Annotated in this window: 48 protein-coding genes, 1 tRNA gene and 1 pseudogene; 16 read left to right on the forward strand and 34 right to left on the reverse strand. The window is 57.8% G+C overall.

Going from position 1 to position 57,671, the window contains the following annotated elements; all coding sequences use genetic code 11:
• Positions 1 to 154: 154 nt before the first annotated feature.
• Positions 155 to 1,744, reverse strand: a complete 1,590-nt coding sequence (locus tag F8N12_RS18500; RefSeq protein ID WP_080943075.1) for an ABC-F family ATPase — start codon at positions 1,742 to 1,744, stop codon at positions 155 to 157.
• 477 nt (positions 1,745 to 2,221) lie between these two features.
• Between F8N12_RS18500 and lpxO the strand changes: the two genes are divergently transcribed.
• Complete coding sequence (lpxO, locus tag F8N12_RS18505; RefSeq protein WP_150581762.1) at positions 2,222 to 3,121, forward strand: lipid A hydroxylase LpxO; 900 nt, start codon at positions 2,222 to 2,224, stop codon at positions 3,119 to 3,121.
• Positions 3,122 to 3,269: 148 nt separating this feature from the next.
• Here lpxO and F8N12_RS18510 read toward each other — a convergent pair whose 3' ends face one another.
• A complete protein-coding gene (locus F8N12_RS18510; RefSeq protein ID WP_150581763.1) occupies positions 3,270 to 4,154 on the reverse strand; it encodes a Ku protein in 885 nt (294 codons plus the stop codon).
• Between the two features lie 207 nt (positions 4,155 to 4,361).
• On the opposite strand from F8N12_RS18510, the gene F8N12_RS18515 reads away from it, so the two are divergent.
• Together F8N12_RS18515 and F8N12_RS18520 are read left to right on the forward strand one after the other, a co-directional pair.
• A complete protein-coding gene (locus F8N12_RS18515) occupies positions 4,362 to 4,712 on the forward strand; it encodes a hypothetical protein (protein WP_150581764.1) in 351 nt (116 codons plus the stop codon).
• Between the two features lie 51 nt (positions 4,713 to 4,763).
• Complete coding sequence (locus tag F8N12_RS18520; RefSeq protein WP_150581765.1) at positions 4,764 to 5,915, forward strand: PQQ-dependent sugar dehydrogenase; 1,152 nt, start codon at positions 4,764 to 4,766, stop codon at positions 5,913 to 5,915.
• A gap of 147 nt (positions 5,916 to 6,062) precedes the next feature.
• Here F8N12_RS18520 and F8N12_RS18525 read toward each other — a convergent pair whose 3' ends face one another.
• Genes F8N12_RS18525 through eco form a run of 3 tightly spaced genes read right to left on the reverse strand, consistent with a single transcriptional unit; the run spans position 6,063 to position 7,229 of the window.
• On the reverse strand, positions 6,063 to 6,380 hold the full coding sequence (locus F8N12_RS18525) for a DUF2834 domain-containing protein (RefSeq protein WP_150581766.1): 318 nt from the start codon (positions 6,378 to 6,380) through the stop codon (positions 6,063 to 6,065).
• Positions 6,381 to 6,422: 42 nt separating this feature from the next.
• Entirely contained in the window at positions 6,423 to 6,728 is a 306-nt protein-coding gene (locus F8N12_RS18530) for an NIPSNAP family protein (protein ID WP_150581767.1), read from the reverse strand.
• Positions 6,729 to 6,746: 18 nt separating this feature from the next.
• Positions 6,747 to 7,229 (reverse strand): serine protease inhibitor ecotin, encoded by a 483-nt coding sequence (gene eco / locus F8N12_RS18535; protein ID WP_150581768.1) that lies wholly within the window; start codon positions 7,227 to 7,229, stop codon positions 6,747 to 6,749.
• A 304-nt stretch (positions 7,230 to 7,533) separates the two neighbouring features.
• Between eco and F8N12_RS18540 the strand changes: the two genes are divergently transcribed.
• Complete coding sequence (locus tag F8N12_RS18540; RefSeq protein ID WP_150581769.1) at positions 7,534 to 7,803, forward strand: DUF1652 domain-containing protein; 270 nt, start codon at positions 7,534 to 7,536, stop codon at positions 7,801 to 7,803.
• 24 nt (positions 7,804 to 7,827) lie between these two features.
• Here the strand turns inward: F8N12_RS18540 and F8N12_RS18545 are convergent, their stop codons facing one another.
• The 8 genes and pseudogenes from F8N12_RS18545 to F8N12_RS18585 form a co-directional block, all read right to left on the reverse strand.
• Positions 7,828 to 8,094 carry a DUF2790 domain-containing protein gene (locus tag F8N12_RS18545; protein WP_150581770.1) on the reverse strand — a complete coding sequence of 89 codons (267 nt, stop codon included), beginning with the start codon at positions 8,092 to 8,094 and terminating at the stop codon, positions 7,828 to 7,830.
• A gap of 314 nt (positions 8,095 to 8,408) precedes the next feature.
• Entirely contained in the window at positions 8,409 to 9,353 is a 945-nt protein-coding gene (locus F8N12_RS18550) for a carbohydrate kinase family protein (RefSeq protein WP_150581813.1), read from the reverse strand.
• A 13-nt stretch (positions 9,354 to 9,366) separates the two neighbouring features.
• Positions 9,367 to 10,863 (reverse strand): xylulokinase, encoded by a 1,497-nt coding sequence (gene xylB, locus F8N12_RS18555; RefSeq protein WP_150581771.1) that lies wholly within the window; start codon positions 10,861 to 10,863, stop codon positions 9,367 to 9,369.
• A gap of 155 nt (positions 10,864 to 11,018) precedes the next feature.
• Positions 11,019 to 12,491 (reverse strand): mannitol dehydrogenase family protein, encoded by a 1,473-nt coding sequence (locus F8N12_RS18560; RefSeq protein ID WP_150581772.1) that lies wholly within the window; start codon positions 12,489 to 12,491, stop codon positions 11,019 to 11,021.
• Between the two features lie 16 nt (positions 12,492 to 12,507).
• Positions 12,508 to 13,611, reverse strand: coding sequence for an ABC transporter ATP-binding protein (locus F8N12_RS18565; protein WP_150581773.1), 1,104 nt, complete (start codon positions 13,609 to 13,611; stop codon positions 12,508 to 12,510).
• Between the two features lie 165 nt (positions 13,612 to 13,776).
• Positions 13,777 to 14,606: pseudogene (locus F8N12_RS18575) on the reverse strand (carbohydrate ABC transporter permease).
• A gap of 8 nt (positions 14,607 to 14,614) precedes the next feature.
• Positions 14,615 to 15,541: a carbohydrate ABC transporter permease gene (locus F8N12_RS18580; RefSeq protein ID WP_150581774.1), complete on the reverse strand. Its 927-nt coding sequence runs from the start codon at positions 15,539 to 15,541 to the stop codon at positions 14,615 to 14,617.
• Positions 15,542 to 15,717: 176 nt separating this feature from the next.
• A complete protein-coding gene (locus F8N12_RS18585; protein WP_150581775.1) occupies positions 15,718 to 17,028 on the reverse strand; it encodes an ABC transporter substrate-binding protein in 1,311 nt (436 codons plus the stop codon).
• A gap of 105 nt (positions 17,029 to 17,133) precedes the next feature.
• Here F8N12_RS18585 and F8N12_RS18590 point away from each other — a divergent pair, with 105 nt between their 5' ends.
• Entirely contained in the window at positions 17,134 to 17,352 is a 219-nt protein-coding gene (locus tag F8N12_RS18590; protein ID WP_150581776.1) for a hypothetical protein, read from the forward strand.
• Here F8N12_RS18590 and F8N12_RS18595 read toward each other — a convergent pair.
• From F8N12_RS18595 to F8N12_RS18615, 5 genes are all read right to left on the reverse strand, one after another.
• Positions 17,343 to 18,248 (reverse strand): AraC family transcriptional regulator, encoded by a 906-nt coding sequence (locus tag F8N12_RS18595; RefSeq protein ID WP_150581777.1) that lies wholly within the window; start codon positions 18,246 to 18,248, stop codon positions 17,343 to 17,345. The two genes, F8N12_RS18590 and F8N12_RS18595, sit on opposite strands and share 10 nt — an antisense overlap.
• 79 nt (positions 18,249 to 18,327) lie before the next feature.
• The gene (locus tag F8N12_RS18600; protein ID WP_150581778.1) at positions 18,328 to 19,209 is read right to left on the reverse strand and encodes a phosphatidylinositol-specific phospholipase C domain-containing protein; all 882 of its coding nucleotides are present in this window, start codon (positions 19,207 to 19,209) and stop codon (positions 18,328 to 18,330) included.
• Between the two features lie 195 nt (positions 19,210 to 19,404).
• Positions 19,405 to 20,694: a glycosyltransferase gene (locus F8N12_RS18605; RefSeq protein WP_150581779.1), complete on the reverse strand. Its 1,290-nt coding sequence runs from the start codon at positions 20,692 to 20,694 to the stop codon at positions 19,405 to 19,407.
• A gap of 127 nt (positions 20,695 to 20,821) precedes the next feature.
• Positions 20,822 to 23,782: a hypothetical protein gene (locus tag F8N12_RS18610; protein WP_150581780.1), complete on the reverse strand. Its 2,961-nt coding sequence runs from the start codon at positions 23,780 to 23,782 to the stop codon at positions 20,822 to 20,824.
• 293 nt (positions 23,783 to 24,075) lie between these two features.
• Positions 24,076 to 24,435, reverse strand: a complete 360-nt coding sequence (locus tag F8N12_RS18615; RefSeq protein ID WP_150581781.1) for a response regulator — start codon at positions 24,433 to 24,435, stop codon at positions 24,076 to 24,078.
• Positions 24,436 to 24,695: 260 nt separating this feature from the next.
• Between F8N12_RS18615 and F8N12_RS18620 the strand changes: the two genes are divergently transcribed.
• The 5 genes from F8N12_RS18620 (at position 24,696) to F8N12_RS18640 (ending at position 31,243) form a co-directional block, all read left to right on the forward strand.
• Positions 24,696 to 28,190: a response regulator gene (locus F8N12_RS18620; RefSeq protein ID WP_150581782.1), complete on the forward strand. Its 3,495-nt coding sequence runs from the start codon at positions 24,696 to 24,698 to the stop codon at positions 28,188 to 28,190.
• The gene (locus tag F8N12_RS18625) at positions 28,190 to 29,023 is read left to right on the forward strand and encodes a CheR family methyltransferase (protein ID WP_150581783.1); all 834 of its coding nucleotides are present in this window, start codon (positions 28,190 to 28,192) and stop codon (positions 29,021 to 29,023) included. Before F8N12_RS18620 ends, F8N12_RS18625 begins: the two co-directional genes overlap by 1 nt.
• Positions 29,020 to 29,613 carry a chemotaxis protein CheB gene (locus tag F8N12_RS18630; RefSeq protein ID WP_150581784.1) on the forward strand — a complete coding sequence of 198 codons (594 nt, stop codon included), beginning with the start codon at positions 29,020 to 29,022 and terminating at the stop codon, positions 29,611 to 29,613. Before F8N12_RS18625 ends, F8N12_RS18630 begins: the two co-directional genes overlap by 4 nt.
• Positions 29,607 to 30,788, forward strand: coding sequence for a hybrid sensor histidine kinase/response regulator (locus F8N12_RS18635; RefSeq protein ID WP_150581785.1), 1,182 nt, complete (start codon positions 29,607 to 29,609; stop codon positions 30,786 to 30,788). Before F8N12_RS18630 ends, F8N12_RS18635 begins: the two co-directional genes overlap by 7 nt.
• Before the next feature lie 77 nt (positions 30,789 to 30,865).
• The gene (locus F8N12_RS18640; RefSeq protein WP_010460444.1) at positions 30,866 to 31,243 is read left to right on the forward strand and encodes a response regulator; all 378 of its coding nucleotides are present in this window, start codon (positions 30,866 to 30,868) and stop codon (positions 31,241 to 31,243) included.
• Between the two features lie 247 nt (positions 31,244 to 31,490).
• Here the strand turns inward: F8N12_RS18640 and F8N12_RS18645 are convergent, their stop codons facing one another.
• The 15 genes from F8N12_RS18645 to F8N12_RS28040 form a co-directional block, all read right to left on the reverse strand.
• Positions 31,491 to 33,161 (reverse strand): ATP-binding protein, encoded by a 1,671-nt coding sequence (locus tag F8N12_RS18645; protein WP_150581786.1) that lies wholly within the window; start codon positions 33,159 to 33,161, stop codon positions 31,491 to 31,493.
• Positions 33,158 to 34,660, reverse strand: coding sequence for an ATPase domain-containing protein (locus tag F8N12_RS18650; RefSeq protein WP_150581787.1), 1,503 nt, complete (start codon positions 34,658 to 34,660; stop codon positions 33,158 to 33,160). Before F8N12_RS18650 ends, F8N12_RS18645 begins: the two co-directional genes overlap by 4 nt.
• Positions 34,661 to 34,774: 114 nt before the next feature.
• A complete protein-coding gene (locus F8N12_RS18655) occupies positions 34,775 to 35,830 on the reverse strand; it encodes a tetratricopeptide repeat protein (protein WP_150581788.1) in 1,056 nt (351 codons plus the stop codon).
• A gap of 98 nt (positions 35,831 to 35,928) precedes the next feature.
• Positions 35,929 to 37,884 carry an acetoacetate--CoA ligase gene (locus F8N12_RS18660; RefSeq protein WP_150581789.1) on the reverse strand — a complete coding sequence of 652 codons (1,956 nt, stop codon included), beginning with the start codon at positions 37,882 to 37,884 and terminating at the stop codon, positions 35,929 to 35,931.
• A 648-nt stretch (positions 37,885 to 38,532) separates the two neighbouring features.
• A complete protein-coding gene (locus tag F8N12_RS18665; protein WP_150581790.1) occupies positions 38,533 to 39,318 on the reverse strand; it encodes a 3-hydroxybutyrate dehydrogenase in 786 nt (261 codons plus the stop codon).
• 7 nt (positions 39,319 to 39,325) lie between these two features.
• Positions 39,326 to 40,717, reverse strand: a complete 1,392-nt coding sequence (locus F8N12_RS18670; RefSeq protein ID WP_150581791.1) for a GntP family permease — start codon at positions 40,715 to 40,717, stop codon at positions 39,326 to 39,328.
• 286 nt (positions 40,718 to 41,003) lie between these two features.
• The gene (locus F8N12_RS18675; RefSeq protein ID WP_150581792.1) at positions 41,004 to 42,419 is read right to left on the reverse strand and encodes a sigma-54 interaction domain-containing protein; all 1,416 of its coding nucleotides are present in this window, start codon (positions 42,417 to 42,419) and stop codon (positions 41,004 to 41,006) included.
• A gap of 90 nt (positions 42,420 to 42,509) precedes the next feature.
• Entirely contained in the window at positions 42,510 to 44,084 is a 1,575-nt protein-coding gene (locus tag F8N12_RS18680; RefSeq protein ID WP_150581793.1) for an ABC transporter ATP-binding protein, read from the reverse strand.
• 68 nt (positions 44,085 to 44,152) lie between these two features.
• Positions 44,153 to 45,175: an ABC transporter permease gene (locus F8N12_RS18685; RefSeq protein ID WP_150581794.1), complete on the reverse strand. Its 1,023-nt coding sequence runs from the start codon at positions 45,173 to 45,175 to the stop codon at positions 44,153 to 44,155.
• Complete coding sequence (locus tag F8N12_RS18690) at positions 45,175 to 46,236, reverse strand: microcin C ABC transporter permease YejB (protein WP_150581795.1); 1,062 nt, start codon at positions 46,234 to 46,236, stop codon at positions 45,175 to 45,177. Before F8N12_RS18690 ends, F8N12_RS18685 begins: the two co-directional genes overlap by 1 nt.
• Entirely contained in the window at positions 46,236 to 48,104 is a 1,869-nt protein-coding gene (locus F8N12_RS18695; RefSeq protein ID WP_150581796.1) for an extracellular solute-binding protein, read from the reverse strand. Before F8N12_RS18695 ends, F8N12_RS18690 begins: the two co-directional genes overlap by 1 nt.
• 134 nt (positions 48,105 to 48,238) lie before the next feature.
• The gene (locus tag F8N12_RS18700; protein WP_028622714.1) at positions 48,239 to 48,520 is read right to left on the reverse strand and encodes a peptidylprolyl isomerase; all 282 of its coding nucleotides are present in this window, start codon (positions 48,518 to 48,520) and stop codon (positions 48,239 to 48,241) included.
• 85 nt (positions 48,521 to 48,605) lie between these two features.
• Positions 48,606 to 49,487: a triacylglycerol lipase gene (locus tag F8N12_RS18705; RefSeq protein WP_150581814.1), complete on the reverse strand. Its 882-nt coding sequence runs from the start codon at positions 49,485 to 49,487 to the stop codon at positions 48,606 to 48,608.
• A 290-nt stretch (positions 49,488 to 49,777) separates the two neighbouring features.
• Entirely contained in the window at positions 49,778 to 50,845 is a 1,068-nt protein-coding gene (locus tag F8N12_RS18710) for a 3-deoxy-7-phosphoheptulonate synthase (RefSeq protein WP_150581797.1), read from the reverse strand.
• Between the two features lie 324 nt (positions 50,846 to 51,169).
• Positions 51,170 to 51,298, reverse strand: a complete 129-nt coding sequence (locus F8N12_RS28040; protein ID WP_263596522.1) for a hypothetical protein — start codon at positions 51,296 to 51,298, stop codon at positions 51,170 to 51,172.
• Between the two features lie 152 nt (positions 51,299 to 51,450).
• On the opposite strand from F8N12_RS28040, the gene F8N12_RS18715 reads away from it, so the two are divergent.
• The 6 genes from F8N12_RS18715 to F8N12_RS18740 all read left to right on the forward strand — a co-directional run bounded on the left by F8N12_RS18715 (position 51,451) and on the right by F8N12_RS18740 (position 55,801).
• On the forward strand, positions 51,451 to 51,915 hold the full coding sequence (locus F8N12_RS18715) for a GNAT family N-acetyltransferase (protein ID WP_150581798.1): 465 nt from the start codon (positions 51,451 to 51,453) through the stop codon (positions 51,913 to 51,915).
• 126 nt (positions 51,916 to 52,041) lie between these two features.
• Positions 52,042 to 52,683 (forward strand): UvrY/SirA/GacA family response regulator transcription factor, encoded by a 642-nt coding sequence (uvrY, locus tag F8N12_RS18720; RefSeq protein WP_191623185.1) that lies wholly within the window; start codon positions 52,042 to 52,044, stop codon positions 52,681 to 52,683.
• A 1-nt stretch (position 52,684) separates the two neighbouring features.
• On the forward strand, positions 52,685 to 54,508 hold the full coding sequence (uvrC, locus tag F8N12_RS18725; protein ID WP_150581815.1) for an excinuclease ABC subunit UvrC: 1,824 nt from the start codon (positions 52,685 to 52,687) through the stop codon (positions 54,506 to 54,508).
• Between the two features lie 32 nt (positions 54,509 to 54,540).
• On the forward strand, positions 54,541 to 55,101 hold the full coding sequence (gene pgsA, locus F8N12_RS18730) for a CDP-diacylglycerol--glycerol-3-phosphate 3-phosphatidyltransferase (RefSeq protein ID WP_150581800.1): 561 nt from the start codon (positions 54,541 to 54,543) through the stop codon (positions 55,099 to 55,101).
• A 63-nt stretch (positions 55,102 to 55,164) separates the two neighbouring features.
• Positions 55,165 to 55,240 (forward strand) — tRNA-Gly (locus F8N12_RS18735).
• A gap of 201 nt (positions 55,241 to 55,441) precedes the next feature.
• Positions 55,442 to 55,801, forward strand: coding sequence for a bleomycin resistance protein (locus F8N12_RS18740; protein WP_150581801.1), 360 nt, complete (start codon positions 55,442 to 55,444; stop codon positions 55,799 to 55,801).
• 103 nt (positions 55,802 to 55,904) lie between these two features.
• Here the strand turns inward: F8N12_RS18740 and F8N12_RS18745 are convergent, their stop codons facing one another.
• Positions 55,905 to 57,644, reverse strand: coding sequence for a dipeptidase (locus F8N12_RS18745; RefSeq protein ID WP_150581802.1), 1,740 nt, complete (start codon positions 57,642 to 57,644; stop codon positions 55,905 to 55,907).
• Positions 57,645 to 57,671: the final 27 nt, after the last annotated feature.

Raw genomic sequence — 57,671 nt, forward strand, 5'->3', positions numbered from 1 at the left:
AAAAGATCGCAGCCTTCGGCAGCGCCTACGCTGGAATGCGTAACCCTACAGGAGCTGCCGAAGGCTGCGATCTCTTGATCTTCAGCCAATAAAAAGCCCCGTCACACGACAGGGCTTTAACTTGCAGCTTGCAGCCTGAAACTAACCGCTGCCCTTAAAACACCACCCCTTGGCTACGCAGGTAATCGTCATACGTACCGCTGAAGTCAATCACGCCGCTTGGGCTCAGCTCGATGATGCGGGTGGCCAGGGACGATACGAATTCACGGTCGTGGCTGACGAAGATCAGCGTGCCCGGGTAGTTTTCCAGCGCCAGGTTCAGCGCTTCGATGGATTCCATGTCCAGGTGGTTGGTCGGTTCGTCCATGATCAGCACGTTCGGCTTTTGCAGGATCAGCTTGCCGAACAGCATGCGACCCTGTTCACCACCGGAAATGACCTTGACCGATTTGAGAATCTCGTCGTTGGAGAACAGCATGCGGCCCAAGGTGCCGCGAACGATTTGTTCGCCACCCTGGGTCCACTGGCCCATCCAGTCGAACAGGTTGCAGTCGTCTTCGAAATCGTGCGCGTGGTCTTGGGCGTAATAACCCAGTTCCGCAGCGTCGGTCCACTTGACGGTACCGGCATCCGGAGTCAGTTCGTTGACCAGGGTACGCAGCAGGGTGGTTTTACCGATACCGTTCGGACCGATGATCGCCACGCGCTCGCCAGCTTCAACCTGGAAGCTGAAATCCTTGAACAACGTCTTGCCGTCAAAGCCTTTGGCCATGCGCTCGACGATGACCGCCTGACGGTGCAGCTTCTTGGTTTGTTCGAAGCGGATGAACGGGCTCACACGACTCGAAGGCTTGACCTCGGCCAGCTGGATCTTGTCGATCGCCTTGGCGCGGGAGGTGGCCTGCTTGGCTTTCGAGGCGTTGGCCGAGAAGCGGCTGACGAACGATTGCAGTTCGGAAATCTGCGCTTTCTTCTTGGCGTTATCCGACAGCAGCTGCTCGCGGGACTGGGTCGCCACGGTCATGTACTCATCGTAGTTGCCCGGGAACAGACGCAGTTCGCCGTAATCCAGGTCAGCCATGTGGGTGCACACGCTGTTCAGGAAGTGACGGTCGTGGGAGATGATGATCATCAGGCTGGAACGCTGGGTCAGGATATTTTCCAGCCAGCGGATGGTGTTGATGTCCAGGTGGTTGGTCGGTTCGTCGAGCAACAGCACTTCCGGATCGGAGAACAACGCCTGCGCCAGCAACACGCGCAGTTTCCAGCCTGGGGAAACTTCGCTCATCGGGCCAAAGTGCTGCTCAATGCCAATACCCAGGCCCAGCAATAACTCACCGGCACGGGACTCGGCGGTGTAGCCGTCCATTTCGGCGAACTCGGTTTCCAGTTCGGCCACGGCCATGCCGTCTTCTTCGGTCATTTCCGGCAGCGAGTAGATACGGTCGCGCTCGGCCTTGACCTTCCACAGCTCTTCATGACCCATGATCACGGTGTCGATCACGGTAAATTCTTCGTAGGCGAACTGGTCCTGGCGCAATTTACCCAGACGCACGTTCGGCTCGAGCATGACCTGGCCGCCGGACGGCTCGAGGTCGCCACCGAGGATTTTCATGAAGGTCGACTTGCCGCAACCGTTCGCACCGATCAAACCATAGCGGTTGCCCGCACCGAATTTCACCGAAACGTTTTCGAATAGCGGCTTGGCGCCGAATTGCATCGTGATGTTAGCTGTAGAGATCAAAGGTTTTTCCTGTGAAGCATTCAGAGTATCGGGTTGCGGCAGTACCGGTTCAGTACCCGTGTCCGCTGTCCGGAGCACGGGAAATGCATCCCGGTCAGAAGCGCAGGGTCCATCTGGAAATAAGTGGACAGCAGCATGAGGCGCGCTTGGCCCGAGTCGAAGTGTGCCGAGGACGTTTCAAACCGTCATCAACCAAGGGAGGCGCGTAATGTTTGGCGGCGATTGTACTGGTCTGGCTCTGTAAACGATAGGGCGTTAAGGCCGCACGGGTGCATTGGCGGCATGAGTGGACACATTTTCACATTTGAAGGTTAACAGCAGGTTACAGAATGTGACTAAACTAGCCGCCTGATGCCGCATGCCGGCATAGCGAAGGATGCGCCTCAGGAACGCTGGATCGAATTCAGACGCTGCACATGACCCTTGGCCAAATGGGCACGGGCGCAGTTTGTTCACTTCTGACGTGTGACGATCTCCTTGAAACTCATCATCGCTGCTATCTACGTTGTATCGATTGCGTACGTTCATTTACGCGGTCGCGTGCGCCATAAACTGGGCCGTCAACTCAGCGATCACTCGACGTTCCTGGCGCCGATCAATGGTTTCCTGTACCTGTTCTCGAAAATGCCCAACAGGCCTTTCCTCGATCCGGCCGAGTTTCCGGACCTTAGCCCGTTGCAAATCCACTGGGAGGAGATCCGCACAGAAGGGCGGAACCTGCTGCAGGCGGGCGAGATCAAGCGCTCCAGTCAATACGATGATGTCGGCTTCAATTCGTTCTTCAAAACTGGCTGGAAGCGTTTCTATCTGAAGTGGTACGGCGACAGCCATCCTTCGGCGATGAAGCTGTGCCCGCGCACCACCGAACTGGTGCAAAGCATCGGTTCGATCAAGGCCGCTATGTTCGCCGAGTTGCCTCCGGGCTCCAGGCTGGTGCGGCACCGCGATCCGTACGCCGGCTCCTATCGCTATCACCTGGGCCTGGATACACCGAATGACGTGGGTTGCTATATCAATGTCGACGGTGAGCATTATCACTGGCGTGACGGTGAAGCGGTGATGTTCGATGAAACCTTTATCCATTACGCGGAAAACACCACGCAGCAAAACCGGCTTATCCTGTTTTGTGACATTGAGCGACCCATGAAATACAGATGGGCAGCGGCATTCAATCGCTGGTTCAGCCGCAATGTGATGTCAGCGGCGGGCGCGCCCAATAATGAGGGTGACAAAACCGGCGGATTGAATCGTCTGTTCGCGAAAATCTACAAAATCCGTCTGCGGGGCAAAGCGCTGAAGAAGCGTAATCGCACACTGTATTACCTGGAAAAGTGGGCGATCTTTGCCGGGTTGTTGGGGATATTTGTGTTGATTTAATGTCTCGTGGCGTCGGCGTCGGCGTCGGCGTCGGCGTCATCGCGAGCAGGCTCGCTCCCACAGTGATTTTGTAAACGGCGCAGATCAATGTGGGAGCGAGCCTGCTCGCGATGAGGCCCTGATATTCACCTGTTGATTCGGCAGAAATTCAACCACTGGAACGCTTCGAAGCCTTCTTCGCCGGAGCCGCTTTCTCGGTTGTCTTCGCCGCTGCTTTGCCCTTGGTCGCCGGCTTCGCCGGTGCCTTGCCGCCAAGACTGCGTTTGAGCAGCTCGGTCAAATCGATAACATCGGCAGTCTTGCGTTCTTCCTGGCCGGACACGGTCTCCACGTCCTCGATCTTGCCTTCATTGGCTTTCTTGTCCACCAGCGCCATGATTTTGTCTTCGAAACTGTCGCGATAATCCTCGGGGCTCCAGTCGCCGGCCATGTCTTCGACCAGTCGCTTGGCCATCTCCAGTTCTCCCTTGGCCAGTTTCACGTCTTTGACGTCGCTGCCCAGTTCCAGCGTGTCGAGGCTGCGGACTTCTTCCGGCCAGCGCAGCATCACCAACACCATCGAATCTTCCAGCGGCATCAACGCCGCCAGGTGCTGCTTTGTATGTATCACTACATTGGCCAGTGCGACCTTGTTGGTTTGTTTCAGGGTTTCACGCAGCAAAGCGTAAACCTTGCCGCCGCGCTTGTCCGGCGCCAGGTAATAGGGTTTATCGATGTTCTGTAACGGGATCTGTTCACTGTCGACAAACGAGAAAATGTCGATGGTTTGCGTCGACAGCGGGTGCGCCGATTTGATTTCCTCCTCACTGAGCACCACGTAGCGACCCTTTTCATACTGGACGCCTTTGACGATATGCTCTTTGTCGATTTCCTTGCCGGTGACCTTGTTCACCCGCTTGTAGCCTACCGGGTCCATGCTGCGACCATCGAGCCAGTCAAAGTCCACCCCCTGTGATGACGTCGCTGAAACCAGCGCCACGGGGATATGGACCAGTCCGAAACTGATTGCGCCTTTCCAGATTGCACGTGGCATTGTCGTCTACTCGCAAGTGATGATCAGGTGACCGGCGCCCGCGCGAAAAAGTTTCAGCGGCTTCACCCCAGGCTATACGGGCGGATCAGCGGTACGGTCAAAGGGTGTTACATCTTGCCGGACAGGTTTGGGTTAACAAATCCGAACCCTCGGCGTAGCGTGCTATCCAAGTGCATGCTGCTGACGTAAGCCCATTGAGAGGTTGCCATGAATCGACTTGTGCAAAGCCTTGCCGCGTTGGCGTTTAGTGGTGTGTTGAGTCATTCGGCGCAGGCTGACGCTGTTACGGCGCCTTTATTGCTGGCCCAGAGCCCGACGGGGAGCACCAGTAATCCTTACAACAGCCCGATTCGCCGGGCCAACCCCAACAGCATGCAAGGCACCCAGCCCAGCGCGCCGACGATCCGCGGACCGAACACCGTGCCGGCGCCGCGACCGCCGACGCTGGACAATGGCGGCATTGGCAATCGCTACCCGCGGGACCGCTCGGCGCCCGTCAGCCCGCCTGAATTCATCCCCAATCCACCGCACCGAGACGCACCCACCGGCAACCGTTAAGTCCCAGGCGCTTAGCCTTGCGAACCATTTTGACGACAAAAGGAATCGTGCATGTTGCGTAAAACCCTTCTGGCCACTGTCTGCGCCAGCGCACTGATCACCGCTGCAGCGCCCGTCTTTGCGGCGTCGACACAGGAATTGCAAAGCGAACAGGGGACACTTGAAGTCACCCGGGTCGTCAAGGGTCTTGATCACCCGTGGGCTTTGGCGTTTTTGCCTGATCAACAGGGCATGCTCGTAACCGAGCGTCCTGGCAAACTGCGCGTGATCAGTGCTCAGGGCAAATCCTCTGCGCCCATCGAAGGCGTGCCGAAAGTCTGGGCGAAGGGTCAGGGCGGCTTGCTCGACGTGGTGCTCTCGCCGGACTTCAAGCAGGACCGCACGGTCTATCTATCGTATGCCGAAGGCGGCGGTGCCGGCGACAAGGCCGGCACGGCGGTCGGTCGCGGGCAATTGTCTGAAGACCTGAAGACGCTCAACAATTTCAAAGTCATCTTCCGCCAGGAGCCCAAGCTCTCGGTTGGCAATCACTTCGGCTCAAGACTGGTGTTCGATCGCGATGGTTACCTGTTCATCGTTCTGGGCGAAAACAACGACCGGCCGACGGCGCAGGACCTCGACAAACTGCAAGGCAAGGTGGTGCGAATATTCCCGGACGGCAAGGTGCCCGACGACAATCCCTTCGTCGGTCAGAGCGGCATACGTCCGGAAATCTGGTCCTACGGCCAACGCAACCCACAAGGCGCCGCGCTCAATCCATGGACTGGGGTGCTCTGGGAAAACGAGCACGGCCCTCGTGGCGGTGACGAAATCAACATTATCGAGCGCGGCAAGAATTATGGCTGGCCCACGGCAACCCACGGCATCAACTATTCAGGCCAGCCGATACCCGAAGCCAGTGGCAAAACGGCCGAGGGCACCGTCGCACCGCACCACGTTTGGGAAAAATCACCCGGTCTGAGCGGCATGGCGTTCTATGATGCCGATAGATTCAAGCCGTGGCAGCACAACGTGTTCATCGGAGCTCTGGTCAGTCAGGAGCTGATCCGTTTGCAGTTCGATGGCGACCGCGTGGTGCATGAGGAGCGCTTGATGGGTGAGCTCAACAAGCGCATTCGCGACGTCCGCCAAGGTCCGGATGGCTATTTGTACGTGCTGACCGATGATGCCGATGGCGAGCTGCTCAAAGTCGGCCTGAAATAGCACATCGCCCCCGATCCTGTAGCAGCTGGCGCAGCCTGCGTCCGGCTGCATCCGCCTGCGCAACCGCCGTAGTCCATGCCTCACGGCGCATCTGATGAATCGCATTCCAAAACGCTCAACTGCGAAAGAGCCCGCAGCCGACCAATCTCACGCGCGCAACTCCCGGTCGTGCAAACCCCGGACCACCAGATACAGCAACGGCCCGACCGACACAAAAACCGCCGTGATCACCATATAAGGCAAGACCGACCAACCTGACTGCCCACGCTTGCGCGCGTCTTTGTACATCCAGATCGCGGCCAGTGTTGCCAGCAAGTAAAGATCGATCACCACCTGCGCAGTATCAGGCCGGGACATCAGGCTGATGCCGAAGTCGATCAACGACTGCTCGGCTTGAAGCATTACTGAAAGGGTATAACCAGTAAATGCGATCAAGACAAGCAGTGGCAGGGCGACAGATTTCATGGTGATCTTCCTTGGGTACATGGATAAAAGTCAGCGATCGAGTCAAGCCAACACTGGCCTTAAAAACGTTCGCTCATAACTGACGATAAACTTCTTTTCGACCAACAACGCTACCAGCGCCATACTTTCCGTGTCAGTCATGGCGATGTGACGGTAACTTTCATAGTCCGCAAGCGAAGGAAAACTGAACAGGCAATAGGCAACATTGCTCGCGCCCTCGGAGGGTAAAAAGTACCCGTGATGCGTGCCGCCGAGTCGCTCTACGATGCGTAGCCAAGCCTTTGCATAAGCTTCAAATTCCGACAGTTGATAGGGGTCGATCACATATCTGACGTGGCAGGTAATCAAATCAGGCGCTCCTGTAGGTTATTCCTGAACTGCTTTCTCGACTGCCTTCGAAGCCGACCATACTCGGTAACGAACCTCGACGTCCTTGGGCGCATAAACAACAATCGGCAACTTGCTGTTGTAGCGCAACATGAAGCCGTCACCCACCACCGGCACGAACTCGTTCCTGCGTTCGCCATCGGGACACGCCATTCGGGTGCTCATCGGGCCGATCACGGTTTCCAATCGATAGAACGGATAACCCCAACCTTCGAGATTTTTCTCCTCGAGCATGCCGCCCAAGCGCTGACGGTTGCAGTCTACGGTCAACATTCTGCCTGCAAGGATTTCGACCTGGAGGCTGTCTTCGCGGGTTTGCGGAGCAAGATGAATGACTTGGCGAGTGAAGCCATCCTCAGGCTTGGGGAAGGGTGCAAATTTTTCAAGCGGCGCGGCGTCAGCGAATGGGGACAGCGCAGCAGCGATCAGCCCAACGGTAGTGACACAGGTCAGTGAACCCATGTTGCCTCCTTGCATGTAGGTGAGGTCAGCGGATACTGACCTGACAGGCTGCATTCTCACTGCCGTTTACTGGCAATGCAAACAAGAGTAGCGGTTTGCAAAATGCACGGACCTAAAGCTGCAATCTTGCAAATTGCATGAGCTTCTCGACGGGTAATTCGGCTAAGTCCTTGATTCGTCGATGACCTGCAGTGCAAAGATTGAGGCATGTTTTATGCTGTAAGTGTCTGTTGAAGCTGACCGGATTTATACAGAGCCAGCATTGATCATTAATTGGCTATCTCACATTTAGGAGAGTACTGCCATGTTCCTGTCTGCCTTGGAAATTCGTAACATTGTTGAAACAGGTTTTTTACCGAAACGCTGCCAATGCACGCTATCACCCGACCTGCAGATGACGGTCAAAGTGTTTGCTGACACGCGGACTGAACAGGTCGACCTCTTGGTGACCGGCATCAATGCCAGCAAGCTCAACAGCAGCCGCGCGATCAGTGATCTCATTGCTGGCCTGCGCTCCGACTTGCAACATCAGACGAACGCTCAGCTTCTGCACCCGAACAGGCACGCCCTTTAAACGCCCGTCGACGCTGCATCTCAGTCAGTTTTGCAGCCAACAGGCTTCCGACAGTTTGCGGTAAGTGATCTGCGCAGGTCGGCCGGCGGAGTCGATGTACTTCATATGGGCTGACACGACTTCACATTCCACTGTCGGCGGCTCGGTCAGGGAAATGACCTTGGCCACGTGAAGCGGCATTCCATATCGATAGGACGGCGTGCCGGTCGAGTCATCTTCCGACGCGTTAGACGCACCGACGGATACGGTGCCTGCCAGGGCGGCAGCAATTAACAAAGCATGCGTTTTCATGAAAGTTCTCCATGGCGGACAATGAGTCAGCTCGACGCTGGGTCGGGCGTGCCGCACTGGGCGTCAGAGATCTCTGAGGGCGTGCGGTCCAGGAATTTTTGGACAGGGATGTTAAGCGATGGTTAACGTTTCGGGGATCGCGCTCACACGCGAGATGGGCAAGATCCAGATGCGCTCTCGCTGGCAGGCTCCGCTCGCCACCCTGAATCGGGTTCAGCGCTGAATCCCGCTACAATTAGAGTTCCGCAGTACATCCAACGGGAACCCTGAGCTCCAGGGTGGGAGCGAAGCGTGCTCGCCAACAGGACTTCGCTTCAGTGTAGAGCGAGCTGCTGCCGATAGGGCAGATCCGGCCCTGTTTTGCTGCAGGTCAGCGCTGCAGCCTGCACTGCAAACCGCAGCATCTCGTCGAGCTGCTCCCGGCTCAACCGGCTCACGCCTGCAATCGAATCCAGCTCATGCTCGGTCAGCCAGGTTATCAGGGCGGCTTGAAACGTATCGCCGGCACCCACGGTGTCGGCAATGCTCACAGTGCATGCCGGCACTGACCATGAACCGTGCTGACGGCTGAACACTGACGCGCCGTCGCCACCACGGGTCAGAAATACCAGCTGACAGCGGTGCTGCAGCCAGCCTTCGATAATTCGCTGGGGATCCTGTCCGGGATACAGCAGGCTCAAGTCTTCGTCGCTGACCTTGATCAGGTCTGCGAGGGCAACCAACGTGGCCATGCGCGAACGCCATACCTCAATGTCCGGTTCGGGATTGAGCCGCACATTCGGGTCGAGGCTGATCAGGCGTTTGCCGCTTTCGCGTTGCACCAGTTCCAGAAGGGTGTCGGCGATCGGTTGCACCACCAGCGAAAACGAACCGATGTGCAGTCCGCGTATTTCCGGGCCCAAGTGCGGCAGGTGTTCAGCCTTCAACTGCCGATCCGCACAGCCTTCACCGCGAAAGCTGTAGTGGGGTGAGCCATTGGCGCCGACTGCAACCATCGCCAGCGTGGTGGGCGCGACGGAGTCGATGAGGTAGTCCGGGCGCACGCCTTCTTCCTGCAAGACCTGTTGCAAGCGACGGCCCAGATAGTCCGTAGACAGACCGGCAAACAGCGCGGCGTCGACGCCCAGGCGGCGCAAACCTACCGCGACGTTGAACGGCGAGCCACCGGCAATGGCCTTGAAACTGATTTTTGAGGCCAGCCCGCTGGCGTCTTCTTCACTGAAAAAATCAAACAGCGCTTCGCCACACACCAGATACATAATTGCTCGCTCTTCAGAGGGTTGCGACATGCTGTTGATAGCGTTCATAGGCCTGCTGACAGACCGCCACATTGTCCGGGATCGGCCGGGTTTCGCTGGCCGGATCGAGTTTTACGCAGCGCTCGCACAACTGCGCGAGACTTTCTTCATGGCCATTTTCCCGGAACACGCACCACGCCGCCTGAATCGCCGCGCCGAGGGCGGCGGCTTCGCTTTGCTCGGTGCAGATGACCGGGGTATTCATGATGTCGGCGACAATCTGCCGCCATACTGCGCTTTTCGAGCCGCCGCCGGTCAGGCAGATGCGGCGGCTTTGTAATCCATTGTGGCGCAACAGGTCCAGCCCGTAGCGCAAACCGAAGGTGGTGCCTTCGACGACGGCGCGACACAGGTTGGCCTGCGTCAGGTTGGTCATGGTCAAACCGTGCAGACTAGCGGTGGCGTGGGGCAGGGCGGGGACGCGTTCACCGTTGAAGAACGGCAGCATGCACACGCCCTCGGCACCGATTGGTGCTTGCGCGACTCGATCGTTGAACGTGTCGATGTCGAGGTCGAACAGTTCGCGAATCACGCCGGTGGCGTTGGTCAGGTTCATCGTGCAGATCAGCGGCAGCCAGCCACCGCTGGATGAACAGAACGTCGCGACCGAGGCGTCGGGGCTGACGGTCGGCTGGTCTGCGTAGGCATACACCGTGCCCGAGGAACCCAGGCTCATGGTGATTGCGCCGGGGTGGATATTGCCAGTGCCGATCGCCCCCATCATGTTGTCGCCGCCACCGCTGGAGACCTGCGCCTGCGGGTTGATCCCCAGATGCGCGGCGATTTCAGGCAGGATCGTGCCAACCGCTTGCTGCGCGTCAATCAGTTGCGGCAGCGCAGCCTGCAGGCGTCCGTCGGGATCGATGTGACGTAGCAGCTCCATATCCCACTGGCGGCTGCGCACGTTGAAGTAGCCGGTGCCGGAGGCATCGCCGTATTCACTGCAGGCGCGGCCGGTGAGCCAGAAGTTCAGATAGTCGTGGGGCAACAGAACGTGGGCGATGTGGGCAAAAACATCGGGGTGGTGCTCTTTGGTCCACAGTAGTTTCGAGACGGTGTAGCCCGGCGCGATCACCACCCCGAGGCGATCCAGCGAACCCTGTTCGCCGCCGAGGTGCGTGAGCAGCCGATCGTTTTGCGCGGTGGATTCGGTGTCGCACCACAACTTGGCCGGACGTAATGGCTGCCCTTGCGCATCCAGCAAAACCAGACCGTGTTGCTGGCCGGAGACGCCAATGCCGAGTATATCCCGGCCATCGACATCGGCCGCGACCAGTGCCAGGCGAGTCGCCAGGGTGAATGCCTCCAGCCATTGCGAAGTGCCCTGCTCGCGGCAGCCGTTGGCGCCGATGATCAACGTGTGCGCGGCGGCACCCTGGCCCAAGACCTGTCCGCTGCGGGCATCCAGGACAATGGCTTTGGTGCCTTGGGTGCCGCAGTCAATGCCGAGGAATAGTTGTTGGTTTGCCATGGTGGATCCTTGGAGTGTCAGGTCAATCTGGGTGAAGCCAATCGCGAGCAGCCTCACTCCCACATTGGATGTTCGGTGGACACGGACTTTGGTACGACTTCGATCCTTGTGGGAGCGAGCCTGCTCGCGATAGCGCTATCCAGTCCCCGCAATAATCAAGCCAGCACCCGCTCAAGCGTCTGCGTCACGCCCACATCCCGCAGGCTGTTACAGCACCACTCAAACGCCGCGATGAACTCCGCTGATTGTGGAATGATCGTGCCGAAGATTTCCTCAACCTGCAGCAGCCTCTGCGTGATCAACGCATCGTCGGCTACCATCGCCTGGCAAAATGCTGCGCGAGGATCCGGGACGGTGTAGGTGACGCCATTCTCATCAACTCCCTTCAAATAGAGCGCCCAGGCCGCCACCACCAACGCCGCGCGCCGGGTATCACGGCCTTCGGCAATCAGCCGGTTGATCGTCGGCACGGTGAACTTGGGAAATTTTGACGAGCCGTCGGAGCACACGCGCTCAAGCTGATCGGCAATCGCCTGATTGGAGAAACGCGCCACCAGGGTGTTCTTGTATTCCGTCAGGTCGATTCCCGGCACTGGTGACAACTGAGGCGTCACGTCCAGGTCCATGTACGCGCGCATGTATCGCACAAACAGTGGGTCGTTCATGGTCTCGTGGACGAAGCGATAGCCCTTCAAAAACCCCAGATAGGTCAATGCCAGATGGCTGCCGTTGAGCAGTTTGATCTTCATCTCTTCGTATGGCGTGACGTCGTCGGTGAACTGCACACCGACCTTTTCCCAGGCTGGACGTCCATTGACGAACGCGTCTTCCAGCACCCACTGCACGAACGGCTCGCACACCACCGGCCAGGCATCGTCGAGCGCGTGTTTGTCGGCCAGCTGCAGGCGATGTTGGGTGCTGGTCATTGGCGTGATGCGGTCGACCATCGCATTCGGAAAACTGACGTTGCTATCGATCCAGTCGCGTAACGCCGGATCGCGCAGGGCCGCGAAAGCCAGCAGCGCCTTGCGCGTGACGGCGCCGTTGTGCGGCAGGTTATCGCAGGACATCAGCGTGAATGCTGGCGTGCCGGCGGTGCGGCGTTTGGTCAAGGCTGCGCAGAGAAAACCGAACACTGTTTCAGGTTGGTCCGGATGGGCCAGGTCGTGCTGGATCTGCGGCAAGTGCGCCATGAATTCGCCGTTACTGTCGTCGATGCAATAGCCGCCTTCGGTGATGGTCAGCGAGACAATGCGAATCTCGGGACTGGCGAGTTTGTCGATCAGCGCCTGGGCACCGTCCTCGGCCAGCAGCATGTCGCGAATCGCGCCGATGACGCGCACTTCGGTGTCTTCGCTGTCGCCCAGCTCGAACAGGGTGAACAGGTAATCCTGCTCGCGCAAATCGTCGCGGGCGCGGCGGTCTTCGGCGCGCAGGCCAACCCCGCAAATCGCCCAGTCGAGGCCTTCGCCGGTGTTCATCAAGGCATCGGTGTACCAGGCCTGATGCGCGCGGTGGAAACCGCCGACGCCGATGTGCGCGATGCCTTGGCGGATTTCGCTGAGGGTGTAGGCGGGCAGCATCACTTCAGGTGCGAGGTGGTGCAGGTTCGGTTTATTGAGTTTCATCACAGGCTCTCTGGAATCAGGCAGCAACGCGCAGCGGACGAGTCAGCGCCACGCCGTCGGCATCGAATAAATGGCAGTGTTCGGCGTCCAGGTGCAGGCTCAGGGTTTCGCCGTAACGGCTGGCGAGGTCGCCGCGTACGCGCATCGTCAGTGCTTCACCGGCGGTGGTGATGAGGTGGCAGAAGGTGTCGCTGCCCAGTCGTTCGCTGACGTCAGCGGTGACTTGCAGCGTGCAATCGCCGGGTTGGGCCAGTTGCAGATGTTCCGGTCGAATACCCAATGTCACGGCGCCGCCGACATTGAGACTGGCGCCGCTCAACGGCAGGTTGATGCGCGTGCCGGCGTCCAGCAGGACTTCGCAGTGCTGGCTGTCCACGCGGGTGAGTTTGCCTTTGAGGAAACCCATTTTCGGCGTGCCGAGGAAACCCGCGACAAACAGGTTGGCGGGTTGATGATAGAGGTCCAGCGGGGAGCCGACCTGCTCGACCTTGCCGCCGTTCAAGACCACCACTTTGTCGGCCATGGTCATGGCTTCGACCTGATCATGGGTGACGTAAATCATGGTGGCCTGCAGGTCTTTGTGCAGGCGCAACAGCTCCAGGCGCATTTGCACGCGCAGCGCCGCATCGAGGTTGGACAGCGGTTCATCGAACAGGAAGATTTTCGGATTACGTACGATTGCCCGACCAATTGCCACGCGCTGGCGCTGGCCGCCAGAAAGTTGTTTCGGCTTGCGTTCAAGCATCGGCCCGAGCTCGAGAATGCGCGCCGCTTCAGCGACTTTTTTCTCCACTTCGGCCTTGGGTACGCCAGCCAGATCAAGCGCGAACGACATGTTTTTGCGCACGCTCATGTGCGGGTACAGGGCGTAGGTCTGAAACACCATCGCCAGATCGCGCTTGGCCGGGCTGACTTCGGTGATGTCGCGGCCATCGAGTTCGATGGTGCCGCCGCTGACTTCTTCCAGGCCGGCGATCAGGCGCAGCAGGGTGGATTTGCCACAGCCCGAGGGGCCGACGAAGACCACGAATTCCTTGTCGTTCACTTCCAGGTCGATGCCTTTGATGATGGAAAAGCCTTCGAAGCCTTTTTGCAGATTCTTGATTTTCAGGTTGGCCATGATCATGGGCCTCCGCAATTTATTATTCGTTTGAGCCTTGCAGGCTTTTTTGTGAGAGCGAGCCTGCTCGCGAATGCGGTGTGTCATTTACCAATGATGGTGACTGACACGGCACCTTCGCGAGCAGGCTCGCTCCCACAGGAAATCGCATTAGATTGAGCACCTTCATTTCACGGCGCCGAACGACAGGCCGCGGACCAGTTGTTTCTGGCTGATCCAGCCGAAGATCAGGATCGGTGCGCAGGCCAGGGTCGACACCGCCGACAACTTGGCCCAGAACAAACCTTCCGGGCTTGAATACGAGGCGATCAGCGCGGTGAGGGGCGCGGCTTTCGATGAGGTCAGGTTGAGCGACCAGAACGCCTCGTTCCAGCACAGAATCAGTGACAGCAGCACCGTCGAAGCGAGCCCGCCCTTGGCGATCGGCAGCAGTACGCGGACCATTTCCTGCCACAGCGTCGCACCGTCCAGCCGCGCCGCTTCGAGGATGTCTTTGGGGATGTCCTTGAAGTAGGTGTAAATCATCCAGACCATAATCGGCAGGTTGATCAGCGTGTAGATCACGATCAGTGCAATGCGCGTATCGAGCAGGCCGAAACTCTTGGCCAGCAGGTAAATCGGCATCAGCACGCCCACCGGTGGCAGCATTTTGGTCGAGAGCATCCACAGCAACGTGCCCTTTGTGCGCTGGGTTTCGTAGAACGCCATCGAGTAGGCCGCGGGCACCGCGATCAGCAGGCACAAGGCGGTGGCGCTGAAGGAAATCACCACCGAATTCAGGCGAAGCTGAAATAATCGCTGCGCTCGTTGATGTGCAGGTAGTTTTCCAGCGTCGGCGTGAAGATGAACTGCGGCGGCGTGGCGAAGGCGTCGATTTCGGTTTTGAAACTGGTCAGCACCATCCAGAAAATCGGAAAGAAAATCAGGATCGCGATGGCCCAGGCCAGGCTGCCGAGCAACAGGCTTTGCAAACGACGGGATTGTTGGAGAGTCATGGCGGGCCTCAGGCTTTGTCGGTCAGGTTTTTGCCGATCATTCGCACCAGCACGATGGCCGCGATGTTGGCAATCACCACCGCGATCAGGCCCCCGGCGGAGGCCATGCCGACATCGAACTGCACCAGTGCCTGGTTGTAGATCAGGTAGGCGAGGTTGGTCGAGGCATACCCGGGGCCGCCGTTGGTGGTGGTGAAGATTTCAGCGAATACCGAGAGCAGGAAGATGGTTTCGATCATCACCACCACTGCAATCGGCCGCGCCAGGTGCGGCAGGGTCAGGTGCCAGAAAATTGCAATGGGCCCGGCACCGTCCAGACGCGCGGCTTCTTTCTGTTCCTGATCCAGCGACTGCATCGCGGTCATCAGGATCAGGATCGCGAAGGGTAGCCATTGCCAGGACACAATGATGATGATCGACAGCAGCGGGTAGTGCGCCAGCCAGTCCACCGGTTGCGCGCCGAACAGTTTCCAGATGTAGGCCAGGATCCCGGAAACCGGATGGAAAATCAGGTTCTTCCAGATCAGCGCGCCGACGGTGGGCATGATGAAGAACGGCGAGATCAGCATGACCCGCACGATGCCGCGGCCGAGAAACTCACTGGCTTCGAGCAACGCACTGATCAACACGCCGAGCACCACGCTGATCAACAGTACGCTGCCAACCAGCAGCAAGGTGTTGGTGGCGCCGGGCATGAAGCCTGAATCAGTCAGGAAGTACGTGAAGTTCTCCAGCCCGACAAACTCGTTTTCACCGGGATAGAGCAGGTTGTAGCGGATCAGCGAGAAATATACGGTCATGCCCAGCGGCACGATCATCCACAGCAGCAATAACGCCACCGAGGGGCTCACCAGAAACCAGCCGGGATTGGCCAGGCGGTTTTTACGCAGCGGTTGGGGGATGTCCATGTGAGCTTTTGCAGTTGAGGTATTCATGGCAATAAAACCAATTAGCGATAGGCGAATGAAGATCAACTGTAGGAGCGAAGCTTTTGTGGCGAGGGGGCGTGCCCCCGTTCGGCTGCGAAGCAGTCGCCAGTTCTGGCACCGCTTCGCGATCTAACGGGGGCAAGCCCCTTCGCCACAACCGCTGTCTCTTATGAGTAAGCCGGTTACTTCGGGTAACCCGCGCGCTTCATCTCCCGCTCAGTGGTTTGCTGTGCTGCGCTAAGTGCCTGGTCGACTGTGGTCTGGCCGATGAGCGCTGCCGAGAACAATTTGCCGACCTGCGTCCCGACTGCCTGAAACTCGGGAATGGTCACCAACTGAATGCCGATGTAAGGCACCGGCTTGGCGCTCGGCTTGCTGGGGTCGGCCGCTTTGAGCGACTCCAGCGTGACTTTGGCGAACGGCGCGGCATTCATGTAGGCCTCGCTGTAGGTCGAGGCGCGAGTGCCCGGCGGCACGTTGGCAATGCCGTCTTTTTCCGCGACCAGTGCGCCGTATTCTTTCGAGGTAGCCCAGGCGCTGAAGGTTTTTGCGGCGTCCTTGGCTTTGGAGCTGGTTGGGATCGCCAGTGCCCAGGAATAGAGCCAGGCCGAACCTTTGTCCGTGGTTTCATGCGGCGCGAAGGTGAAGCCGACATGCTCGCTGACTTTGCTCTGGGTCTTGTCGGTGACGAAAGAGCCGGCAACGCTGGCATCCACCCAGATCGCGCACTTGCCGCTATTGAATAGCGCCAGGTTTTCGTTGAACCCGTTGCTGGAAGCACCCGGCGGGCCGGATTTCTTCATGGTGTCGACGTAGAAATTCAGCGCGTTTTTCCACTCCGGGCCGCTAAATTCAGGTTTCCACTGTTCGTCGAACCAGCGCGCGCCGTACGCGTTGGCGACCGTGGTGATCAACGCCATGTTCTCGCCCCAGCCGGCCTTGCCGCGCAGGCAAATGCCGTACTGCTCTTTGTCTTTGTTGGTCAGCTTGCTGGCGAATTCGCTGATTTGCGTCCAGGTCGGGCGCTCAGGCATGGTAAGCCCGGCCTCCTTGAACAAATCAGTGCGGTAGTAGGTGATCGAGCTTTCAGCGTAAAACGGCAGCGCGTACAGAGATCCCTTGACCGACAGGCCTTCGCGTACCGATGGAAAGACGTCATCGAACGCGTAAGTCGCTGGCAGATCCTTCATCGGTTCCAGCCAGCCCTTGGCGCCCCAGAGTGCAGCTTCGTACATGCCGATGGTCAGCACGTCGAACTGGCCGCCCTGGGTCGCGATGTCCGTGGTCAGGCGCTGACGCAGCACGTTTTCTTCCAGAACCACCCAATTGAGCTTGATCTCCGGATGCTCGGTCTCGAAGGTTTTCGAGAGTTTTTGCATGCGAATCATGTCGCTGTTGTTGACGGTGGCGATGGTCAGGGTCTGGGCGCCGAGGCTGACGCTGCTGAGGGTCATGCAGGTGAGGGCGAGCAAGGTTTTTACACAAGGTTGCATCGAGCACTCCTTTTCTGCACCGGGTGGGTTACAGAAGGACAGTTATTGTTTTTGTGTCTTCCGGGGGCTGGAAGAATGTGCACTGATTACAGCCTTGATTAGCCGATGAAACAAATCATCCATCGCACTTGGACCGATACTATTTTGCACTGGGTTCTGCAGGAGGTGCGTGACACGGCGAAGTTGCCAGTGAGGAAGGGTGGCTTGTGTACAGATTTTCAACCTTCAAAAAAGATCGCAGGCTGCGCCAGCGCCTACATTGAAACGCAATTCCCTGTAGCAGCTGGCGCAGCCTGCTATCTTTTGACCTTCCATCAACTGTGATTCTGCTCAGTTAGCCGCTGCACCGCCAGGCGCCGGTAGTGAGACGGCGTCATGCCTTTGAGCTGCTGGAAACGCCGGTTGAAGTTGGAGATATTGTTGAAGCCTGATTCGAAGCACACATCGGTCACCGGCTTATCGCCATCGGCCAGCAACTCGCAGGACTTGCTGATGCGCAACCGATTGACGAACTCGATAAAGCACCGGCCGGTCGCCTGCTTGAACACACGGCTGAAGTAAGTCGGCTTCATGCCCAGATGCCCCGCGACCTCTTCCAGGGGCAACTCGCGAGCATAGTGGGCAAAGATGTAATCCACCGCCCGGTTGGTGCGATCAATATTATGTTCGTCTGCCAGTTGCGGGGTTGTCGCGCCCGACAGCAGTTGATAATCGTCGGTTGCGGCCAGGAGCTCCAGCAGAATAAAGAAGTGTCCAAGCCTGGTCACTCCGCTCGAGTCGGCGATCCGCTGCATCAAATCGGTGGCCTGGCGAATCGTATGTTTGCAGCGAAATTCAATGCCGTACTGGGCGCGCTCCAGCAAAGGTGCGAGCGATCTCAGTTCGGCAAATACCTGATGACCGCCTTCGAACAACTCATCGGTGAAATTGACCAGCATGTCTCGCTTGGGTACCACTTCATCCTCGGCTACCTGGCTGATCCAGTTGTGCGGCAGGTTGGGGCCGGTGAGGAATAATGTTTCCGGGTAGAAATTGCCAATGTAATCACCAATGAAGACCTTGCCGGAGCTGGCGACGATCAGGTGCAGCTCGTACTCTTTGTGAAAGTGCCAGCGCACCAGCGGGCACGGAAAACCATGTTGACGATAGATGATGGACAACCCGTTGTGGTCATCCATCAACTCGTAGGAAGGGTCGGTGACTCTGGCCGTTCGGTTCATGTCAGGCTGCTTTTATTGTTATCGCAGGTCCGATCATGCCCTTTTCATGACGGTTAATGCCAGTGCCAAGCCAGTCGACTCAGGGCCGGGCATGCAGCCGGTCACCGTAAACCGCTTTCATGCTGGTGGCGCTCCAGCAATATTGAACGAGCCTGGACTCTTCGAAAAAGTCAGTATTGATGATGCTGCATCGAGTGACCCAGTCGCCCGAGGTGCTGAACCAGTCGTTGATGTGGTTCTTGATATGTTGGGGGCCGCCCAGCCGGGTGTAGGTCGTTGCCGACAGCGACCACAGGAACGAGGTGTTTGGCGTTTCTGCAAGCGTCTTCACGATGAGCCGTTGCAACTGATCTGTATCGGTAATATCGCTGCCAGACCATTTATGCGGAATGTTCGGCCAGAAGTATTCGCCATCCAGGCCAGGCCTGGAAACAGCCGAGATGACAATTCTGCGTCGTGAACTGGTTTCCTTGAGTTGCCCGACCGTCTTGGCCGAGTCGTACCAGGGAATCAGGCGCGTCCCAAGCCGGTCCAGCAGAATGTCCCCCAGCTTTTGGTGATTGAAAGGTTTATCACCATCACCCAGTTGATGCAGATCCAGAACGACAAACTCGTTGCTGTTGGTGTCCAGGAACGACACCAGCGCTTCGATCATGTCGTCCAGGACCCGGTGCGACTGAAAGCCATTGTGGTGAAAATAAAAGATCGACTGATCGGCGGCTTCGCGATAACCGAGGCGTATGTCGAACACCCGCGCGCCATTGGCAAGTTGCCAGGCAAATGAATCGTTTTGACAGGTCGTCCAGTTGCCGACGATCACTTCGTAGTTGGGTGCTTTTTTATCCATTCCGGCGTTATGTGCGCCTGGCCAGACAATATCGGTCAGTCTGAGCGTGTCGATGTTGAGGACATTGCTCATCCAGGTGTTCTTGTTCAGATGATCTGTTGCGGTACGAGTCATGTGCATTCCTTTGTGACTGACGTCTCTCTCCGTCCTGGAGATAAGAGTGATGGAATCAAGCCGAGCCTTGATGTTATCCAGCGCGACGGCTGACTATATAATCCGCCTTGGCAAAGCGGCCAAGTGTCGGCTTGATACAACAAGTATCTGCCGACAATCTCCATTCGTGTCGTCTGGTAAAGCGCGGGCTGTTCACTAAGGGCGGTTTTTTGCTTCGATCCATTGCGCCATGTATTGAGTGCTCTTGTGCTGATGATGACGCAGCATGCTCCCGGTAAAATTGTGGGTGCGCAGTTGATCAAGCTGTTGTCGGCAGTGCATCAGCCTGTCGATCAGTACCGGACCATGAACCGATTGCTGATAACGTTCTTGCAACAGCGCAAATCCTTGGGCTTGTGCGTTCTGCCATTGCTGCTCGTCGCTGTAGAGCCGTACCGCGTGTTCGGCCAGCTGCCGCGCCGTGCTGGCGACAGCGCCGGGCCAAGGAGCATCTCCATGCATGCCTTCGGCACCGATCGGCGTGGTGACACTCGGCGTACCGCAGAGCATCGCATCGACGATCTTGCCTTTGATGCCGGCACCAAAGCGCAGGGGCGCCAGACACACCCGCGCGGCCGACATGACTTGCAAGGCATCTTCTGCCCAGTTCATCACATGGAAGCCTTGCGCAGCGTTATGCAATGCTGTGGCCTTGGGAGGCGTGTAAGCGCCATAGATGTGTAACTGCGCAGTCGGCAATTTTTCACGAATCATCGGCCATAACGTTGTCTTCATCCACAACACGGCATCCCAGTTGGGCGCATGGCGGAAGTTGCCAATACTGAGGAAATGCGAGCGGCTTTCAAAGGAGGCCGGCGTTGACTCCGGAAGATTCACCATCAATGGACACCATTGCAGCAAAGCATGCGGCACTTTGAACTGCTCGACCAGCAACTCGATCTCCACTTGCGAAATCATCAGGTTCAAATCACAACGATATATCGCGGCGATCTCGCGCTTGGCCAGATCGGTGTTGGCCATGAGTGCAAACTCTTCTGGCAACGCGGGCGCGAACAACTCTCTGAAATCGTTGCCATCCTGGCTGGCTGCAAGCCGGTCCTTGAGGCGCTGATGCCGGGCATGCCGCAGGCTTTGCAAATCCTGCGTCGCCAGAACGCGTAAGGCGTCGGGGCAGTGTTTTTCGACGCGCCAGCCAAATTGCTCCTCCATCATGAATTGCTCGAACACGACAATGTCCGGCGCCAGATCACTGATGAAAGTGTCAAAGCTGCTGTTGTTCAGTTCAATCGCCACTTCTCGAATGCCCAGCGCAGTCAGGTCCTCCTGGTGTTCGCCAGCGCCGGCCGGGCTGCTGAAAGTCACGTCCCAGCCTTGTTGCAGGAACGTCCTGAGCAGTTGCATCACGTACCCGCCCGCTGCGGAGGAACGAGGCTCGGGCCAGACGTAACCAATCATCAGGACCTTGGTTGCGCGGGGTAGGTTCATGAATGCAATTTCCTTAAAGCAACGGCATAAAATCGCATTAAATCATAGGTAGTGAACCCACTGCTGCGAGTCGCGTGCAGGGACGGGCGCCGAGCGCCGCGCCCCGCGTCGCTGCGACAAGTGCGGATCAGGCGAACGCAGACGCTCCCATAGCCGACAGATCCCTGTAATTGGTAATTTTGGCTCCACGGGCCTGGTGAGTTTCAAGGTCCAGTTGATACCAGTCGACCCCTCTTTTAATCAGCAACACGTCTGTTGCCTGGGACAGTTCCGCGACAGTGCTCAATCGCGCAAGCTTGAGATCGGCGTTGCCGAAGCACCTGGCTGCATTGAGCGCATCGTGCATCCCGCCTATCGATCGAATTTTTCGAGTGGCCCTGCTGGAAGCCATGGCTCCCCGTCCGGAGATCAACAAAGCGCCCTGTTTGGTGATGCTCGCCCCTTTCTTGAACAAACTCGGATACCCATCCAGCGGGTTTATCAAACTCAGTGCGAAACTTGCCGACAGCCTGATCAGGGCGATCGATCTTGACAGCACACTCCCGGTCTTCATCACAATGCTGGCAAATTTTGGAGCCACACCTGCTACGGCCCCCATTATCGCCAACCCATCCAGTGCACAGCCAAAAACCCCGGCTTGCTCACGCTCAGGGTCACCCGATGTCAGGTCCTCAATACAACTCTTGAAGGGGATGATCAGATTAAGCATCAGGTCAACCCGCTCTTCGGAGTTCTTGCGGGCCGCCTCCAGTGGCGCGACTCCGTACCCCTGATCGTAGAGTTCGTTACGCCTGGCCGGTGGGAAGAACTCAATGATCCTGGCCACCGTGTCAGCTGAGCGCTTCGAGAAAAACGAATCGAGATGGCTTCTGGACCTTGGTGCGATCAACTTTTCATTGGATTCATACAATTTTTCGACGACGACGAGGCTGTTGATGTTTTTAACCGGTTTGGTGCCGTTGAGATAGGCATTAACATCCAGCGGCCACTCCATCTCGCGGGCCTTCCACTGTTTTGCATCCTTGTCGACGGCCTGGGTCGGGGTGAGATATTCGGTGGCGGTTACCGCGAATACATCCACCAGATCAGGTCGGCTTATACATTCGGCGCGCAAGGTGAACAATTCATAGTAGTAACGTTTGGCACCAAGGGAAGAACAGATAACGACCCCGTAGCGACCCCGATATTTGTCTCGCAATCGCTGGGTTTCCTGCGTCACCCCAGTGGGAACCGGTCGGCGAACGGTGAACAGGCTGAGCGCGCCGTATTCCAGGCGAATTCGGTCTTTCTCTGGCATTTTCGTCAGGGCAAGCTTCAGTGCCGTGGCCGTTGCCAGCTGTAACTGTTTGAAGTAACTGTCGAATGTCTGATTATACAGAACGTGGATATTTTGCAGTCGCTGTATGTATGGTTCAACTTGTTTTATTTCAAAGGGCTCGAAAGTACTACCGATAGAACTCGACAGCCGAAGCCCTGTCCATCCCTCCATCAGAAGATCACCCGACATGAACAGCTCGTGGATTGATATTTTCCGGCTCTTTGGCAAGTCTTTGTGAATGTAGTATTTGTTGGTCAGGTAAGCGCCATCGGGCATAGCTCTCTGCAGTTCCTTTAACGCCATCTCATTACGAGTCGGCAGTGGCGTGCTAAACGCATTACTGCATTGCTCCAGAGCGTGCGTATACTGCGCATAACACGTCTGTGCTGTATTTAAATCATCTGCGCTATATTCACCATTAACGTTGCAGGCGATGAGGCCGTTGACCGACCCCCAGTTCAGCAGCGGGGAGATTACAGCCATTGCAAACTGTTGTTCGAGATGATCATCGAGCGGCCCAAGATCGGCGTATGCCTGCACTTGCGCATAGGTCATCCTTCTGCAAGACCCTGGCACCATACTTTCAATCTTCGACACGCTCATGCCATGTGCTACCCACGCGGGTGAATCAATGGTCATATTCTCCGGAATGTCCCTGACCACAAATTCAGGTGCTTGATCGGCTACCAGGATGTAGGCGGCGACGGCGGCGGCTGAAGCTTCGATGAGATTGCCGGCGATCAGGTGCTGTTCCAGATTGCGTAATACCTGATAGGGGTGGAGGGCTACATTTGCTGACTGGTAAAGCTCATAGCCTTGCACACGGCCTGCAGTTTCCAACTCGCCAATGTCGCTATCAATGTTGAGTACGATAGCCGCCATGAGGAGCTGCTGCAGATCCTTTGGATGGGGTGTATCGTCATTTTCGCTGCCATACCAATCCAGGGCGTCGATACAGTCCTGAGCGAGATTCACGGGCACCAGGTTTTGCCACAGCTCAATGAAGTATTGATCGGGCTCAACACTAAAGCTGGCGATCGTATAAACATCGGTTTTGACCAGTTGGCTCAGCAATTGCCCTGCCTTCGTCATCCCATAATGTGCAGTCAACGCGACGATCTTTTTCCTTTGTTCCCGGGACAGCGCAGTATGAGAAACTCCAGGTCCTTGCAAGAGATCGTAATAGTTACCGTTGCCGGGTAATCGAGGGCGTTTTCTGGTCAGAAAATCAATGAGGTTTGCCAGTTGCCGGGCAGTGGAGGGCATCGGATGTCCATAGAAGCGAAACCACTGCTCGGCGTTCATCTCATCGGTGCTATAGATGAAGCCACCAGCCCGGCCCGCATAGATACCGAGCTCATCGAGCTCGCGGCTGAGCAGATCATTTTCCTTGAACAGGTCATCAATGTGCATGTATTCATCGTTGACCAGCACGCGCAGGTTTTTTTTGTCATCGCATACGTAGGTGGCAGTGTCCGGCAGAGACGACAGCGCTTCGAGCTCCTGGAATTGAGCACTGCTCAATATGCCCTTTAGTTTGGATTGCCCGGCTCGCTGAGCCAGCAGCAGCGAGCTCTCATAGGGTGCCGGAATAACCAGTTCACAAAGTCTGAATTCAATGTTGGGGTCTGGAAGGACGGTGAATGCATTTGTCAGAGCTTGGGTAATAAATTCTTTTTCGAGTTTATTGGCGTGGGCAAGGGTTTCCAGATCTGCTTGTAAAGTGTCGAGGGTGGTCGGTTTGATGCCGTCGTGGGCAAAGTTATTCATCAATAAATCCTTTTATTTTCTAGATGAAACAGTTGGTGCGAACTTAACCAGTGTTATAAGTTCTTCAGTTGCAGGTTGAGCCTGCTGTGCGACTTAAGCCAGATGGTAATGTGGTCTTTTTGTTTCTTGAGGAAATAAAAGAATCGATGGATAAAGCCGCGGTACAGTTACAACAATTTCATGCTGTGGGCTTGCGAACGAGATCTGATGTTGGCCCGCCCCAGCGGTGCCGCTATAAGTGCCGTTCCGGCGTTGCACCAGGAACGTTTCGGGTAGCGGCCTTGCGTACTGTTTCAGGCGAGAATGGTTTTGACCTTGTCGCGAAGCGCGTCAATCGAAAAGGGTTTGCCAATGACTTGCATACCGGCGGGCACCTCCAGGCTTTCGGCGTAACCACTGGCAAACAGAATCGGCAGATCGGCACGAACCATGCGCGCCTGTATAGCCAACTCTTTGCCATCCATCACGGGCAGCCCGACATCCGTCATCATCAGGTCGATGTGCTGATCTTCATCATTGAGAAATTCCAGCGCCTGTTCATACCCGTCCGCCTCAAGCACCTGGTACTCCAACTCCTCAAGAACATCGACAATCAGCATGCGCACGATGTTGTCGTCTTCAACGACCAGGATGATGGATTTTTCGGTGGACATAGTGGGGCTCTCAAAATGGAAAGTGCGTTGGGCGATCGATCAAAAGTGTCGAAGCCTTGCATGAGTAACTGGCAGAACCCGACAAGTTCCCAGGCTCACTGCAAAAATAATAGCTGCACAACGGCCCCCAAGGATAACCGCTACGATGCCCGAGAGCAGCTGAATGTAGGGATTTGCGCAAAAACACGTGAGAAGATTGGAAAAATGTAGCCGTTCTGGGGCAAACTCCCGGGTTTTCACTGGTTCGACAAGGCTTCCTTATGACCACGGCGTCTTCGGTTGATGAGCAACGATTCCGCAAACTTTTGAGCCGCAACGTCAGCCTGCCGTTGGGCGTGGGCGTGCTGAGCGCGTTTTTCTTTGTGTCGCTGATCACATATTTGCTGTCGGTAATTCAATGGGTCGAGCACACCGACCGAGTGATCAATAACGCCAATGAGGCGATCAAGCTGACCGTCGATCTGGAAACCGGCATGCGCGGATTTCTGCTCAGTGGCGACGAGAAGTTTCTCGAACCCTATGAAACCGCTCGGCCGAGGGTCACCGTCGCCCTCAATACACTGCTCGATCTGACCAACGACAACCCGGTACAAACCGATCGACTGAAAAGGCTGCAGGCCCTGCAAACCGAATGGGCTGAGTACGCGCAGAGCATGATCGAGCTGCAACGCACCAGCGGTGACTACCGCGGCGCGGTCAAGGCAGGGCGCGGCAAGCGCCTGACCGATGAAATCCGTAAGCAGTTCGAAGACGTGATCGACATGGAACAGCAGTTGCGTACCTCGCGTAACGCTGAAGTGCGCCGTACCACGATCTGGAGCATCAGCCTCTACGTGCTGTTCATCGTCGGCATCAGCGGCTTGCTCGCGTACATTGGCCGCCGGGATCTGGTGAACCTTTCGCAAAACTACAGCACCAACCTGGCTGCGCAACAGGCGAGCGCCCGGCGTCTGGAGCAACAAGCCTGGCTGCGCAACGGCCAGACCGAACTGGCCGAGCAAGTGTTGGGACAACTGTCGCTCAATCTGCTGGGCCGTAACATTCTGCAATTCTGCGCCCAATACCTCGATAGCGCCGTGGCGGCGCTCTATGTGCGTGAAGAGCACGGCGGCCTCAAGCGCGTCGCCACTTATGGCTTCTCGCGGGAGCAGGAAGAGCGCGATCAACAGATCTACAGCGGCGAGGGGATTGTCGGGCAAGTGGCGGAAAATAACCGCCTTATACGCCTGGACAACGTGCCCGATGACTATTTGAAGGTCAGCTCAGGTCTGGGCGAAGGCCTGCCGCACAGCGTGCTGGTCGTGCCGACCAGCGATGACGAGCGGGTCAATGGCGTTATCGAGCTGGGTTTCCTGCGTCCGCTGGATGAGCGCGACGTCGAATTGCTGGAACTGATTGCAGGCAACATTGGCACTTCTATCGAGGCTGCGCGTTATCGCCAGCGCCTGCAGGAAGTGCTTGCCGAAACCCAGCAACTCAACGAAGAGTTGCAAGTGCAACAGGAAGAGCTCAAGACCGCCAACGAAGAACTGGAAGAGCAGTCGCGGATCCTCAAGGAATCCCAGGCACATCTGGAGACCCAGCAGGTCGAGCTGGAACAAACCAACGAACAACTCGCCGAACAGGCGCAAATCCTGGCCGATCAGCGCGACGCCATGGACGTGAAAAACACCGAGCTCAATCAGGTGCAAATGCAACTTGAAGAGCGCGCCGACGAGTTGCAACGCTCCAGCAAGTACAAGTCCGAATTCCTTGCCAACATGTCCCACGAACTGCGCACGCCGCTGAACAGTTCGTTGATTCTGGCGAAGCTGCTGGCAGAAAACCCGCAGGACAACCTCAGCGCCGAGCAGGTCAAGTTTGCCGAGTCGATTTATTCTGCAGGCAACGATCTGTTGAATTTGATCAACGACATTCTCGACATCTCCAAGGTCGAGGCCGGCAAGCTCGATGTGCGCCCGGAGAATACCAGCGTGGCCCGTCTGGTCGATGGCCTGCGCGGGATGTTCCAGCCGCTGGCGACCGAGAAAAAGCTGGATTTGCAGGTGGAATTGCAGCCCGGCGCGCCCATGTTGATTTATACCGACCGCCAGCGCCTTGAGCAGGTAATCAAGAACCTGCTGTCGAACGCGGTGAAATTCACCGAGCAGGGCTCCGTCAGCCTGAGCGTCGCCAGTCAGCCCGGCAACCGCATTGCCTTCGTCGTCCGCGACTCGGGCATCGGCATCGCCGCCGATCAGCAGGAAAGCATTTTCGAAGCTTTCCGCCAGGCTGATGGCACCACCAACAGACGCTACGGCGGCACGGGGCTGGGCCTGTCGATCTCGCGTGATCTGGCGGCGTTGCTGGGTGGTTCGATCAGCGTGAGCAGCCAGCCGGGGCAGGGCAGCGTGTTCACCCTGGTGTTGCCGCAACACTATGTTGAATCGGGGGAAGACCCGATCACGCCGATGACGGTCTTGCCGGAGGCGGTCAAGCCCCAGCAAGCGACACCGGCCGCGCTGGTACCGCTGATTGCGGACGTCGATATCCCGCGTTTCGACGATGACCGGGCCAACGCGCCGTTCGCCAACCGTTGCATTCTGGTGGTAGAAGACGAGCCGAATTTTGCCCGCATCCTCTATGACCTCGCACATGAACTGGGCTACCACTGCCTGGTCGCGCACGGTGCCGATGAGGGGTATGACCTGGCCAGTGAATTCCTTCCGGATGCCATCCTGCTGGACATGCGTCTGCCGGACCATTCCGGCTTGACCGTGCTGCAACGTTTGAAGGAGCACGCTGAAACCCGGCACATCCCGGTGCATGTGATTTCCGTGGAAGACCGGGTCGAAGCTGCGATGCATATGGGCGCGATCGGTTACGCGGTCAAGCCGACCACCCGCGAGGAGCTCAAGGACGTATTTGCCCGCCTTGAAGCCAAATTGACGCAAAAGGTCAAGCGCGTATTACTGGTAGAAGATGACGACCTGCAGCGTGACAGCATCGCGCGGCTGATCGGCGACGATGATATCGAGATCACCGCCGTCGGTTTTGCTCAGGAAGCTCTCGACATGCTGCGCACGACCATTTTCGACTGCATGATTATCGACCTGAAGCTGCCGGACATGCTCGGCGGCGATCTGCTTAAACGTATGTCGACCGAGGATATCTGTTCTTTCCCGCCCGTGATCGTCTATACCGGACGCAACCTGACCCGCGACGAGGAGGCCGAGCTGCGCAAGTATTCGCGCTCGATCATCATCAAGGGCGCACGCTCGCCGGAGCGTTTGCTGGACGAGGTCACACTCTTTCTGCACAAAGTTGAATCAAGGTTGTCCCATGAGCGGCAGCGGATGCTCAAGACCGCCCGCAGCCGCGACAAGGTGTTCGAAGGGCGTAAGGTGCTGTTGGTGGATGACGATGTGCGCAACATCTTCGCCCTGACCAGCGCGCTGGAGCAAAAAGGGGCAGTCGTGGTCATTGGTCGAAACGGCCGTGAAGCGATTGAAAAACTGAATGAAGTCGAGGACATCGATCTGGTGTTGATGGACGTGATGATGCCGGAGATGGACGGTTTCGAGGCAACGACCTTGATCCGTCAAGACCCGCGCTGGCGCAAGCTGCCGATCATCGCCGTCACCGCGAAAGCCATGAAAGACGATCAGGAGCGCTGCCTGCAGGCCGGCTCCAACGATTATCTGGCCAAGCCCATCGACCTTGATCGATTGTTCTCACTGATTCGTGTGTGGTTACCGAAGATGGAACGCATTTAGTGGAACGCACCAATTTCGAGGGGCGCAATAGCGAAATCGAGTTGCGGCTGTTGATTGAGGCGATTTACCTCAAATACAGCTACGATTTTCGCGATTATTCCGGCGCTTCAATCAAGCGTCGGGTGAGCCACGCGCTGACACAGTTCGACTGCGCGACCATTTCTGCGCTGCAGGAAAAGGTCCTGCATGACCCTACGGCGTTCATGCAATTGCTGCAATTGCTGACGATCCCGGTCAGTGAGATGTTTCGCGATCCGTCACACTTCCTGGCGATTCGCCAGGAAGTGGTGCCGCTACTCAAGACCTATCCATCGATCAAGATCTGGATTGCCGGTTGCAGCACGGGTGAAGAGGTCTATTCGATGGCGATTCTGTTGCGCGAAGAAGGCCTGCTCGATCGCACGATTATCTACGCCACCGACATCAATCCGCGGTCGCTGGATAAAGCCAAGCAGGGCATCTTCTCGATGGAGAATGTCCGCGCCTATACGCACAATTATCAGCAGGCCGGTGGCCAGCGGTCGTTCGCCGATTACTACACCGCTGCTTATGGCTATGCGATTTTCGACAAGACATTGTGCGAGAACGTGACGTTTGCCGACCACAGCCTGGCGACCGACAGCGTGTTTTCAGAAACTCAATTAATTTCATGTCGTAACGTATTGATTTATTTCAATAAAAAACTGCAGGACCGAGCTTTTGGACTGTTCCATGAGTCGCTCTGCCATCGCGGATTCCTGGTTCTGGGCAGCAAGGAAACCACGGACTTCTCGGCCTTCGCCAAACAGTTCGAGCCCCTGGTCAAACAAGAACGGATCTACCGCAAGTCATGAGCACTAAAACACTATTGCCCCGCGTCGAGGCTATCGTGATTGGCGCCTCGGCGGGCGGTGTAGAGGCCTTGCTGACCATTCTCGGTCCATTGCGCACCGGTTTCGTGTTGCCGATTGTTGTCGTACTGCATTTGCCTGACGAGCGCCGTAGCCATTTGGCGGAGGTGTTCGAGCGGCGAGTGGCAATGCCGGTGGTGGAAGTCCGGGATAAAACCCCGATCGAAGCCGGAACATTGTATTTCGCCGGGCCGGGCTATCACTTGTCGGTGGAGCAAGAGCGGGTTTTTTCCTTGAGTCTGGAAGATCGCGTGCACTATTCGCGGCCCGCCATCGACTACCTGTTCGAATCGGCTGCCGATGTTTTTGGTCAAGGATTGGCCGCAGTGTTGCTGACCGGCGCCAATCGTGACGGCGCGGCCGGCATGGCCCATGTTCATCAACGTGGCGGTTTGACCATTGTGCAGGACCCGCTGGATGCCCAGGTAGCGACCATGCCTCTGGCGGCGCTGGATTCCCATCAGCCAGACCATATTCTCCCCATACGCGGCATCGGCCGTCTGCTAGTCGAGCTGGAACGAATCGCATGCTAAGTAACATCCAGGCCAAACTGCTGATCGTCGACGATCTGCCGGAAAACTTGCTGGCTCTTGAGGCGCTGATCAAGCGCGAAGACCGCACCGTCTACAAAGCCTTGTCTGCGGACGAGGCGCTGTCGCTGTTGCTGCAGCACGAGTTCGCGATGGCCATTCTTGACGTGCAGATGCCGGGCATGAACGGCTTCGAGCTGGCTGAACTGATGCGCGGCACGGAAAAAACCAAGAACATCCCGATCGTGTTCGTCAGTGCGGCAGGCCGTGAACTCAACTATGCGTTCAAGGGTTATGAAAGCGGCGCCGTCGACTTTCTCTATAAACCGCTGGACATCCATGCGGTGAAGAGCAAGGTCAACGTTTTCGTCGATCTGTTTCGCCAGAGCAAAGCCATGAAGGAACAGGTCATAGCCCTGGAGCGCAGCCGGCGGGAGCAGGAGGCGCTGCTGCTGAAGTTGCAAAGCACTCAGGCGGAGCTTGAGCAGGCGGTGCGTATGCGCGATGACTTCATGTCGATTGTCGCCCATGAAGTCCGCACGCCGCTCAATGGCCTGATTCTGGAAACCCAGCTGCGCAAGATGCACCTGGCACGGGATAACGCCGCAGCATTCTCGCTGGACAAGATGCACGCGATGGTTGACCGCGACGAACGCCAGATCAAAAGCCTGATTCGCCTGATCGAGGATATGCTTGACGTGTCCCGTATTCGCACGGGCAAACTGTCGATCAGGCCTTCGCGGTTTGACCTGTCGAAGCTGGTGCGCGAGCTGCTGCAGAATTTTACCCCGCAGATAGACGCCGCCGAATCTTCGGTTACTCTGGACGCCGAATATCCGGTGATTGGCAATTGGGATGAATTTCGCATCGAGCAGGTGATCTCCAACTTAATCACCAACGCTTTACGTTACGGCGCCAAGAGCCCGATCAGCGTCAAGGTGTACAGTGAGGGCACGGAGGCGCGCGTGGAAGTACGAGATCTGGGGATCGGTATCAGCGAGGAAAACCAGAAGCGTATCTTCCAGCAATTCGAACGGGTAACGGCCAAGCATGCCGTTGCTGGATTGGGTCTGGGCTTGTTCATCTCGGAACAGATTGTGACCGCCCATGGCGGTTCCATTACCGTCGAGAGCCGGATTGACGAAGGCGCCTTGTTTCGTGTTTGTCTGCCGCTGTAGGAAATCAGCCAGATAAACGCAACCTCTGATCGACCCTACGGTCGTATCAGCAGCTATTGACCGAACAAAGGCTTCCCATGAGTGAAGATGCGCAAGACGTCGTATTGATCGTCGAAGATGACCCCTCCATCCTGATGGTGCTTTCTGCCTATTTGTCGGGGGAGGGTTACCGGGTGTTGCAGGCGGAAAACGGCGAGCAGGCGTTCGAGATTCTCGCGAGCAAACCGCACCTGGATATGATGATTACCGATTTTCGCCTGCCGGGAGGTATTTCCGGGGTGCAGATTGCTGAGCCCGCAGTGAAATTGCGGCCAGAGTTGAAGGTGATTTTTATCAGTGGTTACCCGCAGGAGATTCGTGAGACGGACAGTCCGATAACGCGCAAGGCGCCGATTCTGGGTAAGCCGTTCGATCTGGATGTGTTGCAGGAGTTGATGCAGGATATGTTGTCCTGATTGTCAGGGTGCCCCTGTGCAAAGCCTGCGCGTGGCCCCTCGAGGGCACGCCAGGATCAAAGGCGAACGCGCCGCGCCCACGGTCTATCCGTAGAGCAGGCTCGCTTGCGATCACAGCACTGCGGTTTGAATGGTGAGCCGTATGACGCTTTAGCGAGCAAGCTCTGCTTTTGCGGAATCGGGGTATATCCGACAGAAATGGAGCAGCCGGCACCCTCCATTCCACGGTAAGCTTTGTTCCCACACCTCAAATCCGAATCATCTCCCGCACCTTCGCGGTCAACAAATCAAAGGTGAACGGCTTGGTGATCATCTGCATGCCCGGATCAAGGAACCCGCCGCGCACTGCCGCATGTTCTGCGTAACCAGTGATGAATAGCACCTTGAGGTCCGGCCGGTATTGCCGGCCGATTTCCGCCAGTTGTCGACCATTCATCCCGGGCAGGCCGACGTCACTGATCAGCAGATCGATGCGTTGTGCGGAGTTGAGGATTGGCACTGCGCTAGGGGCATCGACGGCTTCTACGAAGGCGTAACCCAAGTCACTCAGCACCGTGCTGACCAGTACGCGCACAGCGGGATCATCTTCCACAATCAACACGGTCTCGCCATTCTCGGCGATCAGCGCGTGTTGGATATTGACGGGTTGATCCTGATGTACGTCGTTGCCACAGCGTGGCAGGTACAGACTCACCGTTGTGCCGTTGCCTTCCTCGCTGTCGATGACCACGTGTCCGCGTGATTGTTTGCTGAAGCCGTAGATCATCGACAATCCAAGGCCTGTGCCCTGGCCGATGGGTTTGGTGGTAAAGAAGGGGTCAAAGGCGCGATTGATGGTGCTTTGCGGCATGCCGCATCCATTATCCATGACGCTCAGCACCACGTAGTCACCGGGCTCGAGATTGCTGTGGGCTGCGGTGAAGTCTGCGTCGAGGTATTGATTGCTGGTTTTGACCACCAGTGTGCCGCCGCTGGGCATGGCATCCCGGGCATTGATGACCAGGTTGAGCAGGGCGCTTTCCAGTTGATTGGGATCGGCCTCGGCTACCCACAAATGCGGGTCCAGTTGCATGTCCAGATGGATGCTTTCATTAATGCTGCGTTGCAGTAACTCGCCCATCGACACAACCAGCGTGTTCATCTCGACGGGTTTCGAATCGAGCGACTGACGTCGGGAAAACGCCAGCAGTCGATGGGTCAGGCCGGCCGCACGGTTGGCGGAGGTCACGCCCAGATCGATGAGGCTATCCAGGTCTTCGGTACGTCCACGTGCCAGGCGTCGGCGCAGCAATTCAAGGCTACCGATGATGCCGGTCAGCATGTTGTTGAAATCGTGGGCAATGCCGCCAGTGAGTTGGCCAACGGCTTCCATTTTCTGCGACTGGCGCAGGGCTTCTTCGTTGTGACGCAATTGCGCAGTACGCTCCTCCACCTGCTGTTCCAGGGTCTCGAGGGTGGTCTGCAATCGCATTTCGCTTTGACTGAGGTCGATCAGCCGATCCCTGGCTTCGTATTGTCGTCGGCGCCCTCGCAACGCGGTGGCAACCAGACTGATCAACGTCACAGGATGGAAAGGGCGCTCGAGAAATGTGACGTTACCCAGTTGCGGCCCGAAACGAGAAGCGGGGTTCTGTTCGGGACCACCGTGATAAGTCATCAACACAATCGGCAGATCCGACCATGCTGGCTGGTCCTCGATCAGGCTGAACAGCGGTTCGACGTCGCTGCCAAGCAGAGCCTCGGAAGAAATCAGCAGTACCCCGGCACCGTGCTCCACTTCCGCGCACAAACCTGGAAGGTCGCGCGCGATGATGCCGTCGTATCCTGCTTCGTTGAGCATCATCAGTGCGACCTGGCTGTCACGTCCCAGCGGCGCGAGGATGATCGCGCGTTCGGTGGTCGCGTGCGCGACACTCACGGGGTTTCGTCCTCAAGCAGGGGCTTGCTTTCGCCCATATAAGTCGGCACGCCGCGCAGGACGCCCTGGAAGGCATCCAGCGGTTTGCCGATGGTCATGCCGGTCGAACCGATGCGATATTCGCGAATGGTCGACTCGTGGCTGCCGGTACGTTTCTTGATGATCGAAATCGCCCGGCGGACCCGGCCCAGCGCTTCGAAATATCGCAACAGAATGACCGTGTCGGCCAGATAGGTAATATCGACCGGCGCCTTCATGTCGCCGACCAGGCCATGCTGCGCGACTGTCATGAATGTCGCAGCGCCACGACGATTGAGGTACAGCAGCAGTTCATGCATGTGCAAGACCAGCGCGTTCTCTTCAGGCATCGCGGCCTGATAGCCGTTGATGCTGTCGATCACTACGGTCTTGATATCGCGCTCATCGACGCAGCGGCGCACGCGGTGTGAAAATTCCCCTGGCGACAGTTCTGCAGCGTCGACCTGTTCAATCAGCAGATTACCGGTGGCTTGCAAGGCTTTGAGATCAATGCCCATGTTTTTCATGCGTTCGAACAGCAGGCCGAGTTCTTCGTCGAAAATGAACAGTGCGGCCTTCTCGCCTCGCGCTACTGCAGCCGCGGCAAAGATCATCGAGATCAGCGATTTACCGGTACCAGCCGGCCCGAGGATCAATGTGCCAGAGCCGGTCTCGATACCGCCGCCGAGCAGGGCGTCCATTTCCTTTATGCCGCTGGACAATTGCAGGCGTTCATAGCCGCTGCGATGCTCGGCCGCTACAAGACGGGGAAACACGTGCACGCCATCGCCCATGATGGTGAAGTCGTGAAAGCCACCGCGATATTTCTGCCCGCGGTATTTCACCACGCGCACGCGACGGCGTTCGGCGCCGTAGTTGGGGGTCAGCTCTTCAAGGCGGATGACGCCATGCGCGACACTGTGCACGGTTTTGTCGAGGGATTCAGTGGTCAGGTCATCCAGCAACACCACCGTCGCGTCATAGCGCACAAAGTAATGTTTGATGGCGAGTATCTGCCGACGATAGCGCAGCGAGCTCTGCGCCAGCAGACGAATCTCGGAAAGGCTGTCGAGCACCACACGGGTCGGTTTGATCCGTTCGACCACTTCAAATATCTGTCTGGTGGCTTCGCCCAACTCAAGATCGGAAGAGTAGAGCAGGCTTTGCTGATGTTCAGCGTTGAGCAGGCTTTCCGGCGGTGTCAGCTCAAAGATGTGGATGTTCTCATCCAGCTCCCAGCCGTGGGACCGCGCGCCCTGACGCAATTCGTGCTCTGTTTCGGAAAGGGTGATGTACAACGAGCGCTCGCCGGCTTTGGCGCCGGCCATTAAAAAATGCAAAGCCACCGTGGTTTTACCGGTGCCGGGTTCACCTTCCAGAAGGAAGACATGGCTACGGGATAACCCACCGGCCAGGATGTCATCCAGACCTTCGATGCCGGTGGCGGCTTTTGCACTGAACAACTCGTTAGATGTAGACAAAAAATGCCCTCTCATGACTAGGGGAAGCGAGGCAGCAGGCTTGAATAGACTGAATGAACTGCCTGATCACTTGACCGTTGGCCGTGACAGCGGTTCCGCATCTTTTAAGCGATATTAGAGACCTTGTTGCAATGCCGGGTCGTCGGGATTCAATTGTTCGAGTTGCGCGAGCAGAATCTGCACGTTTTGCAGTTGCCCACTTTCCTTCCAGTAACTGATCAGCAGGACTCGGGCGCGGCGGTCAGCCGGGTGGCGCTGGACGATTTCCTGTAACTGATTCTGCGCCGCTTCCAGCTCTTGCTGATCGTGCAGCGTAGTTGCAAGGTCGTAGCGGTAGTCTTTGTTATCCGGTTCCAGCTCTACGGCTTTGGATAAGCCCAGCAAAGCGAACTCACTTTGATCGTGATGCAGCAACCACATGCCCAGGGCATGTTGCAGGTATGCCGAATCGGGCTGCGCTTTCAATTGTCTGGCCAGTAACAGCCGCGCCGCTTCACTTTGTCCCTGTTTGTCCAGCACTTCGATCTGCATCACCAGCGCCTGCAGATTGTCCGGGGCGAGGCGCAAGGTATGTTCGAGGGCCAGTTGCGCCTCCTTGTACTCGCCATTGTGCAAATGCAGGCGAGCCAGCTGGATCTGGTTGTCAGCCGTCTCCGGGGTGTTTTTCAGTGCCTGCTTCCAGGCGTCGACCGCCTGCTGCACCGGCCCGAAATATAGGCCGAGATTGTCCGGCGACAAGCCGAGCAGGGCATTCACTGCGGCAAACCGAACGCTTTGATCGCTATCGTCCAGCAATGGCCCAAGAAGCAAACTCCGTTGCCCGCCGGGAACCAGTCCGCTGATGCTTTGGATTGCAGCGATGCGCACGCTGGCGGATGGGTGCTGAAGGTCGGCGTCGGCCAGTTTCAGGGCGACCGAGCTGGGGTAATTGGGCAGTTCGGCATGCAGCCAGGTGCGCCGCTTGGGCGAGATGTCCGGGCGGGCGAGCTGCTGATAGAGCATCCGCGCCGCACCTGGGCGGCCTTCACGGGCCTGGGTCAAGGCTTCGCTGTAGCCGCGCTTGATCGCTTCCGGTATTACCGGCGCGGTGCTGCGCAGGTACAGCCAGGCAACGCCGATGGCGAGCAGAACGCACAGGCTGATGATCAGGTAGCGGCGGGACTTGGGCATGCAAATATCCGAAGCTGGCAAACTTTTCCAGAGCAGCCAGCTTCGGTCAGGCTGGGCCGGGAGTCAAACCTGGCATTTTCCATAACAGTCGCGGCCAGTCAATCAAGCAGCTCCGGGCGCTGACGAAACTGCTCGAGCGCTTCGGGATTGGCCAGGGCATCGGTGTTCTTGACCGGTTGGCCATGCACCACGTTGCGTACTGCCAATTCGACGACTTTGCCGCTGATGGTCCGCGGAATGTCCGTGACCGCAACGATTTTTGCCGGGACATGCCGTGGGGTGGTGTTGGCGCGAATCACCTGGCGGATCTTTTCTCGCAATGCGTCGTCCAGTTCGACGCCGTCCTGCAGGCGCACGAACAACACCACGCGTACGTCGTCATGCCATTGCTGGCCGATAGCGACGCAGTCGGTGACCTGCGGGACTTTTTCAACCTGGCGATAAATTTCTGCTGTGCCGATACGCACGCCGCCGGGATTGAGCACCGCGTCGGAACGGCCATGAATCAGCATCGCGCCGTGGGGCAATTGTTCGGCGTAATCCCCCTGAGCCCAGACACCGGGGAACAGACTGAAATAGGACGTGCGCAATTTGTCTCCGTTCGTATCATTCCATAAGCCGATCGGCATGGCGGGGAAGTGGCGGGTGCAGACCAGCTCACCTTTCTCGCCGATCACCGGGCGGCCGGCATCGCTCCAGACTTCAACGGCCATGCCGAGGCTCTTGCCCTGAATTTCACCGCGCCGCACCGGCTCCAGCGGATTGCCGTTCACAAAGCACGAGACAATGTCGGTGCCGCCGGACATCGACGCCAGGCACAGCTCGCTCTTGAAATCCCGGTAAACAAAGTCATAACTCTGAGGGGACAGTGCGGAGCCCGTGCACAAGAGGATTTTCAGGCTGTCCAGCGCATGGCTCTGACGTGGTTTTACGCCACTGCTTTCCAGGGTCGCGAGGAATTTCGGGCTGGTGCCGAAAACGCTGATGCGCTCGTCATCAATCAGATCGATCAAACGTTCGGGGTCAGGATGAAATGGCGAACCGTCATACAGCACCACTGTGCTGCCGACCGCAAGGGCCGAGACCAGCCAGTTCCACATCATCCAGCCGCAAGTGGTGTAGTAGAACAGGCGGTCACCGGAGCCAAGGTCGCAATGCAGACCGTGTTCCTTGACGTGTTGCAGCAGTACGCCGCCGGTGCTGTGGATGATGCACTTGGGCACGCCAGTGGTGCCGCTGGAATAAAGGATGTACAGCGGATGATCGAAAGGTACGGCGACGAAATCCGGGTCGCCGCCGGCTTCGTAGAAGTCATCCCACAAAGCGCGGTCGGCCTGAGTGCGAAAATGCACGATGCGTGCCTGCGGTCGCGCGTACGGCACTACGATTAATTGCCGCAGCGTCGGCAGGCGCTCAAGGATTTCGTTGACCTTGGCCGTCTGGTCGATGTTCTTGCCGGCGTAATGGTAGCCGGCGCAGGTGATCAACACCTTCGGTTCGATCTGGCCGAATCGGTCGATCACCCCCTGAGTGCCGAAGTCGGGTGACGAGCAAGACCAGATCGCACCGAGGCTGGTGGTGGCGAGCATGGCAACCAGGGTTTGCCAGGTATTAGGCATGCACGCGGCAACGCGATCACCGATGCCGATGCCAGCCGCCTGCAGGCTGTTTTGAAAACCGGCGACGTGTTCCGCCAGTTCTGCCCAGCTCAGCTGTTCACGCTGACCGCTTTCGCCGATGGCAATGACCGCCACGGCATCGTCGCGACGACGCAGCAAGTGCTCGGCGAAGTTCAGCGTAGCGCCGGGAAACCATTCGGCGCTGGGCATCTGCGCGCCTTCGATCAGTACCGCGTCCGGTTGCGTATGGAAGCGCAGGTCAAAGAAATCGACAACCGCCTGCCAGAAGTCCTCACGTTGATTGATGGACCATTGGTGCAGGGCACGGTAGTCGTCCACTTTCAGGTGATGGCGTTTGTTGATGAAGCGCCGGAAGGCGTCTATGCGCGTCTTGCCGATGCGGTCGGCGCTGGGTTGCCAGAGGATGTCAGACATGGGTTGCCTCTTTTTTATTCATATATGCAGGCTACTTTGGCGCAGGCCTCCGTGGCGCGGGAGTTGCTGTGGCGAGGCGGCTTCTGTGGCGAGGGGGCTTCTGTGACAAGCGGGCTTCTGTGGCGAGGGGGCTTGCCCCCGTTGGGTGGCGCAGCCGCCCCGATCCATCGGATACCGTGACCGCAGCAATCGGGACGGCTGCGCCGTCCAACGGGGGCAAGCCCCCTCGCCACAGAAGCTCCCTTGGCACAGGTAGGTCCCTTGGCACAGGTAAATCCCCTTGGCACAGGTAGGTCCCTTGGCACAGGCAAATCCCCTTGGCACAGGTAGGTCCCTTGGCACAGGTAAATCCCCTTGGCACAGGTAGCTCCCTTGGCACAGGTAGCTCCCTTGGCACAGGTAGATCCCCTTGGCACAGGCAAATCCCCTTGGCACAGGTAGGTTCCTTGGCACAGGTAGATCCCCTTGGCACAGGTAAATCCCCTTGGCACAGGTAGGTCCCTTGGCACAGGCAATCCCCTTGGCACAGGCAATCCCCTTGGCACAGGTAAATCCCCTTGGCACAGATACGCCCCTTGGCACAGGTAGATCCCCTCGCCGCAGTTAGATCCGCCACAGCCTGGCCCACTCACCACGGGGTGATTTGGGTCACTGCGCCAGCCAGCCACCATCAATGTTCCACGCCGCCCCGCGCACCTGGCTGCCAGCCTCGCTGCACAGGAACAGCACCAGTTCGCCCAACTGCGGCGGGGTCACGAACTCCAGCGACGGTTGCTTCTCGGCCAGCAGATCATGCTGCGCCTGCTGCGGATCGGTCCCGGTGGCGACGCGGTCATCAATCTGCTTCTGCACCAGTGGCGTCAATACCCAGCCCGGGCAGATAGCGTTGCAGGTCACGTTGCTGGTGGCCGTCTCCAGGCCGACCACTTTTGTCAGCCCGATCACGCCGTGTTTGGCTGCCACGTACGCAGCCTTGCCCACCGAGCCGACCTGGCCGTGCACCGAAGCGATGTTGATGATCCGTCCCCAGCCCTTGGCGCGCATGCCCGGCAAGCTCAAACGCGTGCTGTGGAACACCGAGGACAAATTGATCGCGATGATCGAATCCCAGCGCTCGACAGGGAAATCCTCAATGGCGCAAACGTGTTGAATCCCCGCATTGTTGACCAGAATATCGACGCCGCCGAATTCGCGCACAGCGTAGGCCAGCATGTCGGCAATCTGTGCCGGGTCGCTGACGTCGGCCGGGTGATGGCCGACCTTGCCGCCGCTGCTCTTGTTAAGTTGCTCGACTTCGGCAATCACCGTTGCCGCATCGCCGAAACCGTTGAGGATCACATTCGCACCCGCCTTGGCCAGGCTCAGGGCGATGCCCAGGCCAATGCCGCTGGTGGATCCGGTAACCAATGCCGTCTTGCCCGAAAGAGTTGTCATCAATACCTCACACAATGCCAGTGGCGTAGAAAGTACCGATCACCACAAAGACCGCCAGGGTCTTGATCAGCGTAATACAGAAAATGTCTTTATAGGCTTCGCGGTGGGTCAGGCCGGTTACCGCGAGCAAAGTGATTACCGCGCCGTTGTGCGGCAAGGTGTCCATGCCGCCGCTGGCCATGGCAGCCACGCGGTGCAGCACTTCCAGCGGAATATTCGCAGCATTTGCCGCTGCGATGAAATCATCGGCCATCGCCGCCAGGGCAATGCTCATGCCGCCCGACGCCGAACCGGTGATGCCGGCCAGCAACGTAACCGTGACGGCCTCGTTAACCAGCGGATTGGGGATGTTTTTCAACCAGTCGGCCAGCACCAGGAAACCCGGCAATGAAGCGATCACCGCACCGAAACCGTATTCCGAGGCGGTATTCATCGCCGCCAATAGCGCACCGCTGACCGCACTTTTACTGCCTTCGGCCAACTTGCTGCGAATCGCCTGGAAGCCGAATGCCAACACCATCAGGATGCCCACCAGCAGCGCCGCCTGAACTGCCCAAATGGCCGTGAGTTTGGCGATTTCGGTGGTCACCGGTGTGCTCATGCCCGGCAGCGCGAGGCTGTGGGTTTTGCCGTACCACTGCGGAATCCACTGGGTAAACAGCAAATTCATGATCCCCACCGCCAGTAACGGTGAGAGGGCGAGCCACGGGTTGGGCAATTTGATGTCGGCCGCGGTTTCCGGCTCGTTGCGCAACTCCGTGCCGTAGCCTTCGCCGCTGCGCTGGGCCTTGCTGCGTTGGCGCTGGAGGAACAGCATGCCGGCACAAAATACGAAGATCGTGCCGATCACACCCAGCCATGGCGCCGCCCACGCGGTAGTGTTGAAGAAAGTGCTGGGGATGATGTTCTGGATCTGCGGTGTCCCGGGCAGGGCGTCCATGGTGAACGAGAAGGCGCCGAGTGCAATGGTCGCCGGGATCAGGCGTTTGGGAATATTGCTCTGGCGGAACATCTCCGCGGCAAAAGGGTAGACCGCGAAGACCACCACGAACAGCGACACGCCGCCGTAGGTCAGCAGGGCGCAGACCAGTACGATGACCAGCATCGCCTGGCGGGTGCCGAGCAAGCGAATGGCGGCCGCGACAATGGAGCGCGAAAAACCCGACAACTCGATCAGCTTGCCGAACACTGCACCGAGCAGGAACACCGGGAAATACAATTTGATGAAACCGACCATTTTTTCCATGAACACCCCGGTAAAGGCTGGGGCAACGGCGGACGGATCGGTGAGCAGCACGGCGCCGAGGGCGGCAATCGGGGCAAAGAGGATAACGCTGTAGCCGCGGTAGGCGGCCAGCATCAGCAGCGCGAGGGCTGCCAAGGCAATGGTCACACTCATGGTGTGTCTCCTGAATTGTTATTTTTTTGGGTATTGCTGGTGGGAGAGGGCTTTAGCGAGATTTGTGCCAGATGTGTAACGTGTTGATTTGACTGGGTATTTAAGGTGTTTAGTATTCGCTGATATGAATTTATCTCTTTTTTGAGATATTTTTTGTATGTGAGGGGTCTTTCGCGAGCAAGTCTCGCCCCCACAGATTTTCTTCATCGGGACCGGAAACTCTATCCCTGTAAGGGAAAGACTTGCACGCGAAGAAGTCTGTCTACCAAAGGAGATCTGCGTCTCTTTAAAGAGATTCAGCAATCCCTAAAGCCACCATTTTCTTGTACAGAGTCGACCGTCCCAACCCCAATTGCGCCGCCGCTTCAATCACTTTGCCTCCACATTGCGCTAGTGCATGCTCAATCAGCTGCCTATCAAACCGCTCCCGCGCCGCGCTGAATGTTTCAAGCACAACCGGTTCGATCACTGTTGAAACGGAGCGCTCCACTGGCGTGAGCGTCCCGATTGCTGCGCGGATGTCCACGGCGTTCAACATCAGATCATCACTGAGCAGCGCCGCACGTTCCAGCACGTTACGCAGCTCGCGAATATTCCCCGGCCAGGCGTGTTGAGCCAATAGCGCCAGTGCTTCATGGTTCAGCTCGTGCTGACTGCGCAGCTCTTCGAGGATCGCTTCGCTCAGGGCCGGCAAGTCATCGAGACGATCACGCAACGGCGGAACCTGGATCGGCAGGACGTTGAGGCGGTAGTACAAGTCAGCACGAAAGTCGCCGCGCTTGAGCGCCTCTTCAAGGTTGGTGGAGGTCGCAGCGATCACCCGCACATCGCTCTGGATCACCTCATTGGAGCCGACCGGCTCGAATTCCTTCTCCTGCAGGACCCGCAACAGTTTGCTCTGCAACGGCAGCGGCATGTCGCCGATCTCATCAAGGAACAGCGTGCCGCCCTGAGCGATCTGCAACTTGCCGACGCGACCCTTGCGATCAGCGCCGGTAAACGCGCCGGGGGCAGTGCCGAAAAATTCCGCTTCCAGCAACGCTTCGGGGATGGCCGCGCTGTTGATGCTGACGAAAGCTTTGTGCGCGCGAGGTGATGCGCCATGAATCGCCTGCGCGAGCAGTTCCTTGCCGGTGCCGGTTTCGCCCAGCAGCAACACCGGCGAATCGGCGCTGGCACTGCGGCGCGCGCGGCGTTTGACTTCAAGGCTCGCCGCGCTGGTGCCGATGAAGTGGGCGAAGTTGTATTTGGTTTGGCGTGCACGCAGCAGCGAGCGGGTCGAGGCGAGTTCTTCTTGCATGCTCATGTAGCGCTTGAGCATCGGCGAAAGGCTACGCAACTCATCGAACAAGGCAAAACCGATCGCGCCGATCACCACCCCGGCGTCGTCGTGAATCGGCAGACGCATGACCACCATGGGTTCTTTGGGCGTGTCCTGCATGTCGAGCAGAATCGGCCGACCCGTGCGTACCACTTCACGCAGCAAGCTGCCGGGGATCACGCTTTCACAGGGTTTGCCGATGGCCACTTCCGCAGATTCCAGGCCGAAACGCCGGGCATAGCGTTCGTTCATCCAGACGATATTGGCATCGCGGTCGACAATCACCGTGCCTTCACTCGACTGCTCGATGATTTCGAACAACGAACGGATCGCCAGCAGGCGAACGCGCTGGTAATCCTTGAGGCTTTCGGTGGTGTTCATGCTGGCTGATCCTTGTTGTGTATTGCCTGTGCGGACACCATCGCGAGCTTGCTCGCGAAGGCCGTGACACGGTGCAACGTCTGCCCGCTGCTACCGCGCATGCGCCGCCGCCAACAGCTCTTTGGTATACGGGTGCTGCGGCGATTCAAATACCTCATGACTGGCACCGCGCTCAACCACTTTGCCGTCCTTGATCACGATCAGGTCATGCGCCAGCGCGCGCACGACCGCCAGATCATGGCTGATAAACAGATACGTCAGGCCATGTTTTTCCTGCAGCTGGCGGAGCAGGGCGACCACCTGCTTTTGCACGGTGCGATCCAGCGCCGACGTCGGTTCGTCGAGCAAAATCAGCGCCGGTTTCAACACCAGCGCCCGCGCAATGGCGATGCGCTGACGCTGTCCGCCGGAGAACTCATGCGGATATCGATGCCGGCTCAGCGGGTCGAGGCCGACTTCCTGCAGTGCTTGCACCACTTGCGCGTCACACTGATCGGCGCTCGAATGGCTGTGCACCTCAAGGCCTTCGCTGATGATCTGCGCCACCGACATACGCGGGCTCAAACTGCCAAAGGGATCCTGGAACACCACCTGCATTTTCTTGCGCCATGGCCGCAGCTGCTTTTGCGTCAAGCCGTCCAGCGCTTCGCCCTGAAAGCGAATGCTGCCGTCGGAATCGAGCAGCCGCAGAATCGCCTGGCCCAGCGTCGACTTGCCGGAACCGGACTCACCCACAATGCCCAGGGTCTTGCCGCGCTGGATGTTCAGGCTGATGCCGTCCACTGCGCGCAGGAAAGTCTTGCGGCGAAACAGGCCGCCACTCAACTGAAACCGCACGTTCAGACTGTCTACTTCCAGAACGTTTTCACGTTCGTCCCTGGGCAGCGCCTCACCTTCCGGTTCGGCGTTCAGCAGCACGCAGCTGTAAGGGTGTTGCGGTTCGGTGAACAAGGTTTCGCAGGACGCCTGCTCGACAATTTCGCCGGCCTTCATCACGCACACACGCTGGGCAATGCTGCGCACCAGATTGAGGTCGTGGCTGATCAGCAGCAGCGACATGCCAAGGCGCTGTTGCAGTGATTTGAGCAGGATCAGGATTTTGCGCTGCACGGTGACGTCCAGCGCCGTGGTCGGTTCGTCAGCAATCAGCAATTGTGGTTCGCAGGCCAGCGCCATGGCGATCATCACCCGTTGCCGCTGGCCTCCAGATAGCTGATGCGGGTATGCCTTGAGCCGTTCCCTGGGTTTCTGAATGCCCACCAGCTGCAGCAGTTCAAGAATGCGCGCCTGTGCCCGTTTGCCGGTCAGGCCCTTGTGCAGCAATAGTGTTTCACCGATTTGTTTTTCGATTGTGTGCAGAGGGTTGAGCGAGGTCATCGGCTCCTGAAAGATCATCGCTATGCGGTTGCCACGCAGTTCCCGCAATACTCTGGACGAGGCGCCGAGCAACTCCTTGCCGTGATAGCGAATGCTGCCAGTCGTCTCGGTACCGGTCTCGGGCAGCAATTGCAGGATCGAGTGCGCCGTGACCGATTTGCCGGAACCCGATTCACCCACCAGCGCCAGGCACTCGCCCGGACGGATGTCCAGGCACAGGTTACGGACCACGGTCTGGCCGTTGAAGGCGACGCACAGATCACGGATTTCGATCAGGTTGAGACTCAAGTTTGTAATCTCCGCATCAGCATTGTTGTTCAAATCCCAAGGTCAAGATCGCGGATCAAGATCGCGGATCAAGATCGCGGATCAAACGCGTCGCGCAATGCTTCGCCAATGAATACCAGTAAGGAAAGAATCAGCGCCAACGTGAAAAACGCCGTCAGCCCCAGCCAGGGCGCTTGCAGGTTCTGCTTGCCCTGACCGATCAACTCGCCCAGCGACGCGCTGCCGGCCGGCATGCCGAATCCGAGGAAGTCCAGCGCCGTCAGCGTCGAGATCGCCCCGGTCAGAATGAACGGCAGGTAACTGAGCGTGGCATTCATCGCGTTGGGCAGAATGTGCCGCACGATCACTTTGCGGTCGGTCAGGCCCAGCGCCCGGGCGGCTTTGACGTATTCCAGATTACGCCCGCGCAGGAACTCGGCGCGCACCACGTCTACCAGCGCCAGCCAGGAAAACAGGGCCATGATTCCCAGCAACCACCAGAAATTCGGCTCGACAAACCCCGAAAGAATGATCAGCAAGTACAACACCGGCAATCCCGACCAGACCTCCAGCACACGCTGACCGATCAAATCCACCCAGCCGCCGTAATAACCTTGCAGGGCGCCCGCCGCAATGCCGATCAGCGCGCTGACCACCGTCAGCATCAACGCAAACAGAATCGATACCCGCGCACCAAAAATCACCCGGGCCAGCACGTCGCGCGCCTGGTCGTCCGTGCCCAGCCAGTTGTCACTCGACGGCGGACTGGGGGCGGGTTTGTTCAGGTCATAGTTGGGCGTGTCGTCACTGAACGGAATCGGCGGAAACAGCAGCCAGCCACCGTCCTTCCTGATCAGATTCTGTACATAGTCGCTGCGGTAGTCGGCCTGAAAGGGCAATTGTCCGCCGAACTCCTGCTCGGTGTGGCGTTTGAACACCGGAAAGTACAGCGAGTCCTGATAGCTGACGACCAGCGGTTTATCGTTGGCGATCAATTCGCCGCCGAGGGTCAGCACAAACAGGCCGATGAACAACCACAGCGACCACCAGCCACGGCGGTTTTTCTTGAAGCGTTCAAGGCGGCGACGGGCGAGAGGCGAGAGCTTGAGCATCAGGCGTTCCTCGCGGCGAAGTCGATGCGCGGGTCAACCAGCGTGTAACACAGGTCGCCGAGCAGTTTTATCAGTAGCCCGAACAGGGTGAAGATGAACAGCGAACCGAACACCACCGGATAGTCCCGTGACACGGCCGCTTCATAACTCATGCGACCCAGGCCATCGAGCGAAAAGATCACTTCGATCAGTAGCGACCCGGCAAAAAACACGCTGATGAATGCCTGGGGAATGCCCGACACCACCAGCAACATTGCGTTGCGAAACACATGGCCGTAAAGCACGCGCCGTTCGCTCATGCCTTTGGCGCGAGCGGTAACCACATACTGTCGGGTGATCTCGTTGAGGAAGGAGTTTTTGGTCAGGATGGTCAGCGTCGCGAAACCGCCAATCACCAGTGCTGTCACCGGCAACACCAGATGCCAGAAGTAATCGGCAATCTTGCCCACGGTCGACAGGGATTCGAAGTTGTCCGACACCAGGCCGCGCACCGGAAACCAGTTCAGCGATGTGCCGCCAGCGAACACCACGATCAGGAACATCGCAAAGAGAAACGCCGGCATCGCATAACCAATGATGATCGCGGTACTGCTCCAGATATCGAACTGACTGCCATGACGCACCGCTTTGCGAATGCCCAGCGGGATGGACACCAGATAAGTGATCAGCGTCGCCCAGAGCCCGAGGGAAATGGTCACCGGCATCTTTTCCAGAATCAGGTCGGTGACCGTGGCGCCGCGGAAGAAGCTCTTGCCGAAATCCAGTTGCGCATAGCTCTTGAGCATCAGCCAGAGGCGTTCCGGTGCGGGTTTGTCGAAGCCGTACTGCTTTTCGATTTCCTTGATCAGTTGGGGGTCGAGGCCGCGACTGGCGCGCGAGCTGCTGCTCATGACTTCGCTGGAACCGCCGCCGACACTGGCGCCGCCGATGCCCTGCAGGTGCGCGATCGCCTGTTCGACCGGACCACCCGGTGCGGCCTGCACAATGATGAAATTGACCAGAAGAATGATCACCAATGTCGGGATGATCAACAGCAGGCGCCGCAGAATGTAAGCCCACATCAGTGCGGCCCTCCAGGTCTGCCACGTTTGATCAATTCGGCGGTCATTTGCTGATTGGTCAGGGGCGTGGTGCTTACTTCCCACCAGCTTTCGATGACTTCGTCGTTAGCCGCCTGCACGCTCGGCATCCCGAAGCGGTTCCACCAAACCGTTGAACTGCCCGGCGGATAGTAGTTCGGGATCCAGTAATAATTCCATTGCAGGACCCGGTCCAAGGCATGGGCGTAGCGCAACATGTCGGTTTTGGTGGAAGCGCGCACCAGGCCGTCGACAAGTGTGTCGACGGCCTGGTTCTTCAACACCATGTAATTATTCGAGCCGGGATCGTTTGCCGCGACCGAGCCGAAATAGTTGTATAGCTCATTGCCGGGGGAGGTGGTTACCGGGTAGCCGGTGACGATCATGTCGTAATCGCGGGACATCAGGCGATTGACGTATTGGGATGAATCGATGCGGCGGATGTTCAGGTCGATGCCGATCTGCTTCAGCGTGCGCTTGTACGGCAGCAGCATTCGGTCCAGGCCGTTCTGACTGATCAGAAAGGTGAAGCTCAGTGGCTTGCCTTCGGCGTTCACCAATTGGTCGCCTTCAGGTTTCCAGCCTGCCTGTTCGAGTAGCTGCAATGCTTCCAGCTGCTTGTCACGGATCATCCCGCTGCCGTCGGTTTTTGGTGCCTCGAATACTTGGGTAAACACTTCGTCGGGAATGTGTCCTCGCAGTGGCTCCAGGATCGACAGTTCAGTGGCATCGGGCAGGTCGCGCGCGGCGAGCTCGGTGTTGGAGAAATAACTTTGCTGGCGGATATACAGGCCCCGCATCATCTGGCGGTTGGTCCATTCAAAATCCCAGAGCATCACCAACGCTTTGCGTACGCGCAGGTCCTGGAACAGCGGGTTTTGCAGGTTGAACACGAACCCTTGCGCTGATTGCGGTGCATTTTGCGCCAGGTGAGCCTTTTGCAAGCGACCGTCACCGAGCGCCGGGCTGTCGTACCCGATCGAGAAACCGGTGGCGGAGAATTCGCGGTTGTAATCGTAAGCGCCACCTCGCAGGACCTGCCGCGCCACGTCCGTATCGCCGAAGTATTCGATGCTGAAGTGATCGAAGTTGTACAGGCCCCGGCTGACCGGCAGGTCCTTCCCCCACCAGTCAGGGTTGCGTTCAAAAGTGATGGCGCGCCCGGAATCGACCTTGCCAACCCTGTATGGGCCGCTGCCCAAGGGCGGCTCGTAACCGCCGCCGCCAGCGAAGTCGCGTGTTTTCCACCAGTGCTCCGGGAGAACCGGCAATGTCGCGATGTCGAGGGGCAGGGTGCGGTTCTCGTTGGTCTTGAAGTCAAAACGGACTGTGCGCGTGGCCTCCACCTGAACGCCTTTGACGTCGGCGAACTGCGTGCGATAGCGCAAACTGCCCTGGGTCATCAGCAGGTTGAAGGTATAACGCACGTCTTCAGCGGTGATCGGTTTTCCATCGGCAAAACGCGCCTCGGGATTCAGGTAGAAGCGTAACGAGAGACCGTCATCGGATCGCTCCATTTGCTGGGCCACCAGGCCATAAACAGTGTAAGGCTCGTCCTGCGAGCGCTGGGCCAGAGGCGAATAGAGCAGGCCGTCGATCTGCGAAACGCCGATGCCCTTGTCTATATAAGGAAGGATGTGATCGTAGTGACCGATCTCCAGCGCCGAGCGGCGCATAGTGCCGCCCTTGGGGGCTTGAACGTTGGTGTAGGCAAAATGACTGAAGTTGGCGGGGTATTTCGCCGGTTCGCCATACACGGTCAGCGCGTGTTGCGGTGCGGCACCCACACTCGCGGCACTCAACAACAGCGCCACGGCAGTGAACAGTAAAGTAGGAAAAGCCAGTCGCATTGTCAGCCTTGAGCCGGGTGGTCGAGAAGCGTAGTTTTTACGCTAGCGGCGCGTTCCTCGCCAGCCGTATCGCGTAACCAAAATACAACGGCCCGCCAGAAAGGCGGGCCGTTGCGCGGGCAATCAGGCGATGATCAGTCCTGACGGCTGGTTACTTCAAGCAGGTGGTAACCAAACTGGGTTTTCACCGGGCCCTGCACGACGTTGATCGGCGCGCTGAAAACCACGGTATCGAATTCCTTGACCATTTGACCTGGACCAAACGAACCCAGATCCCCGCCCTGACGGCTGGACGGGCAAGTGGAGTTGGCCTTGGCCACTTCGGCGAAATCAGCGCCGCCCTCGATTTGCGTCTTGAGTTCGTTACATTTGTCTTCGCTGGCAACCAGGATGTGACGGGCAGTGGCTTTAGCCATGGATAAATACTCCTTTCAACGTTCGGTAAAGAATTGAGCCTACCGGATTCAGTGGCCCATTTCTTCTCAAAGTTCCCTCGAGCCGCTACAGTCCGGCCTTTCGCAATCGTTCGGCGTGCTGCAAGTACAGCCCGACCGGGTCGACGCCCGGGCGAACTCGGCCGGCGGTCTGATTGATACTGTCCATATGATCCAGCGGATAATCGGAGCGAATCACCTTGCCCAGGTGGGAGCTGAAACGGCCGACCATGCCGTCGTTGTGCTCTGCCTCGGTGGAAAAATAGCGGGAAAAGGCACGGCAGAATCCGTGCAGCGGGTCCAGGGTATTGGCGCCTTCTTTCAGCACGGTCCCCTGCAATGTTCCGCTCCAGGAGTAGTAGCGAACGCCGTTGACCTGGTCGCGGCCCTTGCCGCCCCACGTGGCTGGTAAACCCTGAGGGTACTTGTCATTAAATGCGCCAACCCCTTCAGTGGTCAGCGCGTTCAATGCCCCCAGGGCATTTTGCGGCATTTTTGCATGCCCGCTGAGTACCGAGATGAAATCCGCAAACAGGGTGGCGACGGTTTCTGCGACTTTTTCCGGAAGTTTTCCTGGCGTCAGCGCATTGCGCAGGACATCCGCGAGTTCCGAACCGTGATTCGGACCGCTGACGGAGGTGACAGAGGCGACAACCTCAGGCGCAATCGCTGCGGCATAGCGGACGGTGAGTGCCCCTTGGCTGTGACCGATGAGGTTGACTTTTTCTGCGCCGGTGCCGTCGAGCACTCGTTCGATCTGTGCCAGCAGTTGTTCGCCGCGCGTTTCGTTGCAATGGATCGCTGAAAGATGAGGAATGAACACCCTGGCGCCAGCGCTGCGCAGGGATTGTCTGATATCGTGGAAGAGGTCTGCACGGCCAATTCGATCAAAACCGAAAAGTCCATGAACCAGAAGAATCGGAAACTCAGTCTTTGCATTCCATTGCATGTGCGTACCTTCTTCGGGAAGTTGCTTGGGGTGTCCGGGCTTCACTCTAATGCACTCTTGCTCAGCCGCGATGTATGAAAAGTCCGCTGTAGAGCGGCGAAAGCGGAATAGGGCAGGTGCGAAAGCGCGAAGACCCACCAGGCCTTGTTCGGAATTTTTCGACTCCCTGGCAACGACTCTCTTCCACTGCATTCAAATCGGGATAACCGTACCCGTCCTGCAGCGAAGTGGCGGTGCTGCAGGCGCGTTCGTGAAGCCGTCCGGCCTTTGCGAGACCGGACGGTCGAAGCTCAGGGTCGGCGCAGCCGCGTTGCAGCCTGACGCAATAATTGCTCCGTCGCGTTCCAGCCCAGGCAAGCGTCGGTTACCGAGATGCCGTAACGCAGCGAAGGCGTCAACGCCTGGCAACCTTCAAAAAGATGACTTTCGAGCATCATGCCGATCAATGTCGAGTCACCTTGCAGACGCTGATCGAGTACATCATTGAATACTGCGGGTTGACGCAGCGGGTCTTTGCCGCTGTTGGCGTGGCTGCAATCAACCATGATCCGGGCCGGGATCTGCAGCTTTTTGAGGTCACTGTTCACCTGAGCAACGCTGTCGCGGTCGTAATTCGGTCCTCGGTGGCCGCCGCGCAGTACGAGATGAGTATCTGGGTTGCCAGAGGTGTGGACGATGGCCGGATGCCCCTGGCTGTCTACGCCAAAATGACGGTGGGGGTGCGCGGCTGATCGCATGGCGTCACTGGCTACGGAAATACTGCCATCGGTGCCGTTTTTGAAACCGACTGCCATACTCAGGCCGCTGGCCATTTCCCGGTGGATCTGCGATTCAGTGGTGCGTGCACCGATCGCGACCCAGCTGAGCAGGTCATCGAAGTAGCCGGCGGCCATCGGTTGCAGTAATTCGGTGGCGATCGGCAGGCCCAGCTCAAGCATTTCACGCATGAGCGCCCGGGACAATGTGAGGCCGTGGGCCATATCATCGCTGCCGTTAAGATGCGGATCGTAGGCGAGGCCTTTCCAGCCTACCGTGGTGCGTGGTTTTTCGACGTAGGCGCGCATCACCAGCAGCATCTGGTCGCTGACTTCATCAGCGAGACGTGCAAGGTTGCCAGCATATTCGAGGGCGGATTCGGGGTCGTGAATCGAGCATGGACCGACGATGACCAGCAGACGAGAGTCTTCACCGGTGAGGATCGAACGAATGGCATCGCGATGGCTGGCGACTTGCCGGGTCAGCGTGTTGTTGAGTGGCAATTGCTGTTTGAGTTGCAATGAGGTTGGCAGACGCACGGTCAGCACTTCATTGGCAGGGCTCAGGGTGGACAGCGGCAGAGCAGAGACGGACGAGTTCATATTCAGGCTTCCTGGGCTGGCGGCGGGTTCGTTCCCGCGCGCTCGGCCCTACTGGGGTGTTCGACAATTGGCCGGGTTGATCACGGGCGTGTGCGTGCCACCTGCGGGTGACCGGTCGGAGGCGGCAGGCTGTCCCGAGCGGAGGCTGCTAAATCGCCAGGCGGTAAAACTGTCGTGACGGTAATAAGTGGCGTAGTTCATGTGTGAATCCTCAAGTGTTGGCAAAAGTAGCAAGCTGAAAAAACAAAACCCCCGGTCGGGAAGCCGACCGGGGGTTGAGAAATCTCTGGTGGCGACCCGTTTGAAGTGGGCGCCGTGTGGGTATCAGGCGCGCCAGTGGCTAAACCAATACCCAAAATAGAAGCTGACGGACTGACTGAGATTATTCACCCGGGCAGCCGCAACCGAGCGCAGGGCGCTGACAGCAGTAAGCGGTGAGAGGGTGTTGAACATGATCAATCTCCGATGGATGCGCCGAGCTTACTAGAGGGCGGTATGCGGATTCAATCAGAAAATGTTATCGATAGAGGATGGCATTTTCTATTGCTTGAGCGCCGCGAAGGTTGTGACACACTTCAGCTCACTTGCCCAGGAACAGCCCGATCATGACGCAATCGTCCCTTGGCTCAGGATTTGAACTGAGCCCGGCAACATCAGAGGCGCTGGAATTTGCCCGGACGCTCACTCGTCAAGCCATGCTGCGCTATTACATCGACCACGACCTGCGCTGGCAGGACGAAGCGTTCGACGTTGCCTGGGCCGGGCGGGAAAACCTGCTGATAATGCAGCGCGGCGAACGTTGGGGGTTCGTAAGCCTGAGTCGCGACGCCAGGGCTCTGTACATCCGGGAACTGCACGTATTGACGGCATTTCAGCGCCAGGGTGCCGGATCCTGGGTGATCGATCAGGTTTTCGCCATGGCATGCAAGGAACGACGTCCCGCACTGCGGTTGACGGTTTTCCAGAATAATCCCGCGAAATGCTTGTATGAAAGAAAAGGCCTGAGGGTGGTCGGTACTGACGATTGTTTCCTGAGAATGCAGCGTGACGTTGGTCCCCCAGCTGTCTGAAACGCGCATGCGACAAGCCTTTCAAGACGAATTGAAACTGTTTTAATGACGCTTGCCGCTAGGTCTGTCAGTCGCTTTTTGCTAAGGTGTCGGCAACTCAATATGACCATATCGCGAGGTGTCTGCTTGATTAGGGTGCTAGTGGTCGATGACCATGATCTCGTTCGTACCGGCATTACACGAATGCTGGCTGACATCGATGGTCTGCAAGTGGTCGGCCAGGCCGAGTCAGGCGAAGAATCCCTGCTCAAGGCGCGGGACCTGAAACCCGATGTGGTTTTGATGGACGTGAAGATGCCAGGCATCGGCGGCCTGGAAGCCACGCGCAAACTGTTGCGCAGTCATCCGGACATCAAGGTTGTTGCGGTCACCGTGTGCGAGGAAGATCCGTTCCCGACGCGCTTGCTGCAGGCTGGCGCGGCCGGTTATCTGACCAAGGGCGCCGGGCTGCCCGAAATGGTCCAGGCCATCCGCCTGGTGTTCGCCGGGCAGCGATACATAAGCCCGCAAATTGCCCAGCAGCTGGCGATAAAATCTTTTCAGCCGACCAATGATTCGCCGTTCGATACGTTGTCGGAGCGGGAGATCCAGATCGCGTTGATGATCGTTGGCTGCCAGAAAGTGCAGATCATTTCGGACAAGTTGTGCCTGTCGCCTAAAACCGTCAACACCTACCGATATCGAATTTTCGAAAAACTTTCGATCAGTAGCGACGTCGAGCTGACGCTCCTGGCGGTCCGCCACGGCATGGTAGATGCCAGCCTCTGACATGACCGATACTTTCGATCCAAGCGCATTTCTGTCCACCGTCAGTGGTCGCCCCGGTGTCTATCGCATGTTCGACAGCGAGGCGCGCCTGCTCTACGTCGGCAAGGCGAAAAACCTCAAGAGTCGTCTGTCGAGCTACTTTCGCAAGTCTGGCCTTGCGCCCAAGACTGCTGCGCTGGTAGCGCGAATCGCCCAGGTCGAGACGACGATCACGGCGAACGAAACCGAAGCCTTGTTGCTTGAGCAGACGCTGATCAAGGAATGGCGGCCGCCCTACAACATCCTGATGCGTGACGATAAATCCTATCCGTACGTGTTCCTGTCGGACGGGCAGTTTCCGCGGCTGAGCATTCACCGTGGGGCGAAGAAGGCCAAGGGCAAATATTTCGGCCCGTACCCGAGCGCGGGTGCGATCCGCGAAAGCCTGAGCCTGCTGCAAAAAACCTTTTTCGTACGCCAGTGTGAAGACAGTTACTACCGCAACCGCACGCGCCCGTGTCTGCAATATCAGATCAAGCGCTGCAAGGCGCCGTGTGTCGGTCTGGTCGAGCCCGAGGTTTACGCTGAAGATGTGCGGCACTCGGTGATGTTTCTGGAAGGACGCAGCAATGCCCTGACGGACGAGTTGTCGAAAGCGATGGAAGAGGCCGCGATCAATCTGGAATTCGAACGGGCTGCGGAACTGCGCGATCAGATATCGCTGCTGCGCCGGGTGCAGGACCAGCAAAGCATGGAGGGCGGATCTGGCGACGTTGATGTAATCGCGGCATTCGTCAACCCCGGTGGTGCCTGCGTTCACCTGATCAGCGTACGGGGCGGGCGGGTATTGGGGAGCAAGAACTTCTTCCCTCAGGTCGGTATTGAAGAAGATGTTTCCGAAGTCATGGCGGCATTTCTCGGGCACTATTTCATCAGCAGCCCCGAGCGCGACCTTCCGAGTGAACTGATCGTCAACGTGGTTCACGAAGATTTCCCCACCGTGATCGAGGCCATTGAAGAGCTGCGTGGTCGTGAGTTGACCATCAGCCATAGAGTCCGTGGGACGCGTGCACGCTGGCAGCAGTTGGCTGTCACCAATGCCGAGCAGGCGCTGGGTGCGCGGCTGGCCAACCGGCAACATATGGGCGCCCGTTTTGAAGCGTTGGCCGAAGTGCTAAAGCTCGACGAGCCGCCGCAGCGGCTGGAATGCTACGACATCAGTCACTCCAGCGGTGAAGCCACGGTGGCATCCTGTGTCGTCTTCGGACCGGAAGGTCCGATCAAATCCGATTACCGCCGCTACAACATCGAAGGCGTGACGGCGGGCGACGATTACGCCGCCATGCACCAGGCACTGACTCGACGCTTCAGCAAGCTCAAGGACGGCGAGGGCAAGTTGCCGGACATTCTGTTGGTGGACGGCGGTAAGGGCCAGTTGTCGATGGCGCGCGACGTGCTTAATGAATTGGCCGTGCCCGACCTGATTTTGCTAGGTGTAGCCAAAGGCGCGACACGCAAGGCCGGCTTTGAAACCTTGTATCTGAATGATGCCGCGCACGAGTTCACCTTGCGCGGCGACTCACCGGCCCTGCATTTGATCCAGCAGATCCGCGACGAAGCGCACCGTTTTGCAATTACCGGGCACCGCGCCCGTCGTGGCAAAACCCGCCGTACCTCTACGCTTGAGGGAGTTGCAGGCGTCGGCCCGACGCGCCGCCGCGATTTGTTGAAACATTTTGGTGGATTGCAGGAGCTGTCTCGTGCCAGCATCGAAGAGATCGCCAAAGCACCCGGAATCAGTAAAAAGCTCGCAGAGTTGATTTATGCAAATCTGCACAGCGAGTAGAATGCCTCCTCACCTCGTAGCCAGTTGTGCCGATGAATATCCCTAATCTGATTACCGTACTACGCGTCCTGCTCATCCCGATCTTCATTTTACTGTTCTACCTGCCGTATCAATGGAGTTACATGGCGTCCGCTTCGGTGTTCGCATTTGCCGCAGCAACGGACTGGCTGGACGGGTATCTCGCCCGCCGCCTGGAACAAAGCACGCCGTTCGGGGCTTTCCTCGATCCGGTTGCCGACAAGCTGATGGTTGCTGTCGCGCTGGTATTGCTGGTGCAGGAGCACGGTAATTTGTGGCTGACGCTGCCGGCGGCCGTGATCATCGGGCGCGAAATTGTCGTCTCGGCATTGCGTGAATGGATGGCCGAACTGGGCGCACGTGCGCACGTTGCGGTATCGAACCTCGGCAAATGGAAAACCGCTGCGCAGATGCTGGCGCTGGTGATCCTCCTGGCCAATCCATCGAGCTTCACGTTCTGGGTTCTGTTGGGCTACGCCTTGCTACTGATCTCGGCAGGTTTGACCCTGTGGTCCATGGTTCAATACCTGCGCGCTGCCTGGCCGCATCTGAGGACCGAGGTTGAAAAGAAATAAAACATTTTTGAATCAAAGGGTTGACGGGGCATCCGGTTTCTATAGAATGCGCCTCACCAAGACGCGGGAATAGCTCAGTTGGTAGAGCACGACCTTGCCAAGGTCGGGGTCGCGAGTTCGAGTCTCGTTTCCCGCTCCAAATATTACTTCACGGTGTTCTACAGGACGCCATGGAGAAAAAAGAAAAGACCTTCGGGTCTTTTTTTTTGCCCGAGATTTTCTCACTGAAATCCTTTGCTGCTGCTGACCACCTGGAATCTGCAAGTATCGGCCAGGATGTGGACAGTGGCCGACCGGGCCGCAGACCCGGCCCGCTTCCTCTAATGTTATGGAGAACATAATGACCGATACCCAGCCACACCTGTCCAAGGCCATCCCGATTCTGGCGTCGACCGATATCGCACGCACACTCGATTTCTACAGAGGCTTGGGGTTCAAAGCTCAGCATATTGAAGATTTTTCTTATGGAATGGCAGCCTGGGGGGACGTCGAGCTGCATTTCTGGAGCTGCGCCGACAAGCACATTGCCGAGAACACGTCCTGCTACATTCGTGTTGACGATATCGAGTCCTTATACGCGGTACTGAAGATTGCGTTGCCTGAACTTCAGGAAGTGACTCGCACGGCGTGGGGAACCGCCGAACTTTACGTGATTGATCCGGACGGCAACCTGCTGAAATTCGGCCAGTCGCTCGATTGATGCCATTGTGATGCGGTGCTGCGGCAACAAAAAGCCACTCAATGAGTGGCTTTTTTATTTCGTGCGATTTACCTCCGAAACCGCCCATCAGTGCAAGAACGAATCAGAGCTTCGGCAACTGCCCGATACGTCCCATCATTTCTGTCACGATCTGCAAGTCCAGCAGAAACTGGTCAACCGTCTTGAACTCGTTATCCGTATGGCCGGTGTATTTGGCCTCCGGCCGCGCGAGGCCGAACTGCACGCCATTCGGCAGTTCATGCACCGACGTCGCGCCAGCTGAGGTGCCGAACTTGTGTTCCATGCCCAGGTTCTCGCTGGCAACCGCCAGCAACGCTTTGACCCATTCACCTTCCGGGTTGCGGTACATCGGTTCTGCGACCGAGTAATCGAACGCCACAGCGACCTTGGACCTTTTGCTCCAAGCGTCCAGTTTTTCGGCAATTTCAGCCTTGAGCACTTCCGGGGATTTGCCCTTCGGCACGCGCAGGTTCACCGCCAGCTTGAAGGTTTTTTCGTCCATACCAACAAAAGTCAGCGACGTGGTCAGCGGTCCCATGAACGTATCGGAGAAACCGACGCCCAATTTTCCACCCAGGTAATCCAGACCCCAGTTGTCGGCGGCGTAGCGGGCAGCGTCTGTGATGTAGTTGTGTTTGAGCGCGACCTTGCCGTCGAGGCTGTTGATGAAGTCGAGCATTCTGGCCACCGGGTTGACACCGGATTCCGGCTCGGAGGAGTGCGCTGAAACACCGGTGACGGTCAGCTTGACGTCTTTGTCGACCACCTTGGCGGTCACGCTGAAATTGCCACCGTTGTGCTTGGCGTAGTCCGCGCCGGCCTTCCCGAGAGTGGCGGCCAGTTCGACGGGTTTGTCGGTGACCAGGGTGGCGACGGAAGCGGATGGGATCTGGTTGGTGGCCAGGCCGCCGGTCATCGAGGTGATCTCCGCCCCTGTGCCCTCGGCAGGGCGTCGGGCAAAATTCGCCATGACCGTGCCGTAGCCTTTTTCAGCGATTACCACCGGGTAACCCCCATCCAGCGCCAGGTTGTACTTCGGCGTTGGGTTGTGTTCGAAGTAATAAGGAATGGCGTCACCGGTAGTTTCTTCCGTGGTGTCGACCAGCAGCTTGAAATTACGCGCCAAGTGCAGCTTTTCTTCCTTGATGACCTTCATGGCATACAACGAGACGACGATGCCGTTCTTGTCATCCTCGGTGCCGCGACCGTACATGCGGTCGCCGATCAGGGTCACCTTGAAGGGGTCGAGCCGCGTGCCGTCCTCCAGTACCCAGTTCTCTGGAGTCACCGGAACCACGTCGGCATGCGCGTGGATGCCGACGACTTCAGGGCCGCTGCCGTCCAGGGAAATTTCGTAGACACGGTTGTCGATGTTGCGGAATTTCAGGTTGAAGGCGTCTGCGAGGTTCTTGATCTTATCGGCGATCTTGATGAATTCAGGGTTGTCATGCTGCGCCACGCCTTCGACCTGGAAGGTCGGGATGGCCACCAGTTCGCGCAACGTTTCGGTCGCAGCGCTGCCGTACTTGATCCGAGCGTAGAGCCCGAGCAGGCGGTGGATTGCGTTCTGCTGTTCGGCAGTGAGTGACTTGTCGCCGAGGAAAGCGCCAATTGCCGGGGCGATGTCATTCGTTTTGGCCAGATCGGTTTTCGCCAGGCTGGCGAGGAACTGGCGGAAATCGGTAACCGAGGCGTCATTGAGCGTCTTGAGAATGACCGCGTTTTGTTGCGGCGTGAGATTGGCCTGAGCCGATGTCGTGAAGGCCGACAGGCTCGCCACAATCAGGGTGGTAGCGGCCAGGTGCTTGAGCGAAAAGTGCATTGCTGGGCATTCCTTTGCAGGTGGTGA

It is taken from the genome of Pseudomonas fluorescens, from assembly GCF_902497625.1.
GTDB classification, from domain to species: Bacteria; Pseudomonadota; Gammaproteobacteria; order Pseudomonadales; family Pseudomonadaceae; genus Aquipseudomonas; species Aquipseudomonas fluorescens_BQ.

Excerpts from the sequence above, each read along its gene's own strand:
- F8N12_RS18510 (WP_150581763.1), bottom strand. The coding sequence starts at position 4,154 with ATGCCACGTGCAATCTGGAAAGGCGCAATCAGTTTCGGACTGGTCCAT.
- F8N12_RS18515 (WP_150581764.1), top strand. The coding sequence starts at position 4,362 with ATGAATCGACTTGTGCAAAGCCTTGCCGCGTTGGCGTTTAGTGGTGTG.
- F8N12_RS18520 (WP_150581765.1), top strand. The coding sequence starts at position 4,764 with ATGTTGCGTAAAACCCTTCTGGCCACTGTCTGCGCCAGCGCACTGATC.
- F8N12_RS18525 (WP_150581766.1), bottom strand. The coding sequence starts at position 6,380 with ATGAAATCTGTCGCCCTGCCACTGCTTGTCTTGATCGCATTTACTGGT.
- eco (WP_150581768.1), bottom strand. The coding sequence starts at position 7,229 with ATGGGTTCACTGACCTGTGTCACTACCGTTGGGCTGATCGCTGCTGCG.
- F8N12_RS18540 (WP_150581769.1), top strand. The coding sequence starts at position 7,534 with ATGTTCCTGTCTGCCTTGGAAATTCGTAACATTGTTGAAACAGGTTTT.
- F8N12_RS18545 (WP_150581770.1), bottom strand. The coding sequence starts at position 8,094 with ATGAAAACGCATGCTTTGTTAATTGCTGCCGCCCTGGCAGGCACCGTA.
- F8N12_RS18550 (WP_150581813.1), bottom strand. The coding sequence starts at position 9,353 with ATGTATCTGGTGTGTGGCGAAGCGCTGTTTGATTTTTTCAGTGAAGAA.
- xylB (WP_150581771.1), bottom strand. The coding sequence starts at position 10,863 with ATGGCAAACCAACAACTATTCCTCGGCATTGACTGCGGCACCCAAGGC.
- F8N12_RS18560 (WP_150581772.1), bottom strand. The coding sequence starts at position 12,491 with ATGAAACTCAATAAACCGAACCTGCACCACCTCGCACCTGAAGTGATG.
- F8N12_RS18565 (WP_150581773.1), bottom strand. The coding sequence starts at position 13,611 with ATGGCCAACCTGAAAATCAAGAATCTGCAAAAAGGCTTCGAAGGCTTT.
- F8N12_RS18580 (WP_150581774.1), bottom strand. The coding sequence starts at position 15,541 with ATGAATACCTCAACTGCAAAAGCTCACATGGACATCCCCCAACCGCTG.
- F8N12_RS18585 (WP_150581775.1), bottom strand. The coding sequence starts at position 17,028 with ATGCAACCTTGTGTAAAAACCTTGCTCGCCCTCACCTGCATGACCCTC.
- F8N12_RS18590 (WP_150581776.1), top strand. The coding sequence starts at position 17,134 with ATGAAACAAATCATCCATCGCACTTGGACCGATACTATTTTGCACTGG.
- F8N12_RS18595 (WP_150581777.1), bottom strand. The coding sequence starts at position 18,248 with ATGAACCGAACGGCCAGAGTCACCGACCCTTCCTACGAGTTGATGGAT.
- F8N12_RS18600 (WP_150581778.1), bottom strand. The coding sequence starts at position 19,209 with ATGACTCGTACCGCAACAGATCATCTGAACAAGAACACCTGGATGAGC.
- F8N12_RS18605 (WP_150581779.1), bottom strand. The coding sequence starts at position 20,694 with ATGAACCTACCCCGCGCAACCAAGGTCCTGATGATTGGTTACGTCTGG.
- F8N12_RS18610 (WP_150581780.1), bottom strand. The coding sequence starts at position 23,782 with ATGAATAACTTTGCCCACGACGGCATCAAACCGACCACCCTCGACACT.
- F8N12_RS18615 (WP_150581781.1), bottom strand. The coding sequence starts at position 24,435 with ATGTCCACCGAAAAATCCATCATCCTGGTCGTTGAAGACGACAACATC.
- F8N12_RS18620 (WP_150581782.1), top strand. The coding sequence starts at position 24,696 with ATGACCACGGCGTCTTCGGTTGATGAGCAACGATTCCGCAAACTTTTG.
- F8N12_RS18630 (WP_150581784.1), top strand. The coding sequence starts at position 29,020 with ATGAGCACTAAAACACTATTGCCCCGCGTCGAGGCTATCGTGATTGGC.
- F8N12_RS18635 (WP_150581785.1), top strand. The coding sequence starts at position 29,607 with ATGCTAAGTAACATCCAGGCCAAACTGCTGATCGTCGACGATCTGCCG.
- F8N12_RS18640 (WP_010460444.1), top strand. The coding sequence starts at position 30,866 with ATGAGTGAAGATGCGCAAGACGTCGTATTGATCGTCGAAGATGACCCC.
- F8N12_RS18655 (WP_150581788.1), bottom strand. The coding sequence starts at position 35,830 with ATGCCCAAGTCCCGCCGCTACCTGATCATCAGCCTGTGCGTTCTGCTC.
- F8N12_RS18660 (WP_150581789.1), bottom strand. The coding sequence starts at position 37,884 with ATGTCTGACATCCTCTGGCAACCCAGCGCCGACCGCATCGGCAAGACG.
- F8N12_RS18665 (WP_150581790.1), bottom strand. The coding sequence starts at position 39,318 with ATGACAACTCTTTCGGGCAAGACGGCATTGGTTACCGGATCCACCAGC.
- F8N12_RS18670 (WP_150581791.1), bottom strand. The coding sequence starts at position 40,717 with ATGAGTGTGACCATTGCCTTGGCAGCCCTCGCGCTGCTGATGCTGGCC.
- F8N12_RS18675 (WP_150581792.1), bottom strand. The coding sequence starts at position 42,419 with ATGAACACCACCGAAAGCCTCAAGGATTACCAGCGCGTTCGCCTGCTG.
- F8N12_RS18685 (WP_150581794.1), bottom strand. The coding sequence starts at position 45,175 with ATGCTCAAGCTCTCGCCTCTCGCCCGTCGCCGCCTTGAACGCTTCAAG.
- F8N12_RS18690 (WP_150581795.1), bottom strand. The coding sequence starts at position 46,236 with ATGTGGGCTTACATTCTGCGGCGCCTGCTGTTGATCATCCCGACATTG.
- F8N12_RS18695 (WP_150581796.1), bottom strand. The coding sequence starts at position 48,104 with ATGCGACTGGCTTTTCCTACTTTACTGTTCACTGCCGTGGCGCTGTTG.
- F8N12_RS18700 (WP_028622714.1), bottom strand. The coding sequence starts at position 48,520 with ATGGCTAAAGCCACTGCCCGTCACATCCTGGTTGCCAGCGAAGACAAA.
- F8N12_RS18705 (WP_150581814.1), bottom strand. The coding sequence starts at position 49,487 with ATGCAATGGAATGCAAAGACTGAGTTTCCGATTCTTCTGGTTCATGGA.
- F8N12_RS18710 (WP_150581797.1), bottom strand. The coding sequence starts at position 50,845 with ATGAACTCGTCCGTCTCTGCTCTGCCGCTGTCCACCCTGAGCCCTGCC.
- F8N12_RS28040 (WP_263596522.1), bottom strand. The coding sequence starts at position 51,298 with ATGTTCAACACCCTCTCACCGCTTACTGCTGTCAGCGCCCTGCGCTCG.
- F8N12_RS18715 (WP_150581798.1), top strand. The coding sequence starts at position 51,451 with ATGACGCAATCGTCCCTTGGCTCAGGATTTGAACTGAGCCCGGCAACA.
- uvrC (WP_150581815.1), top strand. The coding sequence starts at position 52,685 with ATGACCGATACTTTCGATCCAAGCGCATTTCTGTCCACCGTCAGTGGT.
- pgsA (WP_150581800.1), top strand. The coding sequence starts at position 54,541 with ATGAATATCCCTAATCTGATTACCGTACTACGCGTCCTGCTCATCCCG.
- F8N12_RS18740 (WP_150581801.1), top strand. The coding sequence starts at position 55,442 with ATGACCGATACCCAGCCACACCTGTCCAAGGCCATCCCGATTCTGGCG.
- F8N12_RS18745 (WP_150581802.1), bottom strand. The coding sequence starts at position 57,644 with ATGCACTTTTCGCTCAAGCACCTGGCCGCTACCACCCTGATTGTGGCG.